Origin of the sequence: Anaerovibrio sp. RM50 (genome assembly GCF_000622005.1) — a bacterium.
GTDB lineage: Bacteria > Bacillota > Negativicutes > Selenomonadales > Selenomonadaceae > Anaerovibrio.
Window position 1 is genome coordinate 350,622 of sequence record NZ_JHWV01000001.1, and the last position, 57,671, is coordinate 408,292.

50 protein-coding genes (2 of these 50 cut by a window edge) are annotated in these 57,671 nt (G+C 45.7%); 2 read left to right on the plus strand and 48 right to left on the minus strand.

From position 1 onward, the window contains the following. The 26 genes from glmU to T525_RS0101865 all read right to left on the minus strand — a co-directional run. Positions 1-1,160 carry the 5' portion of a bifunctional UDP-N-acetylglucosamine diphosphorylase/glucosamine-1-phosphate N-acetyltransferase GlmU gene (gene glmU, locus T525_RS0101740; RefSeq protein WP_027405761.1) on the minus strand. 208 nt of this gene lie to the left of the window's left edge, so only the first 1,160 of its 1,368 coding nucleotides appear in the window; its start codon is at positions 1,158-1,160; its stop codon lies beyond the left edge, outside the window. 52 nt (positions 1,161-1,212) lie between these two features. Beyond that, a complete protein-coding gene (locus tag T525_RS0101745; RefSeq protein ID WP_027405762.1) occupies positions 1,213-1,899 on the minus strand; it encodes a GntR family transcriptional regulator in 687 nt (228 codons plus the stop codon). 2 nt (positions 1,900-1,901) lie between these two features. Further along, positions 1,902-2,780 carry a 4-(cytidine 5'-diphospho)-2-C-methyl-D-erythritol kinase gene (ispE, locus tag T525_RS0101750; protein ID WP_027405763.1) on the minus strand — a complete coding sequence of 293 codons (879 nt, stop codon included), beginning with the start codon at positions 2,778-2,780 and terminating at the stop codon, positions 1,902-1,904. Positions 2,781-2,803: 23 nt separating this feature from the next. After that, on the minus strand, positions 2,804-3,508 hold the full coding sequence (locus T525_RS0101755) for a hypothetical protein (protein ID WP_027405764.1): 705 nt from the start codon (positions 3,506-3,508) through the stop codon (positions 2,804-2,806). Positions 3,509-3,584: 76 nt separating this feature from the next. Beyond that, positions 3,585-4,715, minus strand: a complete 1,131-nt coding sequence (locus T525_RS15420) for an HAD family hydrolase (protein ID WP_027405765.1) — start codon at positions 4,713-4,715, stop codon at positions 3,585-3,587. Between the two features lie 151 nt (positions 4,716-4,866). Further along, positions 4,867-6,141 carry a dicarboxylate/amino acid:cation symporter gene (locus tag T525_RS0101765; RefSeq protein WP_027405766.1) on the minus strand — a complete coding sequence of 425 codons (1,275 nt, stop codon included), beginning with the start codon at positions 6,139-6,141 and terminating at the stop codon, positions 4,867-4,869. A 143-nt stretch (positions 6,142-6,284) separates the two neighbouring features. Beyond that, positions 6,285-6,785, minus strand: coding sequence for a tRNA adenosine(34) deaminase TadA (tadA, locus tag T525_RS0101770; protein ID WP_027405767.1), 501 nt, complete (start codon positions 6,783-6,785; stop codon positions 6,285-6,287). Further along, the gene (locus T525_RS0101775; RefSeq protein ID WP_027405768.1) at positions 6,786-7,049 is read right to left on the minus strand and encodes a hypothetical protein; all 264 of its coding nucleotides are present in this window, start codon (positions 7,047-7,049) and stop codon (positions 6,786-6,788) included. Positions 7,050-7,265: 216 nt separating this feature from the next. Next, positions 7,266-8,219 carry a malate dehydrogenase gene (locus T525_RS0101780; RefSeq protein WP_037324776.1) on the minus strand — a complete coding sequence of 318 codons (954 nt, stop codon included), beginning with the start codon at positions 8,217-8,219 and terminating at the stop codon, positions 7,266-7,268. Between the two features lie 130 nt (positions 8,220-8,349). Continuing rightward, on the minus strand, positions 8,350-8,526 hold the full coding sequence (locus T525_RS16160) for a hypothetical protein (protein WP_156945496.1): 177 nt from the start codon (positions 8,524-8,526) through the stop codon (positions 8,350-8,352). Between the two features lie 42 nt (positions 8,527-8,568). Next, the gene (locus tag T525_RS0101790; protein WP_027405770.1) at positions 8,569-8,898 is read right to left on the minus strand and encodes a type II toxin-antitoxin system RelE/ParE family toxin; all 330 of its coding nucleotides are present in this window, start codon (positions 8,896-8,898) and stop codon (positions 8,569-8,571) included. Beyond that, positions 8,888-9,145 carry a type II toxin-antitoxin system Phd/YefM family antitoxin gene (locus tag T525_RS0101795; protein ID WP_027405771.1) on the minus strand — a complete coding sequence of 86 codons (258 nt, stop codon included), beginning with the start codon at positions 9,143-9,145 and terminating at the stop codon, positions 8,888-8,890. Before T525_RS0101795 ends, T525_RS0101790 begins: the two co-directional genes overlap by 11 nt. Before the next feature lie 209 nt (positions 9,146-9,354). After that, the gene (locus T525_RS0101800; protein WP_027405772.1) at positions 9,355-9,987 is read right to left on the minus strand and encodes a hypothetical protein; all 633 of its coding nucleotides are present in this window, start codon (positions 9,985-9,987) and stop codon (positions 9,355-9,357) included. 109 nt (positions 9,988-10,096) lie between these two features. Beyond that, positions 10,097-12,067, minus strand: a complete 1,971-nt coding sequence (locus tag T525_RS0101805) for a M48 family metallopeptidase (RefSeq protein WP_027405773.1) — start codon at positions 12,065-12,067, stop codon at positions 10,097-10,099. Between the two features lie 275 nt (positions 12,068-12,342). Further along, complete coding sequence (locus T525_RS0101810) at positions 12,343-13,197, minus strand: PHP domain-containing protein (protein WP_027405774.1); 855 nt, start codon at positions 13,195-13,197, stop codon at positions 12,343-12,345. Positions 13,198-13,282: 85 nt separating this feature from the next. Beyond that, complete coding sequence (gene uvrC / locus T525_RS0101815; protein ID WP_027405775.1) at positions 13,283-15,079, minus strand: excinuclease ABC subunit UvrC; 1,797 nt, start codon at positions 15,077-15,079, stop codon at positions 13,283-13,285. A gap of 234 nt (positions 15,080-15,313) precedes the next feature. Further along, a complete protein-coding gene (gene uvrA / locus T525_RS0101820; RefSeq protein WP_027405776.1) occupies positions 15,314-18,145 on the minus strand; it encodes an excinuclease ABC subunit UvrA in 2,832 nt (943 codons plus the stop codon). Between the two features lie 13 nt (positions 18,146-18,158). Then, complete coding sequence (locus T525_RS0101825) at positions 18,159-18,884, minus strand: histidine phosphatase family protein (RefSeq protein WP_084276808.1); 726 nt, start codon at positions 18,882-18,884, stop codon at positions 18,159-18,161. Between the two features lie 23 nt (positions 18,885-18,907). Then, positions 18,908-20,932 carry an excinuclease ABC subunit UvrB gene (uvrB, locus tag T525_RS0101830; protein ID WP_027405778.1) on the minus strand — a complete coding sequence of 675 codons (2,025 nt, stop codon included), beginning with the start codon at positions 20,930-20,932 and terminating at the stop codon, positions 18,908-18,910. Positions 20,933-21,119: 187 nt separating this feature from the next. Continuing rightward, complete coding sequence (locus tag T525_RS0101835) at positions 21,120-23,105, minus strand: HAMP domain-containing sensor histidine kinase (RefSeq protein WP_027405779.1); 1,986 nt, start codon at positions 23,103-23,105, stop codon at positions 21,120-21,122. Between the two features lie 158 nt (positions 23,106-23,263). Next, the gene (sstT, locus tag T525_RS0101840) at positions 23,264-24,493 is read right to left on the minus strand and encodes a serine/threonine transporter SstT (protein ID WP_027405780.1); all 1,230 of its coding nucleotides are present in this window, start codon (positions 24,491-24,493) and stop codon (positions 23,264-23,266) included. Positions 24,494-24,715: 222 nt separating this feature from the next. Next, positions 24,716-27,199, minus strand: coding sequence for a leucine--tRNA ligase (gene leuS / locus T525_RS0101845; protein WP_027405781.1), 2,484 nt, complete (start codon positions 27,197-27,199; stop codon positions 24,716-24,718). A gap of 135 nt (positions 27,200-27,334) precedes the next feature. Further along, positions 27,335-27,658 (minus strand): hypothetical protein, encoded by a 324-nt coding sequence (locus T525_RS0101850; protein ID WP_027397301.1) that lies wholly within the window; start codon positions 27,656-27,658, stop codon positions 27,335-27,337. 24 nt (positions 27,659-27,682) lie between these two features. Continuing rightward, positions 27,683-29,359 carry a glutamine--tRNA ligase/YqeY domain fusion protein gene (locus tag T525_RS0101855; protein WP_027405782.1) on the minus strand — a complete coding sequence of 559 codons (1,677 nt, stop codon included), beginning with the start codon at positions 29,357-29,359 and terminating at the stop codon, positions 27,683-27,685. A 139-nt stretch (positions 29,360-29,498) separates the two neighbouring features. Continuing rightward, positions 29,499-30,299 carry an HD domain-containing protein gene (locus tag T525_RS0101860; RefSeq protein WP_027405783.1) on the minus strand — a complete coding sequence of 267 codons (801 nt, stop codon included), beginning with the start codon at positions 30,297-30,299 and terminating at the stop codon, positions 29,499-29,501. A gap of 141 nt (positions 30,300-30,440) precedes the next feature. Further along, positions 30,441-31,232 carry a Fic family protein gene (locus tag T525_RS0101865; protein ID WP_027405784.1) on the minus strand — a complete coding sequence of 264 codons (792 nt, stop codon included), beginning with the start codon at positions 31,230-31,232 and terminating at the stop codon, positions 30,441-30,443. 195 nt (positions 31,233-31,427) lie between these two features. On the opposite strand from T525_RS0101865, the gene T525_RS13885 reads away from it, so the two are divergent. Further along, positions 31,428-31,988 (plus strand): BsuPI-related putative proteinase inhibitor, encoded by a 561-nt coding sequence (locus T525_RS13885; RefSeq protein ID WP_037324780.1) that lies wholly within the window; start codon positions 31,428-31,430, stop codon positions 31,986-31,988. A gap of 91 nt (positions 31,989-32,079) precedes the next feature. On the opposite strand, the gene T525_RS13890 is transcribed toward T525_RS13885, so the two are convergent. The 16 genes from T525_RS13890 to lepA form a co-directional block, all read right to left on the minus strand. Continuing rightward, complete coding sequence (locus T525_RS13890) at positions 32,080-32,856, minus strand: LPP20 family lipoprotein (protein ID WP_051533329.1); 777 nt, start codon at positions 32,854-32,856, stop codon at positions 32,080-32,082. Positions 32,857-32,923: 67 nt separating this feature from the next. After that, entirely contained in the window at positions 32,924-33,814 is an 891-nt protein-coding gene (locus tag T525_RS0101880) for a hypothetical protein (protein WP_027405785.1), read from the minus strand. 40 nt (positions 33,815-33,854) lie between these two features. After that, positions 33,855-34,979, minus strand: coding sequence for a hypothetical protein (locus tag T525_RS0101885; RefSeq protein ID WP_156945498.1), 1,125 nt, complete (start codon positions 34,977-34,979; stop codon positions 33,855-33,857). Positions 34,980-35,103: 124 nt separating this feature from the next. Continuing rightward, positions 35,104-36,288, minus strand: coding sequence for a hypothetical protein (locus tag T525_RS0101890; RefSeq protein WP_027405787.1), 1,185 nt, complete (start codon positions 36,286-36,288; stop codon positions 35,104-35,106). A 117-nt stretch (positions 36,289-36,405) separates the two neighbouring features. Beyond that, the gene (locus T525_RS0101895; RefSeq protein WP_156945500.1) at positions 36,406-37,116 is read right to left on the minus strand and encodes a hypothetical protein; all 711 of its coding nucleotides are present in this window, start codon (positions 37,114-37,116) and stop codon (positions 36,406-36,408) included. A gap of 229 nt (positions 37,117-37,345) precedes the next feature. Then, entirely contained in the window at positions 37,346-37,528 is a 183-nt protein-coding gene (gene rpsU / locus T525_RS0101900; protein ID WP_027397292.1) for a 30S ribosomal protein S21, read from the minus strand. Between the two features lie 125 nt (positions 37,529-37,653). After that, positions 37,654-38,001 (minus strand): histidine triad nucleotide-binding protein, encoded by a 348-nt coding sequence (locus T525_RS0101905; protein ID WP_027405789.1) that lies wholly within the window; start codon positions 37,999-38,001, stop codon positions 37,654-37,656. Positions 38,002-38,035: 34 nt separating this feature from the next. Continuing rightward, positions 38,036-39,337, minus strand: a complete 1,302-nt coding sequence (gene mtaB, locus T525_RS0101910) for a tRNA (N(6)-L-threonylcarbamoyladenosine(37)-C(2))-methylthiotransferase MtaB (RefSeq protein ID WP_027405790.1) — start codon at positions 39,335-39,337, stop codon at positions 38,036-38,038. After that, complete coding sequence (locus T525_RS0101915) at positions 39,337-40,086, minus strand: 16S rRNA (uracil(1498)-N(3))-methyltransferase (RefSeq protein ID WP_027405791.1); 750 nt, start codon at positions 40,084-40,086, stop codon at positions 39,337-39,339. The genes mtaB and T525_RS0101915 overlap by 1 nt, the downstream gene beginning before the upstream one ends. Before the next feature lie 2 nt (positions 40,087-40,088). After that, on the minus strand, positions 40,089-41,024 hold the full coding sequence (gene prmA / locus T525_RS0101920; RefSeq protein WP_027405792.1) for a 50S ribosomal protein L11 methyltransferase: 936 nt from the start codon (positions 41,022-41,024) through the stop codon (positions 40,089-40,091). 77 nt (positions 41,025-41,101) lie between these two features. Continuing rightward, on the minus strand, positions 41,102-42,265 hold the full coding sequence (dnaJ, locus tag T525_RS0101925) for a molecular chaperone DnaJ (protein ID WP_027405793.1): 1,164 nt from the start codon (positions 42,263-42,265) through the stop codon (positions 41,102-41,104). Between the two features lie 117 nt (positions 42,266-42,382). Further along, a complete protein-coding gene (gene dnaK / locus T525_RS0101930) occupies positions 42,383-44,233 on the minus strand; it encodes a molecular chaperone DnaK (protein ID WP_027405794.1) in 1,851 nt (616 codons plus the stop codon). A gap of 47 nt (positions 44,234-44,280) precedes the next feature. Then, entirely contained in the window at positions 44,281-44,874 is a 594-nt protein-coding gene (gene grpE, locus T525_RS0101935) for a nucleotide exchange factor GrpE (protein WP_027405795.1), read from the minus strand. 25 nt (positions 44,875-44,899) lie between these two features. Beyond that, entirely contained in the window at positions 44,900-45,925 is a 1,026-nt protein-coding gene (hrcA, locus tag T525_RS0101940) for a heat-inducible transcriptional repressor HrcA (RefSeq protein ID WP_027397284.1), read from the minus strand. A 224-nt stretch (positions 45,926-46,149) separates the two neighbouring features. Then, positions 46,150-47,301, minus strand: a complete 1,152-nt coding sequence (hemW, locus tag T525_RS0101945) for a radical SAM family heme chaperone HemW (protein ID WP_027405796.1) — start codon at positions 47,299-47,301, stop codon at positions 46,150-46,152. 331 nt (positions 47,302-47,632) lie between these two features. Next, complete coding sequence (gene lepA / locus T525_RS0101950) at positions 47,633-49,429, minus strand: translation elongation factor 4 (protein WP_027405797.1); 1,797 nt, start codon at positions 49,427-49,429, stop codon at positions 47,633-47,635. A 188-nt stretch (positions 49,430-49,617) separates the two neighbouring features. Here lepA and rpsT point away from each other — a divergent pair, with 188 nt between their 5' ends. Next, positions 49,618-49,881, plus strand: a complete 264-nt coding sequence (gene rpsT, locus T525_RS0101955; protein WP_027397281.1) for a 30S ribosomal protein S20 — start codon at positions 49,618-49,620, stop codon at positions 49,879-49,881. Positions 49,882-49,939: 58 nt separating this feature from the next. Here the strand turns inward: rpsT and holA are convergent, their stop codons facing one another. The 6 genes from holA to T525_RS0101985 form a co-directional block, all read right to left on the minus strand. Continuing rightward, entirely contained in the window at positions 49,940-51,010 is a 1,071-nt protein-coding gene (gene holA, locus T525_RS0101960; RefSeq protein ID WP_027405798.1) for a DNA polymerase III subunit delta, read from the minus strand. Between the two features lie 26 nt (positions 51,011-51,036). Beyond that, a complete protein-coding gene (locus tag T525_RS13895) occupies positions 51,037-53,385 on the minus strand; it encodes a DNA internalization-related competence protein ComEC/Rec2 (protein WP_232219172.1) in 2,349 nt (782 codons plus the stop codon). 43 nt (positions 53,386-53,428) lie between these two features. Beyond that, entirely contained in the window at positions 53,429-54,019 is a 591-nt protein-coding gene (locus T525_RS0101970; protein WP_037324786.1) for a ComEA family DNA-binding protein, read from the minus strand. A 145-nt stretch (positions 54,020-54,164) separates the two neighbouring features. Next, entirely contained in the window at positions 54,165-54,662 is a 498-nt protein-coding gene (gene queF, locus T525_RS0101975) for a preQ(1) synthase (protein ID WP_027405800.1), read from the minus strand. A gap of 38 nt (positions 54,663-54,700) precedes the next feature. Next, entirely contained in the window at positions 54,701-56,419 is a 1,719-nt protein-coding gene (locus T525_RS0101980; RefSeq protein ID WP_027405801.1) for a GGDEF and EAL domain-containing protein, read from the minus strand. Positions 56,420-56,576: 157 nt separating this feature from the next. Beyond that, positions 56,577-57,671 carry the 3' portion of a TRAP transporter permease gene (locus tag T525_RS0101985; protein ID WP_051533331.1) on the minus strand. 843 nt of this gene lie beyond the right edge of the window, so 1,095 of the gene's 1,938 nt are visible here — the last part of the coding sequence; the start codon falls outside the window, past its right edge; it ends in the stop codon at positions 56,577-56,579.

Sequence of the window (57,671 nt, forward strand, 5' to 3'; positions counted from 1 at the left end):
TAGTTAACAGTAACAGTACCACAGCCGCAGTTTACATGACTTCCCACATCAGCATCGCCAATGTACTGAAGGTGAGGCAGCTTGGTTCCCTCACCGATATTGGAGTTCTTAACCTCAACAAAGTTTCCGATGTGGACGTCCTTGCCAATATGGGTATTAGGGCGGAGATGAACATAAGGTCCAAAGTCAACGCCATCATCAACAATGCAGTCATGGCCGTAGGCAAAATGCCCCTTTACACCGTCACCAATGGTAACATTGGTAAAGCGGCAGTTAGGGCCAATCTCGCAGTTTGCACCAATTTTGGTATTGCCCTCCAGCCAGGAGAAAGGATAAATAACCGTATCAGGACCAACCTCCACATCAGCATCAACGAAGGTGCTGTCAGGATCCATAAGGGTAACTCCGTTATCCATTAATTCAATGTTCTTACGACGACGGAGAATCTTCTCGGCACCGGAAAGCTGAACCCGTGAATTGATGCCCAGAGTGGATTCGTAATCGTCTGCGGCCACAGCCCAGATTTTTTCACCCTGCTCACGGAGAATTCCCAGAACATCCGGGAGATAATACTCACCCTGGGCATTGTCACAGCCCACCTTCTCCAGAGCCTCAAACAAATCCTTGCACTCAAAGCAATAAATGCCGGAGTTAACCTCCTTCACCTGGCGTTCCTCCTCAGTGGCATCCTTCTGCTCCACAATACGGGCAACATCACCCTCTGCAGTACGGATAATACGGCCATAGCCAGTGGCATCGGGCATAATTGCAGTAAGAACGGTTGCCTTGGCACCGGCGGCCTTATGGCCTTCATAAAGCTTGCTGATAAGGTCGGCAGTAACCAACGGGGTATCACCGCAAAGCACCATGACAGTGCCATTTTCCTTGGAAAGAAGAGGTGCCGCCTGCTTTACCGCATGGCCAGTACCCAGCTGCTCAGACTGTACCACGAACTCAGCCTGGTCCCCAATGGCTTCCTTTACAGTTTCACCGCCAAATCCAACCACTACCACATTCCGTCTGGAACCAGCCTTGGTGGCGGCATCCAGTACGTGCTGCAGCATAGACTTCCCTGCGACCTTATGTAAAACCTTTGGCAGCTTGGACTTCATTCTTGTACCCTTGCCAGCTGCTAAAATTACTGTTACTAAATCCAGCATTAAAATTGCCTCCAATTAATTTATACTGATTATTTGCTAATTATATCTGAAATTATCCCTGTTTTTTCATGGCTTCCATGCTCTCAAGAAGGGTCTGCTCAGACTTCTCCATGTGATACTCCGCAGCCGCCCTGGCTTCAGCCACGTCACCCTGGGCAATGGCCTCCACAATGCGGCGGTGTTCCTCCAAGGTGGCCTTCAGCCGGCCCGGAAATGCCATGGAGGTTGAACGGAATCTGGTAAGCTGTTCACGAAGATTAAAGATAATGCCCACCAGGCGGGAATTGCGGCTGGCCTGATACAGAAGATCATGGAACTCAGTATCGCACTCAACGATTTTGTCCATGTCATTTTCCTCAATATAGCCTCCAATGGCCACCAACAGGCGCTGCAGTCTTTCCAGTTCTTCCTCGGTAATGCGCTCTGCAGCCAGACCGCTGGCCAGGGAATCAAGAGATGTACGTATTTCAAAGACCTCATTTACATCCCTGATGGACAAATTGGCAACATAAGTGCCACGGCGTGGCATCATAATTACGTAGCCCTCCAGCTCCAGCTTGCGGATTGCTTCCCGGACCGGGGTACGGCTAACGCCCAGATCCTCTGCCAGCTGGATTTCCATAAGTCTTTCGCCGGGCTTCAGTTTTCCCTTGCGAATAGCATCCCGGAGTGTTTCACAAACTACCTCCCGGAGAGGCTGGTAGCTATCCAATTTAATAGGTGATAATTTAGTGTCCATAATTAACCTCTATTTCTGCCAACAGTTTTTGCTGTAAACACAGCCGCCTCATTATCTATATTTTTAATTGCCGCTGCCATTTTCTCCGCCACTGATTCATCAGGAGCTATGCCAAACACCGTAGGACCACTGCCTGACATCATACTTGCCAATGCCCCATTGTCCAGCATTTCCTTCTTATATCTGTCGATAATGGCATGCTTTTCTATAGTAACACTTTCCAGCACATTACACAACAATTTACTTGCAGATAAAATATCCCCCTGCTCAATGGCCCTTATCATGGCCTTATTATCAGGGTGGGGCCCGTTATAGCCCGCATCATAGGTTTTGTAGGCCCAGGCGGTGGAGACTCCCACCTTTGGCTTGGCCAGCACTATATCCGCCTCCGGGAAATCCGGCAGACGCTCCAAAATCTCTCCACGGCCGGTGGACAGCATGGTGCCCCCCATTATACAGAAAGGAATGTCGGAACCAAGACGTGCCCCCAGCTCACAGAGTTTTTCCTCGGAAAGCCCCAGTCCGTATAGCTGATTCATGCCCTTCAGCACAGCCGCCGCATCAGCAGAGCCCCCTGCAAGACCGGCTGCAATAGGAATGTGCTTGTCCAGAGTAATTTTTACTCCACCCTTTATGCCACATTCCTCCATAATAAGTGCAGCTGCCCTATAGCACAGATTTGTTTTATCCCCAGGCAAATCAGAGCCGGGAATTTCCAGCTCAATACCGCTGTCAGCCTTTTCCATATACAGATTATCGTGGAGGCTTACCTCCTGCATAACCATGGCCACCTCATGGTAACCATCATCTCTGGTACCCAAAATATCCAGAGTCAGATTTATTTTTGCATTTGCCTTGATTTCGATTTTATCGGAACTCACTGTTCCCACTCCTTTAATATAGCTTAAATATCCCAGTGAAGATTATCCGGATTAGGTGTCGCCTTGTCGATTTCTGACAAAATCCAGGAAATATTGTCATGGTCAGCGGCAAAGGCCTTATCCAGATTTTTCTTGTGATGGTCATCAATCTCCATATTATGGAGAGCCATGTGCATATAATCCTTTGCTACAAGGGGTACTCCCCGCTCAGCTGCCAATTGGGCCTTGAAACGGTATCCGTAATAAAGGTAGCTGTTATGCTCTATAGGAATATCCCTGAACACCTCAATGCGCTCATCCACTTCAGCCTCTGCATCCTCCGTCTGCTTCATGAGATGCATAATATTCCAGCGCTGGGCCCAAAGCTCACCTCTAAGAATGTACTTATAAAGGTAGTCATAGGATTCCGCAGTCTCAATGGCCATATTAATGTGCTCAAGGGCCTTGTTATAAATCTTCTGGTCCTTTTCCACCTGGCTGAGATGCTGGAGAGCATAGGCCTTCTCCTCCACATCCTGGCTGTTTTCCTCGTCAGGCTCCACATCCAGCACAGACATAAACAGCTCCTTGGCGGCATCAAGACGGTTAAACTCCGGCATCGCCAAAAAATGGCCCAAGCGGGCACGGCAATGCCAATCCTCATAGCCATTGGCAAAAAGCTCCTGAGGCGGACGGGCTGTATTGTCAAGAACCATATCTACTAATTCGGAAAATTCTTCTTTATCCATTTAATAATTACTCCTTATTATCGTGTTTAACACTTTTATATTTTAAACTGTTAAAGTTGCAAATTTTTCTTCGTAATTAATAATTATAGGTAAACTGGTTGGCGATAATGCCAATAAGAAACAGCACTCCTGCCAGAATCGGCAGCACCGGTGCAAAAAAAGGCAAGGAGGCCTCAGCCACAATATAGCTGGTAACAGCACCCAAAACAAGGTTAAACAGCACTGTAACAATTATGCCTGTCTTTCTCTTGCCATAAGTATATTGGGCAATATCCACTGCACTCATAATATTGCCGAAATCCACGCTGTCCACATAAACATCACACTGATCCTTTATAGACTCATCGGTGATGCTGAGAGCAAAGCTGATATCAGCAGACTGGGCCAAAACCTGGGTATTGCTGGTGGTGGCCACGGCACCAATAAGAGAATCAGATGTCTTCATAATGGTTATCTTCTTGGCCTTCTCCATGGTATCCAGTTCAGCACTGACATTATTAATACCGGCCTGTCGGGCAATATTTCTGGCTGTACTGCCGGCGGCACTGGTCATAATCAAGGTGGAAATACCATAATCCCTAAGGGTCTGGACCGCTCCTGGAACAGTTGGCCGCAGGGCATCACTAAACACAATAAAGCCTCGGCAATAACCGCTGATACTGACGAAGGAAACCACATTTCCCTTTCCTGCCAGCTGATCGGCACGAGTCAATATCTCAGCGGAAATTTTCACGTCATGGTCCTGCAAAAAAGCTGCTGTACCAACCCGAACCTCCTGATGGTTAATTAGGGCCTCAACACCTTTGCCGGGTACCATATTGCTGGCAGATGCCTCGGGAAGCTCCAGCCGTTTTTCATCGGCCCACTCAGCAATTGCCTCCGCCAAAGGATGCTTTATACCAGCCTCGGCAGCTGCCGCGAAGGTCATGAGCTTGGAAGGGGCAATCCCCGCGGGAATTATATCATAAATCATTGGCACACCCTTGGTAACGGCACCGGAAAGGCCCATTACCAGCTGCCCCGTCAGATTCAGCACTGGAAGCAGTTTACGGCTTCTGGCATGAATATTGAACTTTTTAAGGGTCCGCATGGCCTGCCATGGAAGAATATACTTCAATAATAAATAGGCCACAGCGTTCACAAGCAGAAAAATACCGGCAATCAAGCCATAAAATGCCCATCTATTTTCAAGAAAAATATCAAACATTTTTACCAACTCCTATCAAATAATTATGGTAGCAGGTACCATAAAAGTCAATAGGCTGGGAAATTGATTTCCATTTGTATTATCCCAATAAAAAGTCGGCTGTCATTTGACAGCCGACGGAAATCTTAATGCAGATATTTGGGGACGCCAATCAGTCGAGGCTGTCCCTCAAATCGTTATTGGTCATGGCACATACACAGGAGTCAGACCAGACATTTTCTGCAGTTTCTATCATATCAATAATGGTATAGATAGGAAGAATAACACCCATAATTCCCAGAGGTGCCCCCATGGAGGACATAAGGGAAAGGGTCAGGAAGTAGCAGCCCATTGGTACACCTGCATTGCCCACAGCGGCAAACACTGCCACAAAGAGCCATGTAATCATGGTGCCCATGGAAAGCTCAAAGCCCGCATTCTGCATTACAAACAGAGAGGTTACCAAAATAAAAGCGGCACAACCATTCATGTTGATGGTGGTACAGATTGGCAAAACAAAACGGGAAACCTTCTTGTTTACCTTTAAGTTATCCTCAGCAGAGGCCATGGTAACAGGCAATGTTGCAGCGGAGCTCTTGGTGAACAGGGCCACTGCCAGGGCCGGGGACATCTTCTTAAATACTGTGAATGGATTTAGTCCTCTTAGCAGCAGGAATATTGGCAAAATAATGAAGAACTGGATTACGTTTCCACCCATAACCACAGCCACATACTTGCCAAGGGAGCCTACGATAACACCGGCCTCAATCTGGGCGGCCAGCTGCCCCGCAAAAGCCACGATACCGATAGGAAGCACATATACAATGCCCTTAATAAGGGTAAAAAGCAGCTCCTGAAGACCATTAATGGCCTTTAACAGCATCTGGGCATTTTCAGTCTTTGGCATGTGGGCCAAACCAAAGCCCACAGCAAAGGCAATGAGCAAAATAGACAAAACATTGCCTGCCAAAAACGGCTGGAGCAGATTATTTGGAATTACTGACAGGAAATGGTCATAATATGACAGCTTCCCCAGCTTGTCAGGAACCTCTGCCACCCCGGCACCAATAACATCAGCCGGCAAATTCTCAGGCGCAATAAAAATGTATAATGCCAGACCCACAGCTGCCGCTGCAATGGTGGTCAGTATGGTATAGACCACAGCATGGCCGAAGATGCGGCCCGTTTCCTTCTTGGTGCCCAAGGTTGCCAGGGTAGTAATAACTGCCAGGGCAATGGTTGGAACTGCCACGAACTGGAACAGGCGGGTAAATACGGTGGCAACAAAATTGAACAAGTCATTAAGCACCGGAATATTGAGCCACCCCAGGACACCACCCACTATAAGGGCCGAAAACCACAAGATCATCTGCCTTATCTGAGCCTTCTGGTCAGTCTGTTTTATGGCCTCCTGGGCCTTCTTCTGAACATCATTTTCACTGGACATATCCTTCCCCCTCTTTCACATAAACATTTTCACCAACCTAGTAAGTCGGTAAAACTTATATGTTTAGTATGATACCCAAAATATATTAAAATGTCAACTCCTATTATACCATTCTTGCTCAAGTATACAAATGTCTCTATCTACTATTCACAGCCCGTAGGATTATTTTGCCTTTTCTTTTTATTTTGTTCACGGCGCATCTTAAAAAAATCCTTAATAATGCCGCAGCATTTATCCTCCAGCACCCCGGCAGTAACCTCCGTCTGATGGTTGAGATTGCTGTTGGTCAGAACGTTAAATATGGAATGCACCGCCCCGGCCTTCATATCTGCCCCGCCGTATACAACCCGGTCAATACGGCTGTTCTCAATGGCCCCGGCACACATAGGGCAAGGCTCAATGGTAACATAAAGGGTGGTGCCCGTAAGGCGCCATCTGTCCAGCTTTTTGTTTGCCGCCCGAATGGCCTCTATCTCCGCATGGGCAGTAGCATCTTTGGCTGTTTCACGCAGATTGTGTCCCACAGAAACAGTAGTGCCGTCCTTGGCCACAAGGACGGCACCTATAGGAACTTCCCCGAGCTCATAAGCCTTTTGAGCTTCAGCCAGGGCAAGATTCATATACTTTTCATCATCTAATATCATTTATGCCTCAGCTCCTCCTCTAAAGAACCGTAAATCCACGCCACCCTGATAGAACAAGGACTGAGTTACCTGCTGGCAATCCAGCACGTAAGCCTCTGAAATCGGGGCATCTTCCCGCTGCTGTCTCATCTTTTCGGTAAGCATTTTGTGGAACGGGGATTTACCATTATTCTGATCATCACGACTATTTTTCCGCAGGAATGGGCTGTTCACATCGCAGTCAACGCCTTTTACTCTTGCTACTCTTTCAATTTTCTCCAACATGATGATCACCTCACTTTATTAATTCACTAAACCATTTGACATAAGCCCCCAAAATTAACTAATTATCTCTTCTTGCCACATATATCGTTACTATTTGACTATAAATTAACATTGTATTCTGAAAAATACGTGTATACTTTCCAAATATACAAAAAAGGTCCACAGAAATCTGCAGACCTTTCATGTACATATTAAATATGATGTTTAGAAGTAAAATTACTTCTTCAGTGCATCGCCCAGGTTGTTCTGAGTGTTGCGAGCTGCCTGTACGGACTCAGCGAAACGCTCTTTCTCCTTGCCCTCGAGCTTCAGCTCAACAATCTTCTCAATGCCGTTCTCGCCCAGAATTACTGGAACGCCGATGCAGAGGTCATCCTCGCCATACTCACCCTCGAGGTATACGCAGCAAGGAATGAGCTTCTTGCCGTCAGTGATGATGGACTTAACCAACTCACCAGCTGCAGCACCAGGAGCATACCAAGCAGAAGTGCCCAGGAGACCGGTCAGGGTAGCACCGCCAACCTTGGTCTGTGCAATAGCATCCTCAAGCTCAGCCTCGCTAAGGAAGTGAGTTACAGGAATACCCTTGTAAGTTGCGATGGATCCGAGTGGAACCATGGTCTTGTCGCTATGACCACCGATAACCATACCCTCAATGTCGGTAGGAGTTGCAGGATAGCCCTTCTTCTTCAGTGCGCAGGACAGGAAATAACGGAAGCGGGAGCTGTCAAGCATACCACCCATACCGATAACCTTGTTCTTAGGAAGGCCGGAGTTCTTAAATGCAAGATAAGTCATTGCGTCCATTGGGTTGGAGATAACAATGAAGATTGCATCTGGAGAATACTTTACAGCCTGCTCAATAACACTGCCTACGATCTTGGCGTTGGTGCCGATAAGGTCCTCACGGCTCATACCAGGCTTACGAGGAATACCGGAAGTGATAACAACAACCTTGGAACCTGCAGTAGCAGAGTAATCGTTGGTAACACCAGTGATAGTAGTGTTGAAGTTAAGGATCTGAGCGGTCTGCATCATATCCATAGCCTTACCTTCGGAAACACCCTCTTTAATATCGAGAAGTACTACTTCACTAGCATAACCAGCACTTGCAATAACATTTGCTGCGGTAGCGCCTACGTTACCTGCACCTACAACTGTAACTTTCATAATTTTACAATTCCTCCTTTTATTTACGACAGACTGCGTATGGTCACAATCTGAACATTGAACTAATGATATTATAACAAATACTTATGAAATAATCAATTCTCAACCGCAGTCTTAATTTTGATATGGATTACTGTACGATATGCTTTATAATCTGCTCACGAAGTTCGCCTTCATAACACAGATCATCCATGACAGCATTAACATCCTTTTGAGGATTTTTGGACATTACATTCTTTACTGTCTGAATTGCCATTCTAAGTTCACCCCGAGCTTCAAATTCCATTGCTTCTTGCTGAAAAGTCATATAGGTCGCCTTCTTTCTGTTTAGCTCTTATGACTTGATATATTATAAGCCACTTAAAATATTATCCTGATTGCGTTTTCCATAAACAAACCGTAATACCACTATTTTCCTTGAAACATCATCAACAACATAATAAACAATATAATTTTTAACCAAAAAATAACGGACATCATCGCGTTTCAGAAATTCATTTTCAACAGTAGTCCCTGCTCTTGGGTGCAGACAAAAATTTTCAATCTGTTCCATAAATGCATCCGCTAAAGATGAAGCTGCAACGACATTCCCTAAATTAATTGCAATATAAGAGAATGCTTCGTCAATGTCTGATTCAGCAATATCAGTCAACACATAATCATACTTTTCAGATGCCATACTTGTCCCTCATCTTTTTCAGAGATTTTTTGCCATCTACTACACGACCTGCTTCATAATCAGCTATCCCCTCATTTATCATACGAGCCTCGTCTATTTTTCCCACCAGACGCTCATAATACCCTATATCCATAACTACAAGCCGGCCATAACCATTTTTAGTAACAAATACTGGTTCATTGGACTCGGCACATCTACGCTCTATTTCTACGGTGTTTTTCAAGTCTCTCATTGGAACAATCTGCATAACCTCACCCCCAACGCACTATGGTTATATTTGTATATAAATTATATCTAAAATTTAGCCACGCATCAATATTTTATGCATTTGCTGCCATGATATTTTTGCCCATATAAAAAGAAGCTCTGCAAGGGTGACGCAAAACTTCTTAAATAATTTCTTTATCAATAGTTCTGTTCAAATTCAATAGCCTCACTAACAGGTCGTTACCAAACTCATACTGATTCTTGTTGCTCATTATTATCATTCTTTTTATAAGTCTCAAAAAAATCGTCAAATGCTGTTTTTTCAATAAGATTTTGGATGTCATTTAATCTCTGGAGTTCCCAATAAATACAGAGTGAGAAAATCAGTACTACAATAGCCATGATAATATCAATACCATTATTTGATAAACCTCCAGCTGAATCTTTTTTAATCACCCCACTAATGCTCTTAACAACCGGATAAAATGTTGTAAAAACAAATGGCATTCCTTTTATTATTCTACTACCAGTATTAGCTTTCTTCTCAATTTTATGCTCTAAAAAATCAAGTTTTTTATTATGTATACTATCATCTGTAAATAAAGTGTTTATCTGTTTATATTTATTCTTAACATTCTGATGTCTCATCATTTCATATAACACATACTGTAAATAAAAAATATATAGAATCAAAACAAGTAACACCGTAAACAACAATAATGATTTGATACAACCATCGTTGCTTTTAGGAATAAAATCAATAATATAATTAGCTATAGCTAATAAGACAAGCAAATAAAAAAACGCTGTACTAAAGTTTTTAAAAAAAATAGTTCCTTTGCTACCATCTTCTTGTTCGACTTTTAATCTCCACTCAAGCAAATCCACCGACCTCCTAAAAAAAAAAGGGGCTGTGATTTTCAGCCCCCATCACTACTTAATTAACTGCACATTCTTTTAAACCTCACTACGGAGCATTTGAAGTGATAAATCATTCTTCGTTAAATTCCGAACGTTCTTTAATCCACCGTGCCCATCCTTCTGGAGAAAATAAATACATATTCGGGTTATTTATCTCATCTTCTGGTGCCCAAGAAGGATAATACGCTCCATTTGCATAACATTCTTTAATATGATCATGCACTTTGCTAAAGAAACCAGCTACGGCATTTGCACACCCTTCAAGATTAAACTTACCACCATATTTACATGAAGCAGTTATATCCTCCACATAATTAATCTGAATATTCTTAAGAGCGGCATCTGAGGCATCTCTATCTTCCTTGTACAGCCATAATTCATCTACACCATCCCAATAGTTTTTATCATAAAAGCTTACCGTCATAAAGGTATGGAGCAATTCTCCCTTTTCTCCGCCATCTCTAGTGAGTACCGGACAGATTGTATCATACTGAACCATGTAATATTTTCCGTTTTTAGAATGCAATCCATAAGAATAACGAATTAAATTAGCAGGACCAAACTCCTCCCGTTTTGCTTTTACAAGGAATAAATCTTCTCCTATTTGAGCCTCTCTAAAAGTAGTAACAGAGTTTATACCTTCAAATTTTGCTACAACATCACTCCAATGGATACTATTAGGGTTAAAGTTAATTGTAACCGGAACACCCAGTGTATATCCAGAAGCACGGGCTGCGGCACGTTGCTGTTCCTGCTGGGTGGCCTGTTCAGCCTCTACCTGTGCCTTCATCTGGTTGTAGTGCTGCTGGTAGGCACCAGATTCGTAGTTGGTGCGGACTTCCTGTGGGATTACCTCCTGATAGAACTGCTCCGACTCGTTATTTTTAATATTGCCGATAACGGTGATAATAATATCATCGTTTTCAAATACGACCTTGGCAGGGAAGTTTTCAGCATTGTTATGCACATATACTGCATCATTGAGCTTCTTTAAGTCTTCCTTGTACTTTTCATGCTTCTGGTACTGGCGCTGCTGTTTCAGTGCCTGATTCTGACTACGCTGTTTTGCAAAATCTGCTTTATCATCAGTGATTTCAGGGTCATATTTTTTTGCTTTTTTAAAATCAGACTGAGCATTATCTTTTTTACCTAGAGCTTCATAGCATTTACCACGATGATAATAAGCGGATGCATATTTATCATTTATTTTTAATACTGCATTGAAGTCTGCAAGAGCCTTATCATACTGACCTAAAGCAGTATAGATCATCCCTCTAGTGTCTATAATACCTGGATTATCTTTTACCTTCATAGTAGCCCATTTGGCATCTTCCAAGGCCAAATCATTTTTTTCGAGCAAATAGTAATAGTATGCCCGTGTCTTGTACGCAAAAGCTGAATTTGTTAAATCTATTCGTTTACTGGCCCATTCTATGGCATTATCATAATCGCCTAAATTCCAGCAGGCCTCTGCCAAATCATGGAGTATAGCTTGGGATTGACAGCCATTATCATAGGCATTCTTCAAGTAAGTGTATTCTTTTTCCCAATCTTTATTCTCGTGGGCTTCAAAAGCTTTTTCTATGTAACTGCCATATTTTTCATCAGCTATTTTATTATCAGTTATAACTTCATTACATAATTTTGGAAAATTATTTCTTATGTAACTATATATAGACAAGTTATTTTTTGAAATATCTTTTGAATAATGATTAACACTTATCCATACACTGCTGGCATCTCTGAAAGATTTTCCAAATTCCAATACTTTATCCTTGGATGGATCAAACCAACAATTATATGTGCCATACTCTTCCACAACAGGAACACCATAAACGAAATATTCCGTATGGCCTGTATAAGTACACGCAATATAGAAACGACCATAGTATTCTATCTTTTTCACACTAGGAATATTGAGCCGTAAATACCCATATTCTGTTCTGGCCACTATTGGATTATCCGAATTTTCGGCATAGCAGGTGCCAGCCAACAGAAGCAGGATTATCCACAGTCCTGCCAAAATTCTTCGTAATTTCATATACTTTCCCCCATGATAATTGATTAACTTGCCCTTTGTTGCTGATAAAGCAGCCTATACCCCCACTGCCCTCCTATCTCTTAAACAGTTATTAATATGAGAAAATTATAGCACCATTGTCCCCCCCCGCAAGACATTTGAGTATCCTTGACAGACTCCAGACCCCTACAGTCTTGCTTTTCCAAAGTAACTGCAAAAAGAAAAAGCGGTTAAAATGATTATTCATCTCAACCGCAGTTTTCTGCTCTTTGGGCATTTTATTAACTTAGTTTTTCTTATTTCTGCCCAATGTGGGCCAGTATTTTTTCATAGAAGTCATATGGCACATTCATATTGCCCTCGTGGCCAGTGCCCAGCTCTATGCCCCTCCGATTGGCGCCGTGGAAATCGGTGCCGCCGGTGGCCAGCATATTGTACTTCTCTATCATGCGGGCTGCAAATTCCGCATCCTCTGGGGAATAATTTGGATAATACCGCTCCATGCCATCAAGTCCGAAGGACATAAGCTCTTTTAGGGATTCCTCCTTCTTCTCCCAGGACCAGCCCTTCATGCCAATATCCTTATGGTAATGGGCCAAAGAGGTTACGCCACCTGCTTTTCTGATTACCGGCAGGGCTTCCTCAGCGGAAATATCACCATAAACGCCTGCTTCCTTAAGGCCTGGATTTAGATATTCATCCCACAGAGTCTGAATCTTGCATGGCAGATTCATAGCCACCAAAGTACGCATAATGGCATAACGGTCCAAATGAACAGCAGCATGCTTCTTCACCTTATCCATGGTGATATCCAAGCCCTTGCTTTGAATATATTCCACCACCTGGTCCATATTCTTTTCCTTGTTATGGCGAATCTTGGCATATAGCTGTTTAAAGTCAGAATTTGACTCATCAAAGCCAAGGCACACAATATGCATCTTGTTGTCCTGGTATGCCACGGTCATTTCCATGCCATTTATGAAATTAACTCCCAGCTTTTTGGCTTCATCTGCTGCCTCCCCATTTCCTGCAATGGATTCGTGGTCGGTGAGAGTCACTGCCTCCAGGCCCTTCTCCTTGGCCAAATCAACTATATCCCTTGGGGTGTAGGTACCGTCTGAAACGGTGGAATGAACATGTAAATCTATCATAAAATCAATCCTCTTGTTGTTGACCTCATCCACCGCAAGCGGTCCCCCTTCCCCAAAGTGGAAGGCAAGTGCGACGGAATTAGTCTTACCGAAACTTAAAATAATTATGTACAGCTTCTGCGGATGGGGTATTCATGCCATCAAGACTGGCCATTTCCTCCACGGAGGCCTGTTTTATCTTTTCTATGGTGCCAAAATGGTCCATAAGTATTTTTCTACGTTTTGGGCCAATTCCCTCCACATTATCCAGCACGGAAACAAGATTCCGCTTGTTCCGGAGCTTTCTATGGTAGGTAATGGCAAAGCGGTGGGCCTCGTCACGAATGCGCTGAATAAGATAAAGGGCCTGACTGCTGCGTGGAAGTATCACGGGGTCTGATTCCCCTTCCCGATAAACCTCCTCGAATCGCTTGGCCAGTCCCACCACTGGAACTGTAAGATGACCTGCTCCCCGGATTATTTCACAGGCGGAGCTTAGCTGTCCCTTACCACCATCAATGATAATAAGATCCGGCATTTCCGCATCTGCCTTGCCATAACGGCGCATGGTGACCTCCCGCATGGACTTAAAATCATCGGGCTTTCCTTCCGTGCTTTGTATCTTAAAGCGGCGATAGTCGGATTTTTTCGGTACCCCATCCTCAAATACCACCATGGAAGCCACTGTTTCCGACCCCTGGGTATGGGAAATATCGAAGCATTCCATACGGGTTGGTGGATTTACCAGCCCAAGGTATTTTCCCAGCTCATGAACGGCGCCCACAGTCTGGGCATTGGCCTGCTTCAGGCGGGCACTTTCATCTGCCAGTGCCTTTTCTGCATTGCCAATGGCCATTTCCACAATATCCCGTTTGGTGCCACGCTTGGGCACACTGAGGGATACCTTGTATTTGGTCTGCTCTCCCAGCCATTCCTCCAAAAGCTCCTGTTCCTCTACTTCCATAGGAAGCAAAACTTCCCTTGGTATAAAGGTGGCCTGGTTGTAATACTGCTTCAAAAAGGCTATAAGCAGTGCCTCATCTGTTTCTTCCTCACTGCCATCAAGAAGAAAATAATCCCTGCCTACCATTTTACCACTACGAACGTAAAAAATCTGCATACAAACGCCCAAACCGGAACGGGCCATACCAATGGCATCCTGATCCCCCACCCCGGTAATAATGCGCTGTTTTTCGGAAATCTTCTGTACAGCCAAAAGCTGGTCCCGCAGACGGGCTGCCCGTTCAAATTCCAGATTGTCCGCCGCTGCTGTCATCCGCTGCTTAAGATTATATTCCACCTGTTCTGTACGCCCCTCAAGGAACAACAGCACCTCATCTATCATGAGCTTATATTCCTCTGGGGATATTTTTCCAGCACAGGGTGCCAAACACCTTTTAATATGATGCTCCAGGCACGGACGGTCTGAATCCATACGACGGCAACTCCGCAAAGGGAACAGCTTTTTTAAAAGCCTTAAACTCTCGTGAAGGGCTGTAACATTGGTATATGGGCCAAAATACTTGGCCCCGTCCCTTGTTACCCGTCGGGTTATGTGAACGCGGGGAAAAACCTCGTTGGTGGTAACCTTCAAATATGGATAGTTCTTGTCGTCCTTAAGGCTGATATTGTACTTTGGACGGTGCTTCTTTATAAGATTGCACTCCAAAATCAGTGCCTCCACCTCGGAGCCCGTGAGGATAGTTTCAAAATCCTCAATGCGGGCCACCATGGCCTTCACCTTGGCGGAATGGCTGCTGTTCTGGCGGAAATACTGGGTAACACGGTTTTTAAGGCTTATGGCCTTACCCACATATATGATTTTGCCCTTGGCATCCTTCATGATGTAGACGCCGGGAGAATGTGGCAGAAGGACCAGCTTTTCCTCTATTATGTTGTTCATTCTGTCACATCCTTTCCAAATCATGTTAACTATACTGTCTGGCCAGGGGAAACTTTTTCGGCTTCATCACTGCGCTGTAATCATCATGCACGGTATGTAATTGCTTCTTCGGGGCCGGCAGGGCCGTTCTCACATCGCAACATAAAAATGGCTAATGCCCATGATGAGCCTCCGGCAGTACAGCTCCGTTCTTGCAGGCGAAAAAATTCCCCCCGTCCATAAACAAAGTTGCATTTAATCTCTGTGCTTTTCCTCCAGCAGTGGCTTCAAAAACTGGCCTGTGTAGGACTTTTTGGTTTTTGCCACCTTTTCCGGGGTACCCTCCACCACAATGGTGCCGCCCTTGTCGCCCCCCTCAGGGCCAAGGTCAATTATATGGTCTGCGGATTTTATCACATCAAGATTATGCTCAATAACCACCACGGTGTCGCCCCCATCCACCAGCCGCTGAAGGATAGCCAGCAGCTTGTGAATGTCAGCGGCATGTAGGCCAGTGGTTGGCTCATCCAGAATATACATAGTCTTTCCCGTAGAACGCTTGGAAAGCTCCGTGGCCAGCTTTACACGCTGGGCCTCACCACCGGAAAGGGTGGTAGCAGCCTGTCCCAGTTTCACATAGCCCAGTCCAACGTCCTGCATTATCTGCAGCTTGTTGGCAATACGGGGCACATTCTTAAAGAACTCCACCGCCTCATCAACTATCATATCCAGCACATCAGAAATGGATTTGCCCTTGTATTTAACTTCCAGTGTTTCCGTGTTGTACCGTGCTCCCTTGCACACCTCGCAAGGCACATATACATCGGGGAGGAAGTGCATTTCAATCTTTATAATACCGTCACCACGACAGGACTCACATCGCCCACCCTTTACGTTGAAGCTGAACCGTCCTGGCTTGTATCCCCTCAGCTTGGCTTCCGTGGTCTGGCTGAACAGACTTCTGATCATATCAAATACGCCAGTGTAGGTGGCCGGATTGGAACGAGGAGTACGGCCAATAGGTGACTGGTCTATATTGATAATCTTGTCAATATTCTTAAGTCCCTTGATTTCCTTGAAACGCCCCGGCTTTCCCTTGGTGCGGTACAGCTTGGAGGCAATGCCCTTATATAGGATTTCATTAATGAGGGTACTCTTTCCGGAGCCTGAAACCCCTGTAACCACGGTAAAAGTGCCCAGTGGCAGCTTTACAGAAAGATTCTTCAGATTATTTTCCTGGGCCCCGATGATTTCCACGAAAAGCCCATTACCCTCACGGCGTTCCTTTGGCACAGGGATATACTTTTTACGGCTGAGATATTGGCCAGTTACGGACTCATCCACCGCCATGATTTCCTTGGCTGTACCCTGGGCCACCACGGTGCCACCATTTGTTCCCGCACCAGGGCCAATATCTATAATATGGTCCGCCGCAAACATGGTGTCCTCGTCATGCTCCACAATCAGGAGGGTGTTGCCCAAATCCCGAAGATTTTTCAATGCAGAAAGAAGCCGTTCATTGTCCCGCTGATGAAGGCCGATACTTGGCTCATCAAGAATATACAGCACGCCAACAAGGCCGGAGCCTATCTGGGTGGCCAGACGGATGCGCTGAGCCTCACCGCCTGATAGGGTTCCCGCCGCTCTGGAAAGTGTAAGATAATCGAGGCCCACTGTTACAAGAAATCCCAAACGGGCATGGATTTCCTTTAAAATCTGGGCCGCAATTTTCTGCTCCCGCTGGGTCAGCTCCAACTCATCAAAGAAGGTGGCGCAGTCCCGCACTGTCATCTCCGTCACCTGCTGAATATTCTTCTCCCCCACAGTTACGGACAGGGACTCCGGCTTTAAGCGGGCACCATTACATACAGGACATTTATGAATGGTCATATAATTTTCCAGATCCTCCCGCATGGCATCGGAGTCTGACTCACGATAACGGCGGTCAAGAAGAGGCATTACTCCTTCAAAGGGACCAGTGTGAATCTTGTACACACCAAACATATTCTCATAGCCAAAGCTGTATTTCTTTTCCCCGGTGCCGTAAAGGAGTTCCTCCTGAAGCTCCGGTTTCATATCCTCCCAAGGTGTCTCAAGGGTGGCCCCATAGGCCTCACAAACGGAGCCCATCTGGCACATGGTATATGATTTTGTATTATTGGTAAGGGGTGCAATAAGGCCCTCAGCCAAACTGAGGGATGTATCCGGCATTACCAGATCTATATCAAACTCGCTGTGACTGCCAAGGCCACTGCAGGCTGGGCAGGCACCAAAAGGATTATTGAAGGAAAACATGCGGGGCGCAATTTCCGGCAGACTGATACCACAGTCAACACAGGCAAAATTCTGGCTGAACATAAGCATGTCCCCGTCCACTATCTGAACGTAAGCAACACCCTCACCCAGCTTTAACGCCGCCTCCATGGACTCCGCCAGGCGCTGGCGAATTTCCTCACGGATAACAAGGCGGTCCACCACAACTTCAATTGTGTGCTTCTTATTTTTCTCCAGATTAATTTCTTCGCTGGCGTCCATAATTTCCCCGTCAATGCGGACACGTATATAGCCCTCCTTGCGGATATGTTCCAGCAGTTTTTTATGTTCACCTTTTTTTCCACGAACCACCTGAGCGATTATCAACAGCTTGGTGCGCTCCGGCAGCTCAAGCAGCTGGGCCAGCATCTGGTCAATGGACTGCTGGTTTACGGGCTTGCCACACTTTGGACAGTGAGGCCGCCCCGCCCTTGCAAAAAGGAGACGAAGATAGTCATAAATCTCCGTTACAGTTCCCACTGTTGAGCGGGGATTCCGGCTGGTGGTTTTCTGGTCTATGGATATGGCAGGGGAAAGGCCCTCAATATAATCCACATCCGGCTTGTCCATCTGGCCCAAAAACATTCGGGCATAGGAAGAAAGTGACTCCACATAACGCCGCTGTCCCTCTGCATATACCGTATCAAAGGCCAGGGAAGATTTCCCTGACCCGGAAAGCCCCGTGACCACTACCATTTTGTCCCGGGGAATATCTACATTTATATTTTTCAGATTGTGGACTCTTGCCCCCTTAATTCTGATATATTTTTCCATTTAATTACCTCTTCTAATACTTATATAACTTGCCTGTATGGGCAATGGAATTCAAAAGTACCAGCTTCCATTGACCCTTTTTATATTCTAAGACATTTATGCAGGTATTATCCTGTTTAAACTGTGAATAATGCTCCAGTCCAATTCCCAAAACACTGCACATCAATGTCATATTTCCCTTGGAATGGGCACCAATAAATATGGTCTTGCCGGGATAACGCTGTACGACATCATCCAGAGCTGCCCGATACCGCTCCTGAAGCTGCTGGAGAGTTTCTCCCCCCGGAATCTGTACATTCCAAGGCTCCTTTTTCCACATTTTTGCCAATTCCTTATATTTTTTTGCCACATCCTTTTTATACTGGCCTGTCCAGTCACCATAGCTTATCTCCGTAAGGCGAGGGTCAGTATAGCTTATTTCCATGCCCTTGGCCTTGGCGCATTTTTCCGTGGTTACATAGGCCCTTTCCAATGGACTGGAAATAAACACATCTATAGGAAGGTCCTTTATGCTTTCCGCCAGCATATCCGCCTGCTTAAGGCCCGTTTCATTTAGAGGAATATCCAAGCTTCCCTGATAAAGGTCCTTTACATTATAATCGGTCTGCCCATGACGAACCAGAATAATCCGGGTAACCTGGGCCTTGGCGTCCCCAGTTGGCATGGTCACCACAAAGCACAGCAAAAACATCAGTCCCGCAAGAAAATAGCTGATACCCGTAAATCTTTTTCTCAACATGATTAAACCTCCTATTCTCGTTCTTAATTCTTGCCCTCAAGCTCCCAAATCATATCACGGAGTTCTGCAGCCTTCTCGAATTCCAGTGCCCTGGAGGCCTGCTGCATTTCTCTGGTGAGGGTCTTAATGAGAGCTTCCTTATTCTTGGCAGAGAGCTTCTTTTTCTTCTTTCCATCATCAGTTCTATATGTGGCTGCCGTCTCGGCCACAAGAGTGGTTTCAATCAGCGCCTTAACCGGTTTGATAATTGTCTTTGGCACAATGCCATGTTCCTTATTGTAGGCCTGCTGAATTTCCCGACGGCGTTCCGTTTCATCCATAGCCCGCTTCATGGAATCGGTTATTCTGTCAGCATACATAATAACCTTTCCCTCTGCATTACGTGCAGCACGGCCAATGGTCTGAATAAGCGATGCATCGGAACGGAGGAAGCCCTCCTTGTCTGCATCAAGAATGGCCACAAGGGAAACCTCCGGCATATCCAATCCTTCACGGAGAAGATTAATGCCCACCAGCACATCAAATTCTCCGGCCCGCAAATCCCGGATTATTTCCGCCCTCTCAAAGGTGGCAATATCCGAATGGAGATACCGCACCCTGACGCCGGTTTCCTTAAGATACTCCGTGAGATTTTCTGCCATTTTTTTGGTAAGGGTGGTTACAAGCACCCGCTGGTCCTTCTTAACACGCAGCTTTATCTCTCCCAAAAGGTCATCAATCTGCCCCTCCAAAGGACGAACCTCCACCTCCGGGTCAAGGAGTCCCGTAGGACGGATAATCTGCTGAACCACCTGCTGGGCTCCTGACAGCTCATACTTGGCAGGGGTGGCGGACACGTAAACTATCTGATTAATCCTCTGTTCAAATTCCTCAAATCTCAATGGGCGATTATCAAAGGCCGATGGCAGGCGGAAGCCGTTATCCACCAAGGATTCCTTTCTTGAACGGTCCCCTGCATACATGGCCCGCAGCTGGGGCAAGGTAACGTGGGACTCGTCAATAACCATCATAAAATCCTCCGGGAAGTAGTCCAAAAGTGTATATGGTGCCTCCCCTGGAGCCCGCTGGGTCAGGTGCCGGGAATAATTTTCGATGCCCGAGCAATATCCCATCTCCTGTATCATTTCCAGATCGTAGTTGGTGCGCTGTTCAATACGCTGGGCCTCAATCAGCTTGTTATGCTCCTTGAAGAACTTTATCTGTTCCTCCAGCTCTGCCCGTATTGTGCCCATGGCAATCTCCAGATCTTCCTTGGGGGTTACATAATGTGAGGCCGGGAAAACCATGGAATGAATACGCTCACCAAAAATTTCTCCAGTCAGCACGTCAAATTCCACAATGCGCTCAATCTCATCCCCAAACATCTCAATGCGGACACCACGGTTGTTATAACCTGCCGGAAAAATCTCCACCACATCGCCCCGAACCCGGAAATGGCCACGCTCCAGTACCACATCATTGCGGTCGTACTGCATATTCACCAGCCGCCGCAAAATATCATTTCTGTCTATCTCCTGCCCCTTATGAAGGGAAAGCACCATTTCATGGTAGCTTTCAGGGGAACCAAGGCCATAAATACAGGACACGCTGGCCACAATAATAACGTCCCGCCGTTCGAAGAGGGAACAGGTGGCAGAATGGCGCAGCTCATCAATTTCGTCATTTATGGAAGCGTCCTTTTCTATATAGGTATCAGTGGAAGCAATATAAGCCTCTGGCTGATAATAATCATAGTAGGAAACAAAATACCCCACGTAATTGTCGGGGAAAAATGTCTTGAACTCGCTGGCCAGCTGGGCCGCCAAGGTCTTGTTGTGGGCAATGACAAGGGTCGGCTTCTGAACCTTTTCTATGAGCTTGGCTATGGTGAAGGTTTTTCCTGTTCCGGTGGCACCCAGCAGCACCTGGGCCTCCTGACCGTTTTCAATGCCCCCAGCCAGGTCCTCAATGGCCTGGTTCTGATCCCCCATGGGTTCAAAGGGAGCCACCACCTTAAAGGGAATCCCCTCCCCAAAATCTATATTATTCAATTTAGGGACCTCTGCCATTTCCCTACCCCCTAAAAATTTCACGCACCATAACAGAACATATTATCGTTATTATACTCCATTTTTTTAAATATCGCCACCCTGAGGAAATTGTTTTTTAAAAGAAAACTATTCTTAATAACCAAAGAGCAGGAAACAGCCCTTGCTCATTGACTGTCTCCCGCCCCATTTTTTAAACAATTCTCCTTTAAGCAATATCGAAGGACATGGTCACGGTAACGATGGTGCCCAAATCAACAGCACTGTACACAGCTATAGTTCCCCCGATCTTGTCCAGCAGCTGTTTGACCACGTAAAGCCCCAGTCCCTGTCCATTGGCCCATGGATCCACCTGACGGTTTTCCTGGGTGAAGGCATCAAACATTTTGCTCTGGAATTCCGGAGATATACCAATTCCCTCATCAGAAATTTTTACCTTGCAGTTAATCCTGCCTCCGTGGGCCTTGGCCTCAGCAGAACAATGGATTTCTGTCCCCTCTGGACTGTATTTCAGGGCATTGTGAACTATATTAAACAGTATACGCTTTACGTAGAGCATGTTCCCCACCACTTCCGAATACTTTAGGGAGCTGATATTCTCATCAGCATAGAGCTCAATATTTTTCTTCTTGGCAATAGGCCCGGCAAAGGCCTTAACATACTTGTAAATATCGTAAAGGTCAAAGGTCTCCGGTTCGGACTGATCCTTTATAGCCTTAAGTTCACTGGCCTTCTTGATATCCTGGGCCAGCTCCTCCATAAGGGCAAAATTCATGTGAAGATGATCTACATCTACTGCGTCAAGGGATTCTTTTCCTTCAACAATATGCTCCAGAATGTACATCACATCGGACATATTATCCCCCATATTATTGATAACCGCATTGTTCACATCCATTTCTTCACTGAAATTCTGAACATCCAGCTTCAGCTTATCCTCAGACTCCTGCTTCAGCTTCATTATATCGTCCACATTGCGAATGGCGATAATGGCGCTATTATTGTCAGCCATTCTGAAAAGGCGGCACTGCATATAGACTGTCTTCTGTTTCCGCACAATGCGGTAGCTATGGGTAAAGTTTTGCTCCCTGGACAAAATACTCCTTATGGAATCCAGGGAAAACAATTCACTTAATTTTGGCACATCAGAATCAAAAACATAATTCTCCAGATAATCCTCTTTTATGTCTTCAAAGCTGAAAGTCTTGTTCTCGTAAAAAAGATTCTGAACCTGGACTGAGGACTCCTGCCCCACATTAAGGACCTCTGTCTCAGCCGTATCAAGGTTCACCTTCAGTACAGTGGCATACCTCATGGTAAGGGAGGAAATAATCTCCCGCAGCTGAACCTCCTTCTCATTGTCCACCGCCAGAGTGGCCGAACCATAGGCCTTTACCGGCTTACCATCCTTATCAAATTCTGTGATATAACGCACATGGAAAGGAATCCGATCCGGGGTCAGGGGAATAACCCCCTGAATCTGGGCCTCACCCTGGGCCAGGCGCTCATGCCAGTTGCGGTACATATCCTCATAATCCCGTGGAAATATACCCATTTCAAAAACAGGGTCAGGATAATTCTCCAGCACCGGTGGCAGCCCCATATCCCTCATACATCTGGTACAAGGCCTCATTTCATGGGTAGCAATATCATATTCCCATGCGTAAATATTGGCCTGCTCCGCCGCCATGCGGAATTTTGCCTCATTATCGGATATGTCCTTGAAGGAATGCTGCATTTCCGTATCATTGTACAGCAAAGCACAGTACAGCACCTCATTGCCCTGCTTTGCAACCATGCGAAGCTGAAAAATTAAGCAACACTCCTGATAGCCGCAGCACTGGGAAAAGGAACGGAACCATATCTCTTCTGTTTCATAGGTCTTACTCCGCTCAGCACGTTTCAGAAGTCTGTTGAATTTCTGCTTTTCCTCATCATCGGAAAACTGCCACTGTCCCTCGACTCCTACCCTGTCCAAGGAAGCCTGGGGAAGAATATTTTCTTCGTATTTGTCGTTGGTCAGCTCCAGCCGCATTACATCATTTTCATAGGTGAAGTAAATCACTGCGTCCATATACTGGTTCAACAAATAACTGACCGTTTCATCACCGCCGGAAAAAATCTTGAATTCCTGAGGGTTAATAAAGGATTCTGGTCTGCTCAGCCACACGGAATTTGCACTTGAAACACTCATAAGGACCTCTCCTGTTCTGCCCAAATATATTTGTTATTTCATTTAATTCAGAATTATATTTCATTCAGAAATTATTTTTCCAATCAAAAAGGATTTTCTACCGCCAAGATAGAAAATCCTTCTTTTTTTCCAAATTAAATTTCAGACTAACTTATTTGTTAAAAATTCATATTTACTTCTTCACCGCGATCAAGGCGCTCCTTGAATTCTGCAGTTGCCGCAAAAAGGGCATCGGTGGAGGAATTAAGGGCTGTCTCACAGGAGTCCTGAATTACGCCGATGATGAAGCCAACGCCTACTGCCTGCATGGCAATATCATTGGAAATACCAAAGAGAGAGCAGGCCATTGGAATCAGAAGCAGGGAACCGCCGGCAACACCGGAAGCACCGCAGGCACCTACAGTTGCCAGAACGGAAAGAATAATAGCAGTAGGAATATCAACCTGTATGCCCAAGGTGTGGGCCACAGCCAAAGTCATAACCGTAATAGTGATGGCTGCCCCCTCCATATTGATGGTGGCGCCGAGAGGAACGGATACGGAATAGAAATCCTCCTCCAGTCCCAGTTCCTTGCACAGCTCCATATTTACAGGAATATTGGCTGCAGAGCTTCTGGTGAAGAAAGCAGTCACACCGGAGGTGCGGAGGCACTTCCAGGTCAGGGAATATGGATTCTTCTTAAGGAACATGAAAACAATCAACGGATTAACAATAAAGGTCATAAGGAACATGGTACCTACCAGAACCACCAGCAGCATACCATAGTCAACGAAGATGGACATGCCGTTTTCAGATACGGCGGAATAAACCAAACCCATAATACCGAATGGGGCCAGCTGGATAATCCAGGTTACGGCACGGGATACTACAGCAGCAAACTCTGCCACCATTTCTCTGGTGCCCTCAGAAGCCAGCTTCTTGAAGCCCATACCGAAAATTATAGCCCAACAGAGAATACCTACATAGTTAGCATTCATAAGAGCAGCCACAGGATTGGCCACCATGTTGGTGAGAATGGTCTTGATAACCTCCCCAATACCACCTGGTGGTGTGTTGGTTGCTGCATCGGTAAGAACCATACCAACCGGCATGGCAAAGCTGAAGCAAACTGCTGCCGCTGCAGCCAATAATGTACCGGCAACGTAGAGGAACATTACTGTTTTAAAACGGGCCCCAATATCGCCGGAGGCATTGGCCAGGGCACTTATTACCAGAATAAATACCAATACAGGGGCAATCCCCTTCAGCAGGCCCACAAACAGGTTACCAAAAATTGGAACCACTCCATTGTCCGGCATTGCAAGGGCCAAAATAATACCCAAAACCAGACCACATACAATACGCAGAATCAAACTGATGCTCTGCCATTTTCTGAATGCTGTTACCATAAAAAATAAACTCCTTATTTTAAAATATTAAACCTAGGTGGTACACCACCTAAGTACATATTCTACTGGTACGAGACATTTATGTCAAGAAAAATCCACTCTATGTGGACACATATACTAAAAATCTTTCCCATGTGGATATCTCCCATAAATACAATAGGCCCTGTCAAAAATACACATCTTTGACAGGGCCCATTTATCAACGTTTTCAGTTAGTGCCTATTACTTTACAACTACGTTTACAAGTTTATCAGGAACGCAAATCATCTTTACAATGTTTTTGCCCTCGGTAAGCTCCTGAACACGGCTGTTGTTCTTGGCAGCCTCCTCCATTTCCTCACGGCTGATGCCGGTGGCAATCATAATGCGGTCACGGACCTTGCCGTTTATCTGGAGAACGATTTCCACCTCAGACTTAACGGTGGCAGCCTCATCACATACAGGCCACTTCTGGGCGTGAACGCTGCTTTCCTCGCCAATAAGCTCAGACCACAGCTCCTCAGTCATATGTGGAGCAAATGGAGCCAGCATCTTAATGAGATTCAGGGAAACCTCACGGACAAGACCTGCATTTACATTATCATCGTTCTGGAACTTATAGAACTCGTTAACCAGCTCCATAATGGAACTGATGGCAGTGTTAAACATGAAGCGGTCGCGAATGTCCTCGGTAACCTTCTTGATGGTAGTATGGAGAACGCGGCGCAGCTCCTTCTCAGCATCATTGAGAGCCTTCTTGTCATATTCATCAGCTGCAGACTTAATCTTGTCCTCAAACTGGCTGATAATACGCCATACGCGGTTAAGGAAGCGGAAGGACCCCGCAACACCCTCGTCACTCCAGTCAAGATCACGCTCCACAGGAGCCGCAAACATAATGAAGAGACGGGCAGTATCTGCACCGTATTCACCGATGATTTCCTCAGGGGAAACAACATTGCCCTTGGACTTGGACATCTTGCTGCCGTCCTTCAGAACCATACCCTGGGTCAGGAGATTGCTGAATGGCTCCGCAAAGTTTACCAGGCCCTCATCACGAAGAACCTTGGTAAAAAACCGGGAATAGAGCAGATGAAGAATGGCGTGCTCAATACCGCCGATGTACTGATCAACAGGAGCCCAATAATTTGCCTTCTCGGAGTCAAAGGCCTTCTTGTCATTCTTCGGATCAGTATAACGGAGATAATACCAAGAGGAACAAATGAATGTATCCATGGTATCAGTTTCACGCTTGGCCGGCTTGCCGCACTTAGGGCAGGTGCAATTTACAAATTCCTCACACTGAGCCAGTGGGGAAACTGTGCCAGCCTCAAAGTTTACATTCTCCGGCAGCATTACAGGAAGCTGATCCTCAGGAACAAGCTGCTCCCCACAGTCTTCGCAATAAATTACTGGTATTGGGGCGCCCCAATAACGCTGACGGGAAATCAGCCAGTCACGGAGACGGTAATTTACGCGGCGCTTACCAAAGCCTTCTCTTTCGGCCTTGTCCATAATCCCCTTGCTGGCAGTCTTAATATCCTGGCCATTGAATTCCCCGGAATTGCAAAGTATACCGTCCTTATCGGTGTAGGCCTCGGTCATTTCCTCAACCTTCAGTTCAACACCCTTGGGCTGAAGGGTAACAATTACATCTAAATTGTACTTCTCGGCAAACATCCAGTCACGCTGGTCCTCAGAAGGAACACCCATAACCGCACCAGTACCATAATCTGCCAATACATAGTTGGTAACCCAAATCTCAGCCTTGTTGCCATTAAATGGGTTAATCATATATACGCCAGTGCCTACGCCCTCCTTTTCGGACTCGGAGGAAGTACGCTCAATATCAGACTGGCTCTGAACCTTCTTTACGAAGGCACGGATTTCTTCTGCCTTTTCCGGCTTTGCCTTGCAGATGGTCTCCACCATCGGGTGCTCAACAGCCAATGCCACAAAGGTGATACCATAGGCGGTATCAGGACGGGTGGTATATACGGACAGTGTCTCATTGAGCTCTGGAACCTCAAAGTTCAGCTCAAGTCCTTCACTGCGGCCAATCCAGTTGTCCTGCATGATTTTTACGCGCTCCGGCCAGCCCTTTAAGAGGTCCAGATCCTTAAGCAGTACATCCGCATAATCGGTAATCTTGAAGAACCACTGGGACAGGTCCTTCTTTACTACTTCGTTGTCACAACGCCAGCACAGGCCATCAATAACCTGCTCATTGGCCAGTACAGTACCACAAGTGTCGCACCAGTTTACATAGGCCTTTTTCTTGTATGCCAGACCACGCTTGTAGAAAAGCTGGAACAGCCACTGGGTCCACTTGTAATAATCAGGACGGCAGGTAGCCACCTCACGGTCCCAATCGTAGGACAGGCCCATTTCACGCTGCTGGCGCTTCATGTTGTCCATATTGGAATAGGTCCAATCCGCTGGCTTTACACCGTGCTTGATAGCAGCATTTTCCGCAGGCATACCAAAGGCATCAAAGCCCATTGGATGAATTACATTAAATCCCTCCATGGTCTTGTAACGGGCCAACACATCACCAATGGAATAGTTGCGCACATGACCCATGTGAAGATTTCCGGAAGGATATGGGAACATCTCCAGAGTATAATATTTTGGCTTTTTAGGGTCCATTTCAGTCTTGTAAGCATTGGACTCAAGCCATTTTTTCTGCCATTTCTTTTCAATTTTTTGTGGCATGTATTTCTCCACAGTGAAGCCCCCCATATTTTTAATTCTTTATTTTAAATCGACTTTATAACGCTATTGTTCAAATTTTTCTTTTCTCCAAGAAAAGAAAAATCTTCCAATCAGCGTTTCAACGAGGTGAGGGATATGCTCACCTCGTTATTTTTTCTTCATAGACTGTCCCTTTACCACAGGAGTGATAACGATATCCCAGTCCTCACGTTTTACCTTGAGAGTATAATTTTTGATGCCCTCGCGAAACAGCTCCATCTTTAATTCAAGGAGCTTTCTCCCCAGCTTTTCCAGGGTTTCGTCATCAAGGCCGGACATGGAAAGACTGTTCTTCCCGGTGCCGAAAATCTTTTCCCGACGCTTTTTGTCCTCGGCGGCCTCCGCCGCCATAAACTGTGCTTCCATGGTTACTTCTTCAACATAACCATCCAGCATATCCTTGTCAGATAATCCCTTTGGTATCTTTCCCATAGTCTTATCCTTTCCTATTTCTGCTTAGCCCTTCTTGGCCTTTGCCCAACTGTCCTTCAGACCTACTACCCGATTGAATACCAGCTTTTCAGGAGTGGTATCCTTGTCAACCACAAAATAACCGGTGCGCAGGAACTGGTAATGTGTTCCCGCAGCAGTGAAGCTGGCACTTGGCTCAATGAGAGCGTGCTCCACAACCTCAAGGGAATTCTTGTTTACAGCAGCCAGGAAGTCTGCCGGCACTTCGCCGTTTTCATCAGTTTCAATCAAATAATCATAAAGGCGGACCTCAGCTTCAATGGCATCCTCGGCAGACACCCAGTGAATAGTGCCCTTAACCTTGCGGTTGGCAGTGGCTCCACCAGTCTTGGACTCTGGGTCATAGGTGCAGTGGAGCTCCACCACATTCCCTGACTCATCCTTTATAACTTCCTCACATTTAATTATATAGCCGTGCTTTAACCGAACCTCACCCTCCGGCTTCAGACGGAAGAATTTCTTTGGTGCATCCTCCATGAAATCCTCCTGCTCAATGTACAGCTCACGGGAGAACGGTACATAGCGATGGGCAGAGGTATTAGGGTTGTTGTCAGCCACCATAAACTCCTTCTGGCCCTCAGGATAGTTGGTAATAACCACCTTCAATGGGTGAAGAACTGCCATTATACGGTCAGCATTCTTATTCAGATCATCACGGACGCAGTGCTCCAGCATAGCCACGTCCACCAGGCTGTTGGCCTTGGCCACACCGATTTCCTCGCAGAAGGCCCGGAGGGAATTTGGGGTATAGCCACGACGGCGCAGGCCGGAAATAGTAGGCATACGAGGGTCATCCCAGCCAGAAACATAGCCTTCCTCCACAAGCTGACGGAGCTTGCGCTTGGAGGTTACAGTATTGGTGAGATTCAGACGGGCAAACTCAATCTGGCGCGGGCGGGCACCAACCTTGAAGTCAAGTGCCTCCAGCAGCCAGTCATAGAATGGTCTGTGATCCTCAAATTCCAGGGTACATACGGAATGAGTTATTTCCTCAATGGCATCGGAAAGTGGGTGGGCAAAGTCATACATTGGGTAAATGCACCACTCATCGCCGGTACGATGATGGGAAACATGGGCAATGCGATAAATTACCGGGTCACGCATTACGATGTTTGGTGATGCCATATCAATCTTGGCCCGGAGTACCTTCTCCCCATCACCGAACTCGCCAGCCTTCATCTTCTGGAAAAGCTCCAGGTTTTCCTCAACACTGCGGTTGCGGTAAGGGCTTTCCTTCCCCGGCTCAGTAAGGGTTCCACGATAGGAACGGATTTCCTCGGCGGTAAGGTCGTCAACATAAGCCAGCCCCTTCTTGATCAGCTCCACCGCATAATCGTAGAGCTTGCCAAAATAATCAGAGGCAAAAAACATTCTGTCATCCCAGCTGAAGCCCAGCCATTTAATATCCTCCTGAATGGAATCTACATATTCCACGTCCTCCTTTACAGGATTTGTGTCATCAAAACGCAGATTACAGATACCGCCATTATTTTTTGCAAGGCCAAAGTTCAGGCAAATGGACTTGGCATGGCCAATGTGCAGATAGCCATTTGGCTCCGGCGGAAAACGGGTGTGTACGCCTTCAGGGTAATAACCGTTCTTTAAATCATCATTTATTTCATTCTGTATAAAGTTGGAACCAACAGAAGTGTTCTCAGCCATATATCAATCGCTCCTTCTTTCTTTTACCCCACAAAACGGGCTTTGATGCCCCTTGGGCCATCAGTAACTTTAAGTATACCACAAAATGAGACTATTCAGTAGGAGTTTTTGTCCCACTACTGAATTTTAAAAAACCACCTTAGTCCAACATATCCAAATCCGAGGAGTTGCATTTTTCCTCCACATATCTGTTTAGCTTGGCATAGCCTTCCTTAACCTTGTCTATCTGGGGCAGATGCTCCATAACCCGCGGAAGATAGCCCTTTTCACGAATACGGATCATGGTCCAGGCGAAATTAATATCGTAGGCCCACATGAGCCTTACCAAAATACGGTCGTTGTTGGTACGGATTTCGTTGTAATCCACCTGCTCGCCACGGACGAATTTATCTATAAAACCGGGGGCAAAGAGCATTTTTTCGTCCTCAAACTGAATCTTGGAAAAGGTCTGGATTTTCTTTCCCGTAAGATAAGGCTCCAGCACCCGGAAAATATCCAGCTTGTCAGCGTCACGGATAATTCTGGCAAAAAGCAGATGCCGCTTGGAAGGAGGTGTGGCTATATCCTTCTTGTTATGATTGCCAATGGCAAAAAGAAGAATATCCCTGTCCTCATCAGATAGTTCCTGAAAAAAAGGCAGCTCCTGAATAACCTTCAGTCCAAGGTTGGCATGGTCCTCTGACAGGGCGTCTGAAAAGGTGCGGTACAGCTTCCACTGACGGAAACGGCCCACATCATGAAAAAGGCCCACCAGCTCAGACAGCAGCACATCATGTTCATTAAGCTGCAAATGCTGTGCCAGTTCCCGTGCATAGGAGGTTACATACCCTGTATGGAGTTCCTTGGTTTTTATGCCCAGCATAACCTCCTCATCATCCTCATAGAAGGTTTTAACGTATTTGTCCATCCAAATATGGGCTCTTTTAACAATTTCTTTCATCTATATCACCGCTTAATTATTCATATTCGATTCTTCTATAATTTTACAAGTAAAAACAAAGGAGCTGTATCCACAGCCCCTTTAGTAGGTTACTTATAGAAGTATATCATAATATGAAGTATTTTGAAATCTAACACCATATCATATTTCATCACTGTTTTTATAATCCTCAATGCACTGCATAATAAATTCTGTCATTGACTCCATCATGAAATTAACAAATATGGTACTGTCCTTCTGCTCCTGGCTGGTAGATAAGGCTTCAATATATTTAGACTTATTTTCCTTACGCAGTATACTGGGGAGGAGATTATTTTCCATCTGTATCATATTCATCAGCAAACGACAGGTACGGCCATTACCATCCGCCCAAGGATGGATTGACACCAGCCTATAATGAACCTCAAAGGAAAGGGCATATATGGAAGCAGAGTCTTCATATTTCTTTTCCCGCTCCCCATTAAGCCATTCACAAAAATCTTCCAACCGCTGAGGGATTTTCTGATAGCTTAAATAAGACTTGCCACCACGACCGGCACTCACATTAACCAGTCGTAAATCCCCTTTTGAAGAATCAAAGCTGCCCAGTGCAGTATTGTACACGCTGCCAGTATTCTTCATTACCAATGAAGCTAAATGCCTCAAACACTCAACAGTAATCTCTGGCTTTTTTGGAATCAAACCATTCACATAGTCATAGGCCTGCTTTAAATCCAGATTCATCATCTGCTCAGTGACACTATGCCCCACCGGGACAATATCCTCATCAAACATAAGAGTATTTTCCGTCTCCGTCACTGTTGAGCCCTCAATGGCCGTTGAATGAGTGATAATCGAATACAAATATAGCTTTGCAAAATCTATCTGATTAGATACACCCAACGAATTGAACTCATCGAGTGCATTATTCAGCTTTTCATATATTGCGTTCATAGGAATCACCAACTTATTTCCTTAGCTTTAGTAAACCTGCATTTGCTGTAAAAAAAGTATAACATAACATGAAGCATTTTGAAATCTCACATCACATCATATTTCATTACTATTTTTATAATCCACATTGTTCTTCCCTAAGCCCATCAAATTGTGTAAAATGTTATAAAACTATATTCCATGAGGTGATGCATTATGTATAAATTTTTATTGACCCTTGTAGTGGCAATTACCATTTGTATCCCCAGCATAGCTAATGCTGGCTTTGGTACGGGAATCGGTATCACCTTCCCTGTGTCCGGCTCCGGATCCAGTGTTCCAAACACTAATTGTAATTACGCCGCTATCCAATTTGATAATATTATTCAGGAGCTTACCGTTGAAAAACGTAACGGAACACTTTTTATGGAGCTCAAGGTTACCAACAGTGGTGATTTGCCTTACAATATGAGCCATAGGGACGGACAACTTTATGATTTTATTATTACTGATAAAAACGGTGAAAAATTATGGCAATGGTCCGATAACATGGTCTTTACCCAGGCACTGACTTCATCTTCCATTGACGCCCATAGCTTTGAAGTTTATAAAGCAGAAATGGACAGTAAAATATTTCACAAAATAAAGGACAGTGCTATTCTTGTTACTGCCTATATTGCAGACACCCCTTATAAGCTGTCAACAAAGGTTCCCACCTGGACTGCTGCCAACGGAACGCCTATTTTTATTCATGGCGGTATAATCCTTGGAAATTGACTTGCTAACAATCACATATTAATGGTGAAAAACAAACTGGAGGTTCTTAACGCTAGAGCCTCCAGTTCCATTTGTCGCAAATTTTATTCTATTATTTCACAAATACCACGTTGCCCTGACCAAGGAAGCCGGTAATCTGGTTTTCGCTGAGTATTTTAGCTGCATCAGCGGAGGATACCACTGGATTTACGAACCCCTGAACAGACTGGGCTCTTACGATAAGCGGGTTGGAACCTGCGCGGGATACACCACTGTGAATGCTTCTGGAATAGCCCACATAGCCCTTGTTTACTATCTGGTCATAGCTGTAGTTGGCTTTGCCGTATACCAGCTGATTATCAGCAGTGAATACTCCTGGTGCCATGGCAGTTTCAAGGCCAAGACCGGTGCAGTCAACGATAAGACCGGTGTATGGGCCGGTGCTTACAGGAATCTCTGGTACAAAAGTGGTGGCTGCCGGAAGAGGAGCCGGAGTGGTGGCAGTTGCGGGCATTACAGCCGCTGCCAGGGACTGGGCACCATGAACAGGGAGTTCAATAACTACGTGATAGCCATCGGCATCCATAAACCTCTGTACTACCTTAGCACCCTTTATCATGCCGTTAATACGGGTTTTGATTACATCGCTGGCCAGAACGCTGTCCCGAACGGTGGTCTCAGAATCAATATATACCCCCTGAGCCTCCTCCAGTGCATTGCGCATAGCATCCATCTTAGCGGCTCTGTAACCTGCCGCCGCATTAGGATTTTGCAGGGCACCCACCCCCTCAACCTTGATTACACCGTCTGTGATGTCAGTTGCCGCAAAGGCGGTACAACCCATGAGCATCATTGCCAAAGCAACAATTACAGAAAATACCTTTTTCATAAAAATTCCTCCCAAATTATTTTTTAAAATTTATGTGTAACATTTTATGACCACTTATTAAAACTGCTTATTTATGTGTACGCCAATACTTCAGTGTTCCATTGGCAATCTCCTCTGCCGCATCCAGTCCTGCCTTTTCTACAGCCAGTCTTTCTGCCTCCTGAGGAGTATTGGCAAGAATTTCATAGGTTTCATAAAATCCATTCAAAACCGTTTTTCTCATGCAGTCATAGGCCTGAACCTTCACTGATGACTTTGCAATATAGCCCGTTCCTGCCGGAGCGGCTTCCAGCTTGTCAATGCTGGCCTCACCAATAATAGCGAAGTTTGCCATTATTGAGTTATTCTCTATCAGTGTTCTGACGGAACCAAGATATTTGCCATAGGATTCAGCACCGGACAAAGACCTCACAATACTTATATCGTCATCTTCCACCTCTGTCTGAAATCCCGAATTGCTAAATCTGTGGTTAAAGGCTTCATGGAGGCTGTCACTAAATCCCTGATTATCTGAGGTATTCACCGCTCTCATTAATATGCTGGCGGTCATTGCATCATTTTTTATTTGTTTGTTGCCCACATATTCCTGAAAATCCTTGTTGAGCTTAGAATGATTTACTGTAACCTCAGCTATTACCATCATTTTGGCATTGCTGGTATCCCTGCTCAGCACCTTGCAGTCACTGACATAATCCCCATAGCGGTCAATCATCTGTGAAAATATACTGGTGGGATCCCCTTCCGCCCTTGTTTCATGGGAAAGGACCTTGAATACCGCCCGTTTTTTGGCATCCTCCACAGCCTTATTAACCATGCCCGCCGGGGCGCTGCCGCTAATTTTCACCACATCAAGGGGTGATGCTTCCGTTTCTCCATGGCTCACTATGCCACAAAGCAAGGATACCAGCAGGAAAATAAATACTATTTGCCATTTCATTCTTATGTAGCGTCTGTTCATGGTGCCCATCCTCCTTCCACGGCAGTCATGATACATTAGACTAATACTGGACCTGAAGAATAATCTTTGTGGTGCTTTCCAAAGGAACGAGGGATATACCATTATTTGCTGCTGCCATTACTATTTCCTGTGACAGTTCATAAAGGCTTTCCCAGCCCTGTGCTATCAGCTTCACCTTATAAGCACCATTTGCAGAAAACCCGGCCCTGGTAATTCGGCACTTTGCTCCCTCCAACAGGCTGTTAAAAAAAGCACTTTGATTTGCCCTGTCCCATAGTCCGTGAATTTCCACTGTTGTATTAAGATTATTTACGCCGCCCCTGTTTTCAAACTGCATTGTTTTCAGCGCCGCTCTGGCCAAATACTCAGTAGCTGTAGCCGCCGCTTCCCGCCTGGCTGCAAAGAGGGCTTCATCTGCAGTTTTTCCAAGTCCCACAAACTGTTCCATATAACTATTGGCGTATCCATTTTGAATTCCCACAAAGGAGAAGCTGGCTTCCACAACCCCTTTGTAATAACCGCTGCTGTCACGGGTTACATTCACATCTCTCATGGAGCCTGCCAATACGGAGTTTGCTTCATTGTCCCCATCATTTCTGGCAAGTCTTCTAAGATCTGAAGGATAGGGGTTAATACTGTGGGATAATAACTGGGCTACCCCCTCATTTTCCACCAGCTGTATCCCCATTTCGCTGAGGTACTGGCCCACAATATTTACAGCTCTTTCATCCCTTCTCACACTGCCATCTATGCTGTAATCCACCACAGCCACATTTGCCACCCTTGGCTCCAGTGCAGCTGCCATGGCCTTGGCCACATCATCCTTGTATTTTGTTTCAATGTTGGTGTCATCAGCATCCAGGTCCGCCCTTACTATATACACATCTCCTTCAATGCCCTCCGACACTATCTCATTTATCCTTACATATCCGGTGGAACGGGCTACTATTCTGTCTACCACCAATACCCCCATATCCACCTCACTGTTGCTGCGGATATATATTCCCACCTTGGATTCCAGAAGGGTTCTCATAGCATCCCGAAGTGCCAGTTCCCTGGATTTCTGGGTATCACCGTTATATATGGCTACTCCCTCCACAATTTCTGCGGAGCATATTGGCTGATCAATGAAACCACCACCAAGCAGGAATAATCCAAACGCCATTATAGGAATCATCCATTTTTTCCTTATGCATCTAATCATATTCCCATCATCCTTTTCCTGCCCTCTGGCTTTTTTTGCTACTGGATTTTTTGTCCACTGTTTTTCCTTAGAACTGTGGTAAATGCTATTTATTTTGTCCACCCAGCTCCTGGGCCAGTCCCAGAAGCAATGCGGCATAAATCTGGTTATCATCGGAATCGCTGCTGGTTCCCGGCGGCAGCTTCACTGTTCTTTCATGTAGCCGGCTCAGCTCCCTTTTTTCCTTGCCCTCCACCGGGCTCTTGGTGAGCCACACCTTGTGCAAAGTTGTGTACACGTTATATCCTGAGTCCACCACCTCACTGGCCAGACCGGATATATCCAGCCGAATGGGGTGCCCCGGATTACTCATATTCACGTCCACCTTGCCGTTGGCGCTGTCAAGACTTAGCTTATAGGCTCCGTTTATCATGCTGCCCACCAGCTCCTGACCTCCCACTGCAGGGGGATACATTACCCGCTTTGTCTTTTTCTGATAGGCTGATGTGAAAAAGTAGCCCACCAAAAATTTCAGATCCTCAGCTTCTTTTCCCGTAAATAGTTCCCGGGCCCTCTCAGATGATATATCAACATCAGTTACCTGGTAGGTGTCCATACCCAGCTTCGCCCTGTCATCCCTTAGGTTGCTCGTAATATTTGAAAAGCTGATATTCGCCTTCATCATCTGACGCACCAGGGAAATAAACTTACCTTTTTTCTCACCGTCACTTATGGGATCACTGTGAATGTTCTGCCATCTGTCGGTGCTTTGATTGTATCTGGAAAGTCCTATTGTTTCGGCCTCCACCAAAGGCACAATCCCCAAAAGTCTTAGGCTTACGGGATTCCCCGCTTCTGTTACCTTCCCTATATCCAAATTTTCCTCCGGCATACAGAACAGCAGTGATATTCCCGCTATAACCGTTGAAGTATAGGCGTTTTCCAAAGAATTATTGTTGACCGTATCTATTGATGTGCTCACCATTATGGTGGGGTAAAGAAAGATCTGGTCACTGTCTGTAATATGCTCATTGGTGCTATGATAGTGATCGGCTGTTGCAACCACTACTTCATAGGGTAAATCCCCTGCATCGGCCATCTGCTTCAGCCTTTCACCAATTATACGCTCCACCTGACGGCGGGTATCCTCATCAATATATATCTTATTGATAGAATTTTCGTATGTAAGGGCCGGCTGAATGGTAACCACCGGTTTTCCCGCTGATGCATTCTTAAACGGGAATGCTGCTGCCACAGCCAATATCAATATGAAAAACAGCACCCACCTCATATTCCATCCCCCATTAGTTAGCAACATCAACTTCTTTGTAATAAATATAGCCCCTTTGCCCTATAGGGCAATTAGAGGCTAATTAGAAAAAAATTAAAAACTTCTCTTTATTGTTTTTTATCCCTTACGCAGGCGGTCGGCGGCTTCCTTTATTTTTCTCCTGTCCACATCCACCTTGTTCATAGCCTTCAGTGAATTCTCAAAGTTCTGATAATTTACTCCCGCATTGCTATCCACACTGTCCTTCCATTCATTTAACAGCATGGCACTTCCAATGAGCATGGCAATATTTCTGGTCTGGTCCCCACCGCAAAGGAGGGCCTGGGCTGCCAGGAAGGTTCCCTCGTCCCGTCCACGGGCAAAGCATTCATCCTTCAGCATAACCAGCTTTTTGGCCTCTGCCAAACGGACATCTTCGGCAGGTATCATATTGAAGAACCTGTTTGCATCTATCTCCGGCATTTTTACCGTCATTCCGGAATTCCCCTTCTGCATTACCATATTCACTGAGGAATCATAGCCGGCTGTGGAAGCATTGATTCCGTTGACATTTACCAGCTCCGCCTCCACACCGTAATCATTAAGCAGTTCATGGGAAATGGCAGCTGCCCTGCTGCTCAGTTCAAAACCCGCCATATAGTAAGAAATCATCTTCTTGTAGGAATTTTGAATCTCCTTCTGCGATGGGGCAAAGAGGCTGAATATATTAAATGCCTCTGCCCTGTTGTTCAGTCCCATATTGGCGGTAAAATCATTCTGTACTATCTGCCCCAAGCCCAGATTCAACCCTAAAGCCAGAGCAATAGTCACTGCCAGCTTCTTTTTCATATCCATCATCCTTTTCATATTTTTTTGCTCAGTAGCTTTTCTTACAAAAAGGATAACACGACAATTTTCCCATATCAATACAAAAACCCTTATTTAACAGAAGTTTAATAAGGGTCTTGATTTTATAATTTAGTTTTTAAGTGTTTATAATTTAAATTTAATAAAGGCTATAATCTCTCTGGAAATACAGAAAGATTATAGCCTTTAAATTTCATTATTAAGCTTTTAATTAAGCTCTGAACTTGCGCTTACGAGCTGCCTCAGACTTCTTCTTACGGCGAACACTTGGCTTCTCATAATGCTCACGCTTTCTAACCTCAGCGATGGTACCAGCTTTCTGGCTCATGCGCTTAAAGCGGCGGAGTGCGCTGTCAATGCTCTCGTTCTTACCAACTTTAATTTCGTTTGCCATCTATTTTTCCCCCCCTCCAATTGACTTGGGAGTGTATTTCATAACTACACCCGATTATTATACACAAAGATTTTAGCCATGTCAATATTTCATGGGAATTAATCCCCATGGCCCAATTGTGTATATCAACCCGGAGGCCACTGCATGGAACGTCCGCCTAACAGGTGAAAATGCAAGTGGTTGACGGTCTGACCGCCTTCTGCGCCAGTGTTGGCAACCACACGGAAGCCACTTTCTGAGATCCCCTGTTCCTTTGCAATTTCAGGAATAACCTCACAGATAATGTGGCCTGCCAGTTCCTTGTCCTCAGCCTTTAATGCTGCAATACTGGCAACATGCTTTTTAGGGATAACAAGCACATGTACTGGTGCCTGAGGATCCAAATCCTTGAAAGCAATGACCTGGTCATCCTCGTATACAACAGTGGAAGGAATTTCCTTATTTGCAATTTTACAAAAAATACAATCTGCCATTTCGGTACACCTCCCTTTACATAATGCTTAAATGTTACTCACACTTGTATATTGTACCATATACACCGTCTTTATACAATTTTTCAAGGCGCACTTTATATAGTTCCCCGGTCTCAACTTCATCATCAGTGTAAACACGAATGTAGGTATCAGTAAGACCATCCGTAATACCGTCATTATTGGTCTCAAAAAGGACCTCCTGAACAGTACCCAAATACTGGCTATGGAAGTCGTTGGCCATCTCCTGGGCCAGGGACTGAAGTCTGTGTACCCGCTCCTTTTTCACTGGCTCCGGCACCTGATCTGTCATCTTGGCTGCAGGAGTACCAGTCCTCGGGGAATATGGGAATACATGCATTCTGGCAAAGCCAAGGGTCTTGATATACTCAAGGCTATCAGCAAACATTTCCTCAGTTTCCCCCGGGAACCCCACAATAACATCGGTGGATATTGCCACACCAGGAACACTTTCCTTTACATTCTTAATCAGTGCAGTGAACTCATCCCTATTATAGTGACGGTTCATCTTTTTCAACACTTCATCGGAACCCGCCTGTAATGGCAGATGCAGGTGATGACTAAATTTAGGATGAGTCTTAATAAGCTCCAAAAGCTCATGAGAAAGCTCAATGGATTCCAGAGAGCTAAGGCGCAATCTTCTCAGTCCCGGCAAATCCAGAATGGTCTTAGCCGCATCATAAAGGGATGTGCCATCCTTAAAATCCTTGCCATAGGCCCCAAGGTGAATACCAGTCAGCACGATTTCCTTAAAGCCGTGGTCCAGCAGCTTTTTGGCTTCACTGCGAATGCTTTCCAGCTTGCGGGAACGAAGAGGGCCTCTGGTATAAGGGATAATACAATAGCTGCAGAAATTGGTACATCCCTCCTGAATCTTAAGGAAAGCTCTGGTTCTGGTTGGCATTTCATAAAGGGGAATATCCTCAAACTCCCGCACCTTCATAATATCATCAACCCTGTCGATGATACCGTCCTCTTCCATAGCCTGTTCCACATAATTAACGATATTGGCCCGATCACTGGTGCCAAGAACAACACGGACCCCCTCAATGGCCTTTACTTCCTCAGGAGCCGCCTGGGAATAGCAACCCGTAACGGCGATAACAGCCTTTGGATTAAGGCGCTGCACCCGACGGATAAGCTGACGGGACTTCTTATCACCGAAGCTGGTAACAGAGCAGGTGTTAATTACGTACACATCGGCTGCATCGGTATTGGGAACAATATCATAGCCGGACTGTTTAAACAGCCCTTCCATGGATTCCGTCTCAAACTGGTTAACCTTGCAGCCCAGCGTTATAAACGCCACTGTTGACATTAATTTCTACCTCCCAAGTCGCCTTTTTCATATTGAATAATAGTCATGGCGGAAATAGCCGCTGTTTCTGCCCGAAGGATTCTGTTGCCCAGACTTACGGAAGGTATCCCAAGCTTTTTGGCATACTCTGCCTCATCAAGGGAAAATCCACCCTCAGGACCAATAACCACCGCAAAGCGCTTTTGGCTGCACTTTGCCAAAAACTCCTTTATACCGGTCTGTTCCTCATTTTCGTAGCACATACAAAGAGCCACATCATCTTTATGAGGCGCCATTTCCTCCAGCCACCTCTTCAATGGCTGTATTTCCTCCACCTCTGGAAGACGGCTTCTGCCACATTGTTTCCCAGCCTCGTTGGCTATTTTCTGCCACTTATCCTGCTTGGCCTTGCCCTTCTTGGCATCATAGCGCACAACACAGTTATCGCTGGTCAGGGGCACAATGGAGTTTATGCCAAGCTCCGTGGCCTTTTGGGTTATAAGCTCCAGCTTATCTCCCTTTGGCAGACACTGGGCCAAAGTTATCTCCACACTGGATTCGGTATTTTCATCAATGTATTCCACCAGCTTCATCTCCACGCTATCCTCTGTAAAGCCGGTCATAACGTATTCCCCAACCCTGCCTTCATCATCAGCCACCACAATGTGGTCCCCCTCTTTTGAACGCATTACACGGGAAAGATGATGAGCATCAGGGCCGGTTATTGTAATATTCTCTTTTAATAAGTCAGATATAAAAATTCTTCTCATTATTAAGCCCGCTTCTTAAAGGTTATGCACGCCCAGCCCTTGTTTTCCATACGCTTAACCACACCGTAGCCATGAGCTGCAGCTGCATTAATTACATCGTCAATGCGATCCTCAATAATACCACTGGTTAGAAGAGTGCCATCCTCTTCAAGATGCTCATCCAGCTGGTCAAAGAGGCGAATGATAATATCGGCCACAATATTGGCAATAACCAGATTTGCCTTGCCGTGAATATTCTGCATCAGATCACTTTGGGCAACGGAAATCACATTCTCCACATGATTCTCCTCCAGATTCTCCTGTACGATCTTCAATACAGAATCATCGTAATCCACTGCCTGTATATCCTTTGCCCCCAGCTTGGCGGCGATAATTGATAATATTCCGGAGCCCGTACCCACATCAAACACCTTCATGCCAGGCTTTACCAGCTTTTCCAGTTCGCAGATGCACATGGAGGTGGTAGCATGGGTACCGGTGCCAAAGGCTGCACCCGGATCCAGCTCCACTACAATTTCGTTTTCTTTGGGCTCATAGTTTTCCCAACTAGGTTTAATTACAATGCAGTCTCCCGGCTTTTCAGTATGGAAATATTGCTTCCATGTATCAGACCAGTCCTCATCTGCCAGCTCGCTGGTGGAAATAATCCCCGGGGCAATGCTGACGCCACGTTCTTCAAGGGCCTTGACCTCCTGTCTGAAGGTCTGGAGCTTTCCCTCCAGTTCACCATCCACAGCCAAATATGCCTTTTCAGTAACCACCTCAGTTTCTGTGGCAATAGGAATATCTGTATAATCCCACTTGCCGGAGGTGATATAGTCATTCACCAATTCCGGATCCTCAATAACCACCCCTGTGGCTCCCAAATCATTGAAAATCTCTGCAATAAGCTCCGTAGCCTCATGGGTTGTCTGAATGCTTACTTCACACCATTTCATAATTACAGCTCCTTATTTTTTCTCCTATACATGACGAATACCCCAGACGCAAAATACGCCCAGGGTAAATACATCAATCAATTCTTAAACAACTTCTTCATCTTGTTAAAGAAACTGTCCTGCTCAGGATTAACTTTTTTTCCGCTGATTTCGCCAAACTCCTTCAGAAGTTCCTTCTGCTTGTCAGACAGCTTCTGCGGGGTCAGAACCTTAATGCGGACATGCTGGTCGCCAAAGGAGCCGGAATGTCTCAGAATAGGAATCCCCTTGCCACGAAGGCGCATAATAGTGCCGGACTGAGTACCCGCTGCCACCTTCATCTCAACCTTGCCATGAATGGTAGGCACCTCAATGGTGTCACCCAGGGCAGCCTGAACGAAGGAAATAGGTACTTCGCACATTACATCAGCCCCCTCTCTGGTAAAGAGCTCATGACGCTTAATGTAGATATATACATAAAGATCGCCATTGGCACCGCCGCGCTTGCCTGCCTGGCCGCCGCCAGCCACTCTGATGCGCTGTCCCTCATCTATACCAGCCGGGATATTAACCTTAATCTTACGCTGAACCTTTTTCTGGCCCTTGCCACCGCACTCCTTGCATGGAGTCTTTACAATCTTGCCAGTACCACTGCAACGTCCGCATGTGGAGGTGCTCATCATACGGCCCAACGGGGTGTTGCGGACAGTCTGAACCTGTCCGGTTCCATGACACTGTGGACAATCCTCAGGGGAGGTTCCCTCGGCGGCACCGGTGCCATGACACTTCTCGCAGTTTTCAGTGCGTGGAACATTAAGCTCCACTTCCTTACCAAATGCAGCTTCCTCAAAGGTAATCTCCAGGTCATAACGGAGGTCTGCCCCCTGCTCAGGACCTGGACGACGGGAACGGCCGCCAAAACCGCCGAAGCCGCCACCGCCACCAAAGAAGGTTTCAAATATATCTCCGAAGTCTCCTCCGCCGAAGCCTCCGAAACCGCCACCGAAGCCACCGGCTCCGCCGCCGGGACCTTCAAAGGCTGCATGGCCAAACTGGTCATACTGGGCCTTCTTCTGAGGATCCTTCAGAACATCATAGGCCTCGTTGATTTCCTTCATCTTGGTCTCTGCTTCTTCCTTGTTGTCGCGGTTACGGTCAGGATGATATTTTATAGCCATCTTGCGATATGCTTTTTTTATTTCAGCCTCGGAAGCACCCTTCTGGAGCCCCAGGACCTCATAATAATCTCGCTTTTCGCTCATATAATCCACCTTATCCTATCAAGTATGGGCTGCCGCCATAAGGCAGCAGCCCATATATACTACAATAATTTTATGCTTTATGCAATAGCTGCATTCCTGCCTTAAATTGAGTCGGGATTATTTATCTTCCTTAACCTCAGTGAAGTCTGCATCCACTACATTATCATCCTTTGGAGCCTGCTGGGCACCTGCACCGGACTGACCGCCCTGTGCCTGCTGAGCCTGCTGTGCAGCCTGGTATGCTGCAGCGCTGATTTCATAAAGTGGCTGCTGGAGCTCTTCAGTGGCCTTCTTGATAGCCTCGTTATCTGTGCCCTTCAGTGCTTCCTTAACCTTCTCTATGCCAGCCTTAACCTTTTCGATCTGAGCAGCATCAGCCTTATCGCCCATTTCTTTGACAACCTTCTCAGCCTGGTAAACCATGGAGTCAGCGTTGTTGCGGATCTCAATGTTTTCCTTCTGCTTCTTGTCCTCTGCTGCGTGAGCCTCAGCTTCCTTAACCATGCGGTCAATATCTTCCTTGCTCATGCCGCTGTCAGACTGAATGGTGATATTCTGGGACTTGCCAGTACCAAGATCCTTGGCGGATACGTGTACGATACCATTGGAGTCGATATCAAACTTAACCTCGATCTGAGGAATTCCACGAGGTGCAGGTGGAATGTCGGTGAGATTGAAGCGGCCCAGAGTCTTGTTGCCTGCTGCCATTTCACGCTCGCCCTGAAGTACATGAATCTCAACTGCTGGCTGGTTATCGGCTGCAGTGGAGAATACCTGACTCTTGGAAGTAGGAATGGTGGTGTTGCGCTCAATAATCTTGGTGCAAACGCCGCCCAAGGTTTCAATACCAAGGGAAAGTGGTGTTACGTCCAGAAGAACTACGCCCTTCTCATCATAATCACCGGAGAGAACGCCGCCCTGGATAGCAGCACCAACGGATACGCACTCATCAGGATTAATACCACGATGTGGCTCCTTGCCAAGATACTTTCTGATAGCCTCCTGAACTGCAGGAATACGGGAAGAACCACCAACCAGCAGAATCTTGTCAATATCGTTGCCAGTGAGGCCAGCATCTTCCATAGCCTTACGGGTTGGAACCATGGTACGCTCAACCAGATCAGCAGTCAGCTCATCAAACTTGGCACGGGTAAGGGTAAGATCAAGGTGCTTAGGGCCAGAAGCATCAGCAGTGATAAATGGCAGATTTATGTTGGTGGACATCATGCTGGACAGCTCAATCTTGGCCTTCTCAGCAGCCTCAATAACGCGCTGTGCACTCATCTTGTCTGCGGACAAATCAATGCCATTTTCCTTCTTGAACTCCTCAACAATCCAGTTCATAACAGCCTGGTCGAAGTCATCGCCCCCCAGATGGGTATCACCATTGGTAGCACGAACCTCAAACATACCGCCATCAATATCGAGGATAGATACATCGAAGGTACCACCACCAAGGTCGAACACCAGAACGGTGTGAGCATCTTCCTTATCAATACCATAGGCCAGTGCAGCAGCAGTAGGCTCGTTGATAATACGGAGAACCTCCAAGCCTGCGATCTGACCAGCATCCTTGGTAGCCTGACGCTGGCTGTCGTTGAAGTATGCTGGAACAGTGATTACTGCCTGGGAAACGGTCTCACCGAGATAAGCCTCTGCATCAGCCTTCAGCTTCTGAAGAACCATAGCAGAAATCTCTGGTGGAGTATAGCTCTTGTCATCAACAGTAACAGTGTAATTCTTCTCGCCCATGTGACGCTTAATGGAAGCGATGGTACGGTCCGGATTGGACACAGCCTGACGCTTTGCCAGCTGACCTACCAGACGCTCACCGGTCTTGGTGAAGCCAACAACAGATGGGGTAATACGGCTGCCCTCTGGGTTAGTGATAACTGTAGGCTCGCCGCCTTCCATAACAGATACAACAGAGTTAGTTGTTCCTAAGTCAATACCAATAATCTTAGACATTTTATATTTCCTCCTTAAAAGTAACAAACTATTTATTAAAACAAACCTTAGTTAGATACAACCTGAACCATGGAAGGGCGGATAACCTTTCCCTTCACCATGTAACCCTTCTGGAGCTCCATGGAAATTGTATCATCCTCCAGCTCAGGATTTTCCACACGCATAACTGCCTGATGGAAGTTTGGATCAAACTTGGCATCCTTGGTTTCAATCTTTTCCAGCCCCCGGTTCTTCAAAATTTCCATGAGCTGATTGAATATCATATCCACGCCCTGCTGGAATGCTGCGGCATCAGTAGCCTCAGCGGCCATGGCGCGTTCAAAGTTGTCAACCAAAGGCAAAAGCTCGGTAATGAAATTCTGCACCACCAAAGCTGACAGCTCTTCCTTTTCCTGACGGGTACGACGACGGAAGTTTTCAAAATCTGCCTGAAGCCGTTTGTATCTTTCCTCATCCTCAGCCAGCTTTTCCTTTAATTCCTCCAGCTCGTCCTTTTCCTCTGGAACATCCTCTACGACCTCAGTTGTAGCTTCAGCATCGGCAAGCTCCTCAGAAGATTCATCATGTTCATCAATCTCCCTCTGCATTTCCTCTAACTTTTCTTCATCCTTTTTCTTAAGCTTGTCTTTATCGAAAGGCATTCTGTTTTTTCACCTCTTTAGTATTCTACCAATTCAGCCTTTTTACGACTTCATTGAGATTTTGGTTCATATAATTTAGAAGGGACATTGTGCGTCCATATTCCATTCTGGTTGGGCCAAGAACTGCCAATGAGCCAAGCAATTCTCCATCCAGATGGTATGTTGCAGTAATAATACTGCAATCCTTAATGCCGCTGTATTCGTTTTCCTGTCCTATGGATACGGTAAGACCATCTCCCAAATGGGAACGAAGAATATCCTTCATGAGCTGATCCTCCTCCAGCATGAGCAGAATCTCCTTAACCTTATCCACATTGTGAAATTCCGGCTGTGTCATCAGCTCCGTGGTGCCCCCCAAATAGAGGCGCTCCTTGCGGTCTGAATCCAATGCCTTGCTAATGAGGTCAAAGGCTGAATCATAAAGGCCCTTATCGCCTATAGCGGATTCTATCTGCTTCAAGCTCTTGGTATGAATGGTTTCTAGTGTGTGACCAGATAAATGGCCATTGGCCACCTGAGCCATACGCTGAAAATCTTCAAAGGACGCGCCATCCGGCATTTCCATAATGCGGTTTTCCACAAAGCCCGCATCAGTCATCAATACCGCAATGACCCGGTGATCATCCAATGGAAGGAACTGCATACATTTAAAAGCTGCCTTTGAAATCTGTGGTGCCAACACCAGGGACACATTCTTGGTCATCTTGGAAATCAGCTTTGCCGTTTCCTGGAAAACCTGGTCTATGCGCTGAACCTTGGTCTTGTACCACTTATCAATGATAGCCTTTTCAGCATCAGTCATAGGCTTAACTGGCAGAAGAGAGTCTACATAAAGACGATAACCCTTGGAAGAAGGGATACGGCCTGATGATGTGTGAATATGTTCAAGATATCCCAGCATCTCAAGGTCTGCCATTTCATTTCTTATAGTTGCAGGACTTACGCCCAAATCATACTTACGGGCCAAGGTTCTTGATCCCACGGGCTCCGCTGATGATATATAATCCTGAATGACGGCCTGCAGTATATGCTGCTTTCTCTCATCAATCATAACAATCTCTCCTGTTGTTAGCACTCCATGTTGCTGAGTGCTAACTTCTATAAAGACTATAAACCTAAAGAACATAAAAGTCAATAAGTCAAGACAAAATATTTGACTTTTTGCTACTTAATCTTAGTGAATCAAATCTGAAAGATGAAGATGAGCTTTAGATTAAGTGTAAAGGCTGATGAAAACTCGTATGTTTTCATCTTGCTTATTTTTTTGCTTATTTTTTATTCCAAGATGAACTCCCCAAATACCACATTGCCGTATTTCATGCCCAATGGTGTAAGGAATATGGCACTCCCCGATTCTGCCAGCAGCTCCCTGGCAACCATTTTATCTATGGCCCCACCAAAGATTTCATGAATGTCTTTATCAAAGGTTTGCCTGAATTTTTTCTTATCAATGCCCTTGGTCATACGCAGGCCAAGAAAGCAGAATTCCTCCATGTGGGCTTTTTCGCTGACAAACTCCTCCATAATATTAAGGAATTTACCATCTGCTATTGCCTTAATATATTCCCCAATGTCCACAGGATTTTCATAGCGGTTCCCCTGCCAGTAGGAATGGGCTCCGGAGCCAAATCCAAGATAGGGAATATCCTGCCAATAAAGGGTATTATGGCGGCTATGATATTCCTCCTGGGCGTAGTTGGAAATTTCATAGCGGTTGAAGCCCTTGGTCGGCAGAAAGTCCACCAGATAATCGTACATTTCCTCCACAGCTTCATCGTCAGGCAGCTCCAGCCGTTTCATTTCCTGTTGCTTCGCCAGCACTGTCCCCTCCTCCAGCTGAAGGCCATAAATGGAAACATGCTGAACGCCCAGCTCCACAGCCTTATCCAATGACATCTTCAAAGTATCCAAGGTCTGACCCGGCAGACCATACATAAGGTCAATGCTGATATTTTGAAAACCGGAGCTTTGGGCCAGCTTCACCTTTTCCAGTGCCATATCACCTGTATGAACCCTACCGATGCACTTAAGGCATCCATCATCAAAGCTCTGCACGCCGATACTTATGCGATTTACACCATTATCCTTCATTAAATGGAGCTTTTCTTCATCTATAGTACATGGATTGACCTCCATGGTAAATTCCGCCGCCCCATACGCCTGCATATTGGCATGAATGCCTTCAAACAGCATTTCCATCTGGGAAAAATTCAAATGGCTGGGGGTACCGCCCCCAATATAAACAGTGTGGGGCATCAGTTTCCCATGTATGCCAAATCTCTCTGCCCCCAGCTCCATTTCGCGCCGTAGGCTGTGAAGATATTCATTTATATACTTCTCTCTCCCGGCAAAGGAGGGAAAATCGCAGTAAAAGCACTTCTGCTTACAAAAGGGAATATGAATATATACGCCATAATCTTTACTCATTTTTATCCACCAATAAACAAGCAAGATAAAAGCATACAGGCTTTCATCTTGCCCTTACACGAAATCTAAAGCTCATCTTCATCTTTCAGATTCGATTCACTAAGATTTCATAGTAAAAAGTGACTGTTACATTAACAGCCACAAAAAATATGAAACAGGGGGGAACTTTTTCACCTGCAAGAGCGGCGTCACCTGCCGAAGGCTCAGCATGGGCACTAAAGCAATTTAAGCCTCGATGTATGTGCGACTTTGTCGCTATTGAAGAAGCACTCCGCTTATTACATGCTGATTTGACAGAGCGATGAAGCTGAAAAAGTCCCCCCATATTCCTTTAGTCAATATTTAATATAGCCATAAATGCTTCCTGTGGCACCTCTACCCTGCCCACAGCCTTCATGCGCTTCTTTCCTTCCTTCTGCTTCTCCAGCAGCTTGCGCTTACGGGAAATATCGCCGCCATAGCACTTGGCCAAAACATCCTTGCGCAGGGCACGAACGTTTTCACGGGCAATAATCTTATTGCCGATTGCTGCCTGAATAGGAATCTCAAACATCTGCTGAGGGATAATGGTCTTCAGCTTGGCTGCCAGGGAACGGCCACGTGAGGCCGCATTGTCCATGTGAACAATGGTGGAAAGGGCATCCACAGCTTCACCATTCATAAGTATATCCAACTTGACCAGCTTCGCCGTCTGATAATCCGCCAGCTCATAATCCAAGGAAGCATAGCCTCTGGTGGAGGATTTCAGCTTATCAAAATAATCATAAATAATTTCGCTGAGAGGAATATGGTAGATTACCATAACACGGTTCACATCAAGATAGTCCATACTCTTGAACTCTCCCCGCTTGTTCTGGGAAATCTCCATAACGGCACCAACGAAATCCTTTGGCACAATAACCGTAGCCTTTACAAAAGGCTCCTCAATATGATCAATGGTGGTAGGATCAGGCAGGTCAGATGGATTATCCACCGTTACCATTTCCCCGTCAGTCTTAAATACGTGGTAAATAACACTTGGGGCAGTGGTAATAAGCTTCAGGTTGTACTCACGCTCCAGGCGCTCCTGGATAACATCCATGTGAAGAAGGCCCAAAAAGCCGCAGCGATAGCCAAAGCCAAGGGCAATGGAGGTTTCCGGCTCAAAAACCAGTGCCGCATCATTAAGCTGGAGCTTTTCCAAAGCATCCTTCAGATTATCGTAGTCCGCACTGTCCACCGGATAAAGACCACAATAAACCATTGGAGTAACACCACGATATCCCGGCAATGGCTCAGTTACGCCTCCTACAGCCAGGGTTACGGTATCGCCCACCCTCACATCACGGACCTGCTTAAGGGATCCTGCCAGATAGCCTACAGAGCCCGGGCCCATTTCCTGAAGCTCCGTGGTCTGGGGGCGGAAGCAGCCAATTTCCGTGGCTTCAAACACCTTGCCGGTGGCCATCATTTTCAGTCCCATGCCCTTTTTAAGGACGCCATCCATAATGCGAATATGGGCAATGGCCCCCTTGTAGGAATCGAAATAAGAGTCAAAAATAAGGGCACTGAGCGGCTTGTCCATCTCACCGGAAGGGGCTGGAATACGCTCCACAATGGCATCAAGTATTTCCTCAATGCCCTCGCCGGTCTTGGCGGAGGCCAAAATTGCCTCGGAGGCATCAAGGCCAATAACATCCTCTATCTCCTGCTTCACCCTGTCAGGATCAGCACTTGGCAAATCGATTTTGTTAATAACTGGAATAATTTCCAGATCATGCTCCAATGCCATATAAACATTGGCCAAGGTCTGGGCCTCAACCCCCTGGGCAGCATCCACGATCAGCAGTGCCCCCTCACAGGCCGCCAGACTGCGGGAAACCTCGTATGTAAAATCCACATGTCCTGGGGTATCAATAAGATTAAGGCAATACATTTCCCCATCCTTGCCCTTATAATCTATGCGTACAGTCTGGGCCTTGATGGTAATGCCGCGCTCCCTCTCCAAATCCATGTTGTCCAGTACCTGGTTTTCCATTTCACGCTTTGAAAGGGTACCGGTATATTCGATAAGACGGTCAGCAATAGTGGACTTGCCGTGGTCGATATGAGCTATAATTGAAAAATTACGAATTTTCTTTGTATCCATAATCTCTTCCCTTCGAGTTAAAAGTAAACACAAATAGTCAAATTATTATAACCCAGTTGTTCATATTTTTCCATATTAATATAAAAAAAACTCCTCTTGACAAAAAAATTATCAAAAATAAAATGTTGCATTTTTCATTTCGCCATGCTAGAATACATAGGTACTGAAATTTCAAGGGGGTGAACTAATTGCCAAACATTAAATCTTCTATTCTGAGTGTAAAGACTGACGCGAAGCGCCATGCTAAGAACCTGGCTGAGAAGTCTCGCGTAAGAACTGCTTCCCGCAAGGTTATGGACGCTGTTGAAGCTGGTAACGTTGAAGAAGCTAAGGCCCTCCTTGCACTTGCATGCAAGACTATCGACCAGGCTGCTGCAAATCATGTATATCACAAGAATTGTGCAAGCCGTAAGAAGTCCCGTTTAGCTCGCAAGGTTAACGCAATGGCATAATGATTCGCATGAAATAAAAGCCTGTCTCCGTTGGAGGCAGGCTTTATTACATTGCAAATTATTTATTATCGGTACAAAGACTTATGATTACCCCTTCCACCTCGGCGTTATCCAGGCGGCCTGTTTTGGCACCAAGATCACATTCCGCCAGCTGTAGGAATGCATTTTTAAGGGTCTCCTCGGAAAATCCCTGACATTCCCTTATTATCTTCTTTATGATGTATGGGTGGGACACACCAATGGCCTGTCCCAGGGCCCTGTCCCTAAGTCCCTTTTTCAGCATGGTTTTCGCCTGCCACATTTGACGGACGAAATGTACCAGCTGACCAATTATAGGTACTATATATACTCCCTGCTCCTGTTGCTTGTTAAACAGGTACAGGGCTTTTTTTATGTCATGATTGCTTATGGCATCATTCATGGCAAAGCCATAAACCTCCGGCATATCAGAAAAAACCTGAACCAGGGTATTACGGTCTATGAGCTTCTGCTCCGTTCCCATAAATAAGGAAAGCTTCTCCATTTCCTTATCCAAAAAGCCCAGAGGAATATTTTCCATCATGCCAACAATCTGCACAAAATAGGCGTGAGCCTCACCATCCATATTTTTATGAATCTCCTGAAGCTTACCCTGAAGCCAGTCATCAATATTGTACGCCTTTACCGCCTCAGCCTCCATAATATGGGCGTGCTTGGAAAACTCCTTATAAATTTTCTTCCGCCCGTCAGCCTTGCCCCTAAGCTCAAAAATAACAATGCTGAAATCAGGCATATTGGCAAAAAGCTCATACAGCCGTTCCTCCGTTGCCGCCCCCTTCTTGGCAAGGGATTTATCCTCCCCCTCCTTGTCCCCGCTTTTCTTAGCCTTAAACCAAAGGGCATCTTTCACAATAATCACATTCTTTGGCGAAAAAAACGGCACCGTTTCAACCATGGTCACAAAATCAATAATGGACAGACTGCTGCCTTCCACAATCTGCACGTCCTCAACATTGTGTCCCTGGGGAAACAAAGCTTTTAAAATTGCCTCCTCAGCCTTCTGTATATAATAGGACTCTTCGCCGGAAAGCAAATAAAGCCGGCTCATGTCTCCCTTTTTTAAGCGTGTCTTAAGTTCCCCAAAATTCATAAAATCACCTTTTTTATCCTCACTGTCTATTTATCATACACTATTTGCGTATTAACGCGCAATTTTTCCCCGTCGGTGTAAAAAACGACTGCCCCATTTTCATCAGTTCTAAGAATTTTACTGGCAGTACATTGTTCCAGCCTGTCCAAAATCTCCTTTTTGGGGTGTCCAAAGCTGTTACCATATCCCACGCTGATAATGCTCCACTGGGGCTTTACTGCCTTCAGAAAATTCTCCGAGCTGGAGGTGCTGCTTCCATGATGGCCCACCTTTAAGACCGTACTTTCCAAGGCCGTTCCCCTGCTGCACAATATGCTTTCATGCTCCAGAGATAAATCCCCGGTAAAGAGAAAGCTATGATTCCCGTAAGATACCCGTATAAGGTTGGAAAATTCATTTCCCGTGCTTCCCCCGGTTTTATTCTCCTCAGGAGCGTATAATATCTGGATCCGTACCCCATCAAGTGTCATTTCCTTTCCCTCCTTCAGAGTAACTAAAGGCTCTGTTTTCACCGCAGGATTTGCCCCCCCAAAGGTCTTTAAATAGGCCTCACGGCCTTCATGTCCTATCATAACTGCTCCCACGGGAATTTTTCCCAATATCCCCCCTACACCCTTGGCATGATCATCGTGGGCATGGGTAAGCATTATAAAATCCAGTTTTCTTACCCCATAATGGAGCAAATAGGGTATATCTACCCTGGCACCTATATCGTAGCCTCCCTGACGTGTGCCTCCCGTATCTACCATAAAAGCATGACCGTGGGGAGTTATAACCAGGGCAGCATCCCCCTGGCCCACATCAATAAAATGAACCTGCATTTCATTGGGCTTTATGGCATATAACATTACAATAGCAGCCATCATCAAAGCCGCCCCGCCCCATATTATATACCTGCCCTTATTGCTATTTTTTGTCTTAAGCCACAAACTAAGGATTTGATCCTTATAATAAAGCCGTGTTTTCTCAGGCATAATAACCGACAGCAGTAACAGATAATAAATTCCCCACATGGGAAGGCTGAAGGTTGGGATATAAATCTGGCTGCCCGGCAGCCTGGCTATAAGACGGGTCAGCTCATAGGCCAGTCCCAGCAGCATGGAGGATATAATAAAGATAAATTGCCCCAGTATCGGGAGAACCCCCACAATTACTCCTGCCAGCAGACTTATTACAATAATCAGTTCCACAATGGGCGCCACCACTAGGTTTGCCAGAAGGGAGCTTATGGATATTACATTAAAGTACCATGCCATAAAGGGCAAAACAGCCAGCTGGGCCCCCATGGTCACCCCCAGTGAATCTGCCACATATCGATGCATATATTTCCGCAAAAAGCTGCCTATTTTCGGCGATAAGTAAAGCAATCCCGCTGTAGCACCGAAGGAAAGCTGGAAGGATATATCAAAAAGGGACAGGGGCCATAGCAGCAAAATTCCCAAAGCCGTGAGGCTCAAAATGTGCTGGGCATCCTTTTCCCGCCCCAAAGAAAGGGCCAAAACTGTCAATACCCCCATTATGGCCGAACGGATAACCGGGGTGGTAAATCCCGCCAAAAGGCTGTACACAGCAATAATCAAGGTTGCCAATACTGAAGTAAGCCCCCCGGATAATCCCAACAGTCTACCAATAACATTGGCCGTACCTGCCATAAGGGTAATATGGGAACCGGATACTGAAAGTATATGAATCAATCCCGTTACCGTAAAGGCCTCCAGCAGCTCTGGCCTTATGCCTCCGTAGCCGCCAAAAAGCATGGCAAATATGGCCGCACTGTCCCCTTTTGGCATAACGCTGTCCATCTGGCTTCTATAAATATGGCGTATCCTTTCGGCTATCCGTGAAACCATATTTTTATCCTGGCTAGTAAGCTCAATGCTGTATTTCCCAGCCCGCATCTGACCGTGAATCCCCTGGGCATAATTGGCCATTACCGTATCCATGCGCCCCGGATTTTGATAATCATGGAGCTTCATCAGTTTCCCGCTTACTTTGATTTTATCCCCGGACCGGCCATATTTTTCTTCCTCATATTCTCTTTCATGCAATTTTCCCCTATGGTCATCAAAGGAATCATCATTTGCATAGAGGATAATTTTCCCTTGGGTGTCCAAGTTATTTCCGGAAGACAGTACCCGCTCACAGTTCACCAGATATTTAATATGACTTTTACCCTCATCATCAATACGTATTACAGGAGCATTCTCCAGTTCCCCCAAAACGGTAATCTCCTGCTCCCTCCATTGGCCAATGTCATTCCGGGCCATCTTCATGCCAGGCAAACAATTAAACTCCCGCCCCAAAATTATTCCCGCCACAAGCAGTACCAGCAGCAGATTCACCAGCAGCTTTGGCGACAGCCCATTATTAAACATATCCTTCCCCATTATTCTCCGCACCAAATATCACTAAACACTTTTAAATTGAAATTGTAGGTGCCATTTTCTCAAACTTTGCCTTCCCAATTCCTTTGATTTTCTTTAAGTCCTCAATGGCGGCAAAGGGCCCGTTTTGCGTTCTGTAGTCGATAATTCTTTGGGCAGTGGCCTTTCCCACCCCCGGAATTTTGGTCAGCTCCTCAAGGCCCGCTGTATTTATATTGATTTTTCCATCAGCTGATGCCGATGCCCCAGATATGGTTCCCCCCTGTCCCTCAGTATTTGGAACAGAATTATTAGTTCTCCCCTGAACCCGTATCTGCATTCCGTCCTTTATTCCCTCTGCCAGATTAATTGCTTCTGCATCAGCATTTGGAAGCAGTCCCCCACAGCTATTGATTGCATCCCCCACGCGGCTGTTGGGACTAAGCATCACCACTCCCGGATTATTCACCGCCCCGCAGACGTATACGGCATAATTATCTCCGCCATTTTCCATTATGGCCTTCTCAGCTGACTGGCCGCTGACAGCTCCAGATTCATGTGAATCATCACCTTCCAGTTGCCAGTAAGTGGCAACAACCGCAATTAACAGCATCACTCCCAGGGCTGCCAAAATTTTTCTAAGCATAATGTTTTTTCTCCCTTCTTTTTAAATTAAATTATATATCATTATTAAATATTTTCAATATCAATCCGTTTTTATTTACTATTTTTTTGCAACAAAATACTCCTGCACAATAAATGCAGGAGTATCACAGATTATTATTTATTATTTATCGGTTGTCTACCTTGTCCATAAAGGCCAAATCATGCTGCTGGAAACGGTGCCATGCCAGCTCCTCAAACTTTGTGCCGGGACGGCCATAATTGGTATAAGGGTCGATGGAAATCCCCCCCCTTGGCAGGAACTTGCCCCAAACCTCAATATATTTAGGGTCCATCAGCCTTATCAGGTCCTTTTTGATAATATTTACCACATCTTCGTGGAAATCACCATGATTGCGGAAGCTGAACAAATAAAGCTTCAGTGACTTGCTTTCCACCATCTTTATATCCGGCACATAAGAAATATAAATAGTGGCAAAATCCGGCTGGCCCGTAATGGGACAAAGGCTGGTAAACTCCGGACAGTTGAACTTAACCCAGTAATCATTATCCGGATGCTTGTTATCAAAGGTCTCCAGTACCCCTGGGTCATATTCAAAACCATATTTTGTATTCTGATTGCCCAACAGGGTAATCTCCGGCATTTCTTCCTTATCTCTTGGCATAAAAACTCCTAAAAACAATCCAATTCTTACTAAAATGCTTATTCTTCATCCACTGATTCGCCCTTAAAATATTTTAATTCAAAATTCTCCGGCGACTCAGGACGTCCAAACAGATAGCCCTGAATAGAATCCGCATGACAAATATCCCTGAGAAGAGTATATTCCTCCTCAGTCTCCACACCTTCAATGCAGCATTTAATATTGACACTATGGCACAAATCCACAGTAACTCCCACCAGACGGCGGTCAAAGTTATTGTCCTTTTCAGTAATATGAGTAACGAAGGCACGGTCAATCTTTACAATATCGCAGGACAGATTCTTAAGGTAAGCCAGGGACGAATATCCTGTACCGAAGTCATCCATGGCAATCCTGATGCCCAGCTTGCGGAAATCATCAAACTGGCGGTTAATATTGCTCCAGTCAGACACAATGGTGGATTCAGTAAGCTCCAAAACCACCAGCTCCGGTTTCATATCATAACGCTTCAGGCAGTCCACCACAAAATCCTTGAAGGAAGCATCCTTAATCTGCTCGTAAGAAAGATTAATGCTTACACTCATATCAGGATTAATCTTCTGCCATTCCTTGCACTGCTTAACGGCAGTTTCAAAAATCCAATGGCCCACAGGAATAATCATCTTGGTTTCTTCAAGAATACGGATAAACTCCATTGGTGAAACCATACGCCCCTTAGGATTGCGCCAGCGAAGCAGGGCCTCCGCACCTATAATTCTGTTCTCCTGGGCGCCGACCTGTGGCTGATAGAACAGTGAAAAGCCCTCACAGCCCCGTTCGATGCTGACCCTAAGGTCATCCCGCATACTCAGTGAGCGTATCCAGCGATTGTAATTTTCCTTGGAAAAAATACAGTTTTTGTTTTTGCCATCCTTCTTGGCCAAATCCAGGGCAGCCTCAGCATGCTTATGAAGCACAAGATAATCCTTTCCCGCTTGCGGGAACAGCACGGTACCACAGGAAATTGTGCAGAAAAACTGCTTACCATCAATATTATGAGGGCGGGCAAAGCTCCTCTGTATACTTCCGTAGATATCCTCCACCTTATCTGTGTCCACATCCTGTATAACCAGAGCGAATTCATCTCCGTCCATTTTATACAGCATAACCCCGGCCGGCAAAACATCAGAAATCATCTTTGCGGCCAGCTTAAGTACCTCATCACCGTAATGACGGTTATAGGTTTCATTGACGATTTTGAAATTGTCAATGCCGAGAACCATCAATGCCCCGCCGGTTCCATCCACGCGATACCGGTTCAAGGCTACCTTGACAGCATGTTCAAATTGATACTTGTTCAACAGACCCGTAAGCTCATCTGCATGATTGCGCTGGCCCAGCTTCTTGACACAGCCCATAAACAGGAACGGCTTATCAGTACGGGTATCAAAGGCATACTGCCCACGGCAGCGCACCCAGACATAGTCACCTTTTCTGTTCCTCACACGATACTCATAATCGTGACCAATATTGGCTTTTCTGGATTCCGGCATCTTCATTGATTCATAGAACCCTTCCAGATCATCGGGATGAATCAAAGGAATCCAATACTGGTCCATGTCATGGAAGCACTCGCTGGGAACCTCAAAATCATTTACCATATTTGCCGACACCATAACCATATTCTCATCAATGTCTGTGGCAAAATAGTAATCATCCGTGGTCCGCTGAATCATTTTGAAAAATAAGGATATTCTTCTCAGAACAGAGCCCTGTGGGATATTAGTACGCTTATTCATTTGTATCACTCATCTCCCAATCGTTGATACTGCATTCCTAAGTACAATGATATACAAATTCCTTTTTTAATTCAATATTTTTAGCCAAAAAAGAAGCACCCTGAATTACATTTTCCAAAGTAACCCAGGATGCTGTACATAATCAACTGTTCAAGTGTTACGCCTCAGCGGCTTCTCTGCTGGCGCGGCGTTTTCTCTGCAACAGCATAATTGCCACTAAGATAATCATACCAGGAATATCAGTTTCAACTCCCGGAATAATCATCAAAATACCGCCTATAAACAGAATTACTCTCTCAATAGGCTTGCTGTGATCGGCCAGATAGCCAATCATAGCGGAGCTTACACCAACCATTCCCAATATTGCCGTAACCGTTGAGAACACCAGGCCAAAGGCCGTGGCATCTATCATCAAAATCATCGGCGACATTACGAATATGTACGGTATAATAAAGGCGCCTATAGCCAGCTTCGACGCGTTTACACCCGTCATAAGGGGTTTACCGCCACTGATACCAGAAGCCGCATAGGCCGCCAGAGCAACCGGTGGCGTTACGTCCGCGATTATACCAAAATAGAATACAAACATGTGAGCCGCCAATACAGGCACACCCATCTGAACCAGAGCCGGAGCTGCGATGGTGGAGGTAATTACATAGTTTGCTGTGGTAGGAACACCCATGCCCAAGATAATAGAAGTTATCATTGTAAAGAACATGGTAAGCAGCAAATTGCCTCCGGACAATGCCAGCAAACCGGAAGCCAGCTTCAAACCAATACCAGTCTTGGTTACCACGCCGATAATAATACCGGCGGAAGCACAGGCAATAACTACGCCCAAAACATTACGGGCACCAGCCTCCAGGCCCTTGATAATTTCAATTGGCTTCATGCGGGTGGATTTTCTCATTGCAGAAGCAACAATGGAAAGCACGATGGCTACCAGTGCTGCACGCATTGGCGTATAACCGGTTACCAGCAAATAAACGATAACTACCAATGGAATTGCCAAATGTCCGCGTTCCTTAAAGATAACCCACGCCTTTGGCAGCTGATCCCGCGGAACGCCCTTCAAATCGTTGCGCTTGGCCTCCAGATGAACACCCAGCCATAAACCAGTAAAATACAAAATAGCCGGAATTACTGCAGCTGCTACGATATCGATATAAGGCACACCTACAAACTCCGCCATAAGGAAGGCTGCTGCGCCCATTACAGGAGGCATCAGCTGACCACCGGTGGATGAGGCTGC

Coding starts and splice junctions, on each gene's coding strand:
- T525_RS15420 (WP_027405765.1), bottom strand. CDS start 4,715: ATGTTTGATATTTTTCTTGAAAATAGATGGGCATTTTATGGCTTGATT.
- T525_RS0101810 (WP_027405774.1), bottom strand. CDS start 13,197: ATGATAGATTTACATGTTCATTCCACCGTTTCAGACGGTACCTACACC.
- T525_RS0101885 (WP_156945498.1), bottom strand. CDS start 34,979: ATGGCGTTTGGATTATTCCTGCTTGGTGGTGGTTTCATTGATCAGCCA.
- T525_RS0101895 (WP_156945500.1), bottom strand. CDS start 37,116: ATGAAAAAGAAGCTGGCAGTGACTATTGCTCTGGCTTTAGGGTTGAAT.
- T525_RS0101865 (WP_027405784.1), bottom strand. CDS start 31,232: ATGAACGCAATATATGAAAAGCTGAATAATGCACTCGATGAGTTCAAT.
- T525_RS0101790 (WP_027405770.1), bottom strand. CDS start 8,898: ATGGCATCTGAAAAGTATGATTATGTGTTGACTGATATTGCTGAATCA.
- lepA (WP_027405797.1), bottom strand. CDS start 49,429: ATGGATACAAAGAAAATTCGTAATTTTTCAATTATAGCTCATATCGAC.
- T525_RS0101850 (WP_027397301.1), bottom strand. CDS start 27,658: ATGGGAAAGATACCAAAGGGATTATCTGACAAGGATATGCTGGATGGT.
- T525_RS0101780 (WP_037324776.1), bottom strand. CDS start 8,219: ATGAAAGTTACAGTTGTAGGTGCAGGTAACGTAGGCGCTACCGCAGCA.
- T525_RS13890 (WP_051533329.1), bottom strand. CDS start 32,856: ATGAAAAAGGTATTTTCTGTAATTGTTGCTTTGGCAATGATGCTCATG.
- grpE (WP_027405795.1), bottom strand. CDS start 44,874: ATGCCTTTCGATAAAGACAAGCTTAAGAAAAAGGATGAAGAAAAGTTA.
- T525_RS0101755 (WP_027405764.1), bottom strand. CDS start 3,508: ATGGATAAAGAAGAATTTTCCGAATTAGTAGATATGGTTCTTGACAAT.
- T525_RS13885 (WP_037324780.1), top strand. CDS start 31,428: ATGTATAAATTTTTATTGACCCTTGTAGTGGCAATTACCATTTGTATC.
- T525_RS0101835 (WP_027405779.1), bottom strand. CDS start 23,105: ATGAGTGTTTCAAGTGCAAATTCCGTGTGGCTGAGCAGACCAGAATCC.
- T525_RS0101825 (WP_084276808.1), bottom strand. CDS start 18,884: ATGTTGAGAAAAAGATTTACGGGTATCAGCTATTTTCTTGCGGGACTG.
- prmA (WP_027405792.1), bottom strand. CDS start 41,024: ATGAAATGGTGTGAAGTAAGCATTCAGACAACCCATGAGGCTACGGAG.
- T525_RS0101890 (WP_027405787.1), bottom strand. CDS start 36,288: ATGAGGTGGGTGCTGTTTTTCATATTGATATTGGCTGTGGCAGCAGCA.
- T525_RS0101880 (WP_027405785.1), bottom strand. CDS start 33,814: ATGAACAGACGCTACATAAGAATGAAATGGCAAATAGTATTTATTTTC.
- sstT (WP_027405780.1), bottom strand. CDS start 24,493: ATGGTAACAGCATTCAGAAAATGGCAGAGCATCAGTTTGATTCTGCGT.
- T525_RS0101855 (WP_027405782.1), bottom strand. CDS start 29,359: ATGGCTGAGAACACTTCTGTTGGTTCCAACTTTATACAGAATGAAATA.
- T525_RS0101905 (WP_027405789.1), bottom strand. CDS start 38,001: ATGGCAGATTGTATTTTTTGTAAAATTGCAAATAAGGAAATTCCTTCC.
- hemW (WP_027405796.1), bottom strand. CDS start 47,301: ATGAGTAAAGATTATGGCGTATATATTCATATTCCCTTTTGTAAGCAG.
- uvrA (WP_027405776.1), bottom strand. CDS start 18,145: ATGGAAAAATATATCAGAATTAAGGGGGCAAGAGTCCACAATCTGAAA.
- T525_RS0101970 (WP_037324786.1), bottom strand. CDS start 54,019: ATGCTTAGAAAAATTTTGGCAGCCCTGGGAGTGATGCTGTTAATTGCG.
- T525_RS0101980 (WP_027405801.1), bottom strand. CDS start 56,419: ATGAATAAGCGTACTAATATCCCACAGGGCTCTGTTCTGAGAAGAATA.
- T525_RS0101745 (WP_027405762.1), bottom strand. CDS start 1,899: ATGGACACTAAATTATCACCTATTAAATTGGATAGCTACCAGCCTCTC.
- rpsU (WP_027397292.1), bottom strand. CDS start 37,528: ATGGCAAACGAAATTAAAGTTGGTAAGAACGAGAGCATTGACAGCGCA.
- T525_RS0101860 (WP_027405783.1), bottom strand. CDS start 30,299: ATGAAAGAAATTGTTAAAAGAGCCCATATTTGGATGGACAAATACGTT.
- T525_RS16160 (WP_156945496.1), bottom strand. CDS start 8,526: ATGACTTTTCAGCAAGAAGCAATGGAATTTGAAGCTCGGGGTGAACTT.
- T525_RS0101915 (WP_027405791.1), bottom strand. CDS start 40,086: ATGAGAAGAATTTTTATATCTGACTTATTAAAAGAGAATATTACAATA.
- T525_RS0101795 (WP_027405771.1), bottom strand. CDS start 9,145: ATGCAGATTGTTCCAATGAGAGACTTGAAAAACACCGTAGAAATAGAG.
- dnaJ (WP_027405793.1), bottom strand. CDS start 42,265: ATGAGCGAAAAGCGAGATTATTATGAGGTCCTGGGGCTCCAGAAGGGT.
- tadA (WP_027405767.1), bottom strand. CDS start 6,785: ATGATATTAGATGATGAAAAGTATATGAATCTTGCCCTGGCTGAAGCT.
- T525_RS0101805 (WP_027405773.1), bottom strand. CDS start 12,067: ATGAAATTACGAAGAATTTTGGCAGGACTGTGGATAATCCTGCTTCTG.
- T525_RS0101765 (WP_027405766.1), bottom strand. CDS start 6,141: ATGTCCAGTGAAAATGATGTTCAGAAGAAGGCCCAGGAGGCCATAAAA.
- mtaB (WP_027405790.1), bottom strand. CDS start 39,337: ATGTCAACAGTGGCGTTTATAACGCTGGGCTGCAAGGTTAACCAGTTT.
- uvrB (WP_027405778.1), bottom strand. CDS start 20,932: ATGGCAGAGGTCCCTAAATTGAATAATATAGATTTTGGGGAGGGGATT.
- holA (WP_027405798.1), bottom strand. CDS start 51,010: ATGAATTTTGGGGAACTTAAGACACGCTTAAAAAAGGGAGACATGAGC.
- dnaK (WP_027405794.1), bottom strand. CDS start 44,233: ATGTCTAAGATTATTGGTATTGACTTAGGAACAACTAACTCTGTTGTA.
- queF (WP_027405800.1), bottom strand. CDS start 54,662: ATGCCAAGAGATAAGGAAGAAATGCCGGAGATTACCCTGTTGGGCAAT.
- uvrC (WP_027405775.1), bottom strand. CDS start 15,079: ATGAACAACATAATAGAGGAAAAGCTGGTCCTTCTGCCACATTCTCCC.
- hrcA (WP_027397284.1), bottom strand. CDS start 45,925: ATGATTGATGAGAGAAAGCAGCATATACTGCAGGCCGTCATTCAGGAT.
- T525_RS0101775 (WP_027405768.1), bottom strand. CDS start 7,049: ATGTTGGAGAAAATTGAAAGAGTAGCAAGAGTAAAAGGCGTTGACTGC.
- T525_RS13895 (WP_232219172.1), bottom strand. CDS start 53,385: ATGTTTAATAATGGGCTGTCGCCAAAGCTGCTGGTGAATCTGCTGCTG.